General features: G+C 40.6%; 48 protein-coding genes and 1 tRNA gene (2 of these 49 only partly in view). 26 read left to right on the forward strand and 23 right to left on the reverse strand.

What is annotated here, in order from left to right; translation table 11 throughout:
- Window positions 1-1,363 carry the 3' portion of a DNA topoisomerase III gene (gene topB / locus BLR53_RS06080; RefSeq protein ID WP_037443261.1) on the forward strand. Its footprint begins 497 nt before the window's first position, so 1,363 of the gene's 1,860 nt are visible here — the last part of the coding sequence; its start codon lies off the left edge, out of view; its stop codon occupies window positions 1,361-1,363.
- 21 nt (window positions 1,364-1,384) lie between these two features.
- Here topB and BLR53_RS06085 read toward each other — a convergent pair whose 3' ends face one another.
- Window positions 1,385-2,224 carry an aminotransferase class IV gene (locus BLR53_RS06085; protein WP_074588541.1) on the reverse strand — a complete coding sequence of 280 codons (840 nt, stop codon included), beginning with the start codon at window positions 2,222-2,224 and terminating at the stop codon, window positions 1,385-1,387.
- Between the two features lie 17 nt (window positions 2,225-2,241).
- On the opposite strand from BLR53_RS06085, the gene BLR53_RS06090 reads away from it, so the two are divergent.
- The 7 genes from BLR53_RS06090 to BLR53_RS06120 all read left to right on the forward strand — a co-directional run bounded on the left by BLR53_RS06090 (window position 2,242) and on the right by BLR53_RS06120 (window position 8,582).
- On the forward strand, window positions 2,242-3,438 hold the full coding sequence (locus BLR53_RS06090) for an MBL fold metallo-hydrolase (RefSeq protein ID WP_244889458.1): 1,197 nt from the start codon (window positions 2,242-2,244) through the stop codon (window positions 3,436-3,438).
- Between the two features lie 36 nt (window positions 3,439-3,474).
- Window positions 3,475-3,807 (forward strand): hypothetical protein, encoded by a 333-nt coding sequence (locus BLR53_RS06095; RefSeq protein ID WP_037443263.1) that lies wholly within the window; start codon window positions 3,475-3,477, stop codon window positions 3,805-3,807.
- Window positions 3,798-4,634, forward strand: a complete 837-nt coding sequence (locus BLR53_RS06100) for a hypothetical protein (RefSeq protein WP_037443265.1) — start codon at window positions 3,798-3,800, stop codon at window positions 4,632-4,634. Before BLR53_RS06095 ends, BLR53_RS06100 begins: the two co-directional genes overlap by 10 nt.
- Window positions 4,624-5,556: a tRNA (adenosine(37)-N6)-dimethylallyltransferase MiaA gene (miaA, locus tag BLR53_RS06105; protein ID WP_074588031.1), complete on the forward strand. Its 933-nt coding sequence runs from the start codon at window positions 4,624-4,626 to the stop codon at window positions 5,554-5,556. The genes BLR53_RS06100 and miaA overlap by 11 nt, the downstream gene beginning before the upstream one ends.
- Before the next feature lie 214 nt (window positions 5,557-5,770).
- Complete coding sequence (locus tag BLR53_RS06110) at window positions 5,771-6,301, forward strand: hypothetical protein (RefSeq protein ID WP_037443269.1); 531 nt, start codon at window positions 5,771-5,773, stop codon at window positions 6,299-6,301.
- Between the two features lie 332 nt (window positions 6,302-6,633).
- Complete coding sequence (locus tag BLR53_RS06115; protein ID WP_051759787.1) at window positions 6,634-7,176, forward strand: DUF3347 domain-containing protein; 543 nt, start codon at window positions 6,634-6,636, stop codon at window positions 7,174-7,176.
- 119 nt (window positions 7,177-7,295) lie between these two features.
- Window positions 7,296-8,582, forward strand: a complete 1,287-nt coding sequence (locus tag BLR53_RS06120) for a citrate synthase (protein ID WP_037439877.1) — start codon at window positions 7,296-7,298, stop codon at window positions 8,580-8,582.
- 59 nt (window positions 8,583-8,641) lie between these two features.
- Here BLR53_RS06120 and BLR53_RS06125 read toward each other — a convergent pair whose 3' ends face one another.
- From BLR53_RS06125 to BLR53_RS06150, 6 genes are all read right to left on the reverse strand, one after another.
- Window positions 8,642-9,241, reverse strand: coding sequence for a 2OG-Fe(II) oxygenase (locus BLR53_RS06125; RefSeq protein WP_037439879.1), 600 nt, complete (start codon window positions 9,239-9,241; stop codon window positions 8,642-8,644).
- A 69-nt stretch (window positions 9,242-9,310) separates the two neighbouring features.
- Window positions 9,311-10,432 carry a DUF3667 domain-containing protein gene (locus tag BLR53_RS06130; protein WP_074588033.1) on the reverse strand — a complete coding sequence of 374 codons (1,122 nt, stop codon included), beginning with the start codon at window positions 10,430-10,432 and terminating at the stop codon, window positions 9,311-9,313.
- A gap of 7 nt (window positions 10,433-10,439) precedes the next feature.
- Window positions 10,440-11,705 (reverse strand): NupC/NupG family nucleoside CNT transporter, encoded by a 1,266-nt coding sequence (locus BLR53_RS06135; protein WP_037439883.1) that lies wholly within the window; start codon window positions 11,703-11,705, stop codon window positions 10,440-10,442.
- A gap of 61 nt (window positions 11,706-11,766) precedes the next feature.
- Window positions 11,767-12,384 (reverse strand): bifunctional nuclease family protein, encoded by a 618-nt coding sequence (locus tag BLR53_RS06140; RefSeq protein ID WP_037439885.1) that lies wholly within the window; start codon window positions 12,382-12,384, stop codon window positions 11,767-11,769.
- Between the two features lie 46 nt (window positions 12,385-12,430).
- Window positions 12,431-13,402, reverse strand: coding sequence for an electron transfer flavoprotein subunit alpha/FixB family protein (locus BLR53_RS06145; protein WP_037439887.1), 972 nt, complete (start codon window positions 13,400-13,402; stop codon window positions 12,431-12,433).
- Window positions 13,403-13,493: 91 nt separating this feature from the next.
- Window positions 13,494-14,231 (reverse strand): electron transfer flavoprotein subunit beta/FixA family protein, encoded by a 738-nt coding sequence (locus BLR53_RS06150; protein WP_037439889.1) that lies wholly within the window; start codon window positions 14,229-14,231, stop codon window positions 13,494-13,496.
- 122 nt (window positions 14,232-14,353) lie between these two features.
- Here BLR53_RS06150 and BLR53_RS06155 point away from each other — a divergent pair, with 122 nt between their 5' ends.
- Both BLR53_RS06155 and chrA read left to right on the forward strand, forming a co-directional pair.
- Window positions 14,354-14,689 carry a tetratricopeptide repeat protein gene (locus BLR53_RS06155; RefSeq protein WP_037439891.1) on the forward strand — a complete coding sequence of 112 codons (336 nt, stop codon included), beginning with the start codon at window positions 14,354-14,356 and terminating at the stop codon, window positions 14,687-14,689.
- A 5-nt stretch (window positions 14,690-14,694) separates the two neighbouring features.
- Window positions 14,695-15,897 (forward strand): chromate efflux transporter, encoded by a 1,203-nt coding sequence (gene chrA, locus BLR53_RS06160; RefSeq protein ID WP_074588035.1) that lies wholly within the window; start codon window positions 14,695-14,697, stop codon window positions 15,895-15,897.
- Between the two features lie 64 nt (window positions 15,898-15,961).
- Here chrA and dnaB read toward each other — a convergent pair whose 3' ends face one another.
- On the reverse strand, window positions 15,962-17,536 hold the full coding sequence (dnaB, locus tag BLR53_RS06165; RefSeq protein WP_037439895.1) for a replicative DNA helicase: 1,575 nt from the start codon (window positions 17,534-17,536) through the stop codon (window positions 15,962-15,964).
- A 235-nt stretch (window positions 17,537-17,771) separates the two neighbouring features.
- Between dnaB and rlmB the strand changes: the two genes are divergently transcribed.
- On the forward strand, window positions 17,772-18,542 hold the full coding sequence (gene rlmB, locus BLR53_RS06170) for a 23S rRNA (guanosine(2251)-2'-O)-methyltransferase RlmB (RefSeq protein ID WP_037439933.1): 771 nt from the start codon (window positions 17,772-17,774) through the stop codon (window positions 18,540-18,542).
- Here the strand turns inward: rlmB and BLR53_RS06175 are convergent.
- The gene (locus BLR53_RS06175; RefSeq protein WP_037439935.1) at window positions 18,539-19,630 is read right to left on the reverse strand and encodes a mannose-1-phosphate guanylyltransferase; all 1,092 of its coding nucleotides are present in this window, start codon (window positions 19,628-19,630) and stop codon (window positions 18,539-18,541) included. The two genes, rlmB and BLR53_RS06175, sit on opposite strands and share 4 nt — an antisense overlap.
- An 18-nt stretch (window positions 19,631-19,648) precedes the next feature.
- Complete coding sequence (locus BLR53_RS06180; protein ID WP_074588037.1) at window positions 19,649-20,614, reverse strand: KpsF/GutQ family sugar-phosphate isomerase; 966 nt, start codon at window positions 20,612-20,614, stop codon at window positions 19,649-19,651.
- A gap of 88 nt (window positions 20,615-20,702) precedes the next feature.
- Here BLR53_RS06180 and recQ point away from each other — a divergent pair, with 88 nt between their 5' ends.
- On the forward strand, window positions 20,703-22,892 hold the full coding sequence (gene recQ / locus BLR53_RS06185; RefSeq protein ID WP_074588040.1) for a DNA helicase RecQ: 2,190 nt from the start codon (window positions 20,703-20,705) through the stop codon (window positions 22,890-22,892).
- 5 nt (window positions 22,893-22,897) lie between these two features.
- A complete protein-coding gene (gene kdsA, locus BLR53_RS06190; protein ID WP_074588042.1) occupies window positions 22,898-23,716 on the forward strand; it encodes a 3-deoxy-8-phosphooctulonate synthase in 819 nt (272 codons plus the stop codon).
- 69 nt (window positions 23,717-23,785) lie between these two features.
- Here kdsA and BLR53_RS06195 read toward each other — a convergent pair whose 3' ends face one another.
- Window positions 23,786-24,409 carry a 7-carboxy-7-deazaguanine synthase QueE gene (locus BLR53_RS06195; protein ID WP_037439901.1) on the reverse strand — a complete coding sequence of 208 codons (624 nt, stop codon included), beginning with the start codon at window positions 24,407-24,409 and terminating at the stop codon, window positions 23,786-23,788.
- Window positions 24,410-24,503: 94 nt separating this feature from the next.
- Here BLR53_RS06195 and BLR53_RS06200 point away from each other — a divergent pair, with 94 nt between their 5' ends.
- The gene (locus BLR53_RS06200; protein ID WP_037439903.1) at window positions 24,504-24,848 is read left to right on the forward strand and encodes a Rieske (2Fe-2S) protein; all 345 of its coding nucleotides are present in this window, start codon (window positions 24,504-24,506) and stop codon (window positions 24,846-24,848) included.
- 35 nt (window positions 24,849-24,883) lie between these two features.
- On the opposite strand, the gene BLR53_RS06205 is transcribed toward BLR53_RS06200, so the two are convergent.
- The gene (locus tag BLR53_RS06205; RefSeq protein ID WP_037439905.1) at window positions 24,884-25,285 is read right to left on the reverse strand and encodes a (deoxy)nucleoside triphosphate pyrophosphohydrolase; all 402 of its coding nucleotides are present in this window, start codon (window positions 25,283-25,285) and stop codon (window positions 24,884-24,886) included.
- Between the two features lie 223 nt (window positions 25,286-25,508).
- Between BLR53_RS06205 and BLR53_RS06210 the strand changes: the two genes are divergently transcribed.
- The 4 genes from BLR53_RS06210 to BLR53_RS06225 all read left to right on the forward strand — a co-directional run bounded on the left by BLR53_RS06210 (window position 25,509) and on the right by BLR53_RS06225 (window position 32,425).
- The gene (locus BLR53_RS06210; protein ID WP_051759789.1) at window positions 25,509-26,141 is read left to right on the forward strand and encodes a hypothetical protein; all 633 of its coding nucleotides are present in this window, start codon (window positions 25,509-25,511) and stop codon (window positions 26,139-26,141) included.
- A gap of 137 nt (window positions 26,142-26,278) precedes the next feature.
- Window positions 26,279-29,437, forward strand: a complete 3,159-nt coding sequence (locus tag BLR53_RS06215) for a TonB-dependent receptor (RefSeq protein ID WP_074588044.1) — start codon at window positions 26,279-26,281, stop codon at window positions 29,435-29,437.
- Window positions 29,438-29,474: 37 nt separating this feature from the next.
- A complete protein-coding gene (locus BLR53_RS06220) occupies window positions 29,475-30,818 on the forward strand; it encodes an alkaline phosphatase family protein (RefSeq protein ID WP_074588046.1) in 1,344 nt (447 codons plus the stop codon).
- Window positions 30,819-31,276: 458 nt separating this feature from the next.
- Window positions 31,277-32,425, forward strand: coding sequence for an aldo/keto reductase (locus BLR53_RS06225; protein ID WP_083332019.1), 1,149 nt, complete (start codon window positions 31,277-31,279; stop codon window positions 32,423-32,425).
- 75 nt (window positions 32,426-32,500) lie between these two features.
- Here BLR53_RS06225 and BLR53_RS06230 read toward each other — a convergent pair whose 3' ends face one another.
- From BLR53_RS06230 to BLR53_RS06255, 6 genes are all read right to left on the reverse strand, one after another.
- Complete coding sequence (locus BLR53_RS06230) at window positions 32,501-33,382, reverse strand: bifunctional 5,10-methylenetetrahydrofolate dehydrogenase/5,10-methenyltetrahydrofolate cyclohydrolase (protein ID WP_074588049.1); 882 nt, start codon at window positions 33,380-33,382, stop codon at window positions 32,501-32,503.
- A 28-nt stretch (window positions 33,383-33,410) separates the two neighbouring features.
- A complete protein-coding gene (lepA, locus tag BLR53_RS06235) occupies window positions 33,411-35,198 on the reverse strand; it encodes a translation elongation factor 4 (protein ID WP_037439913.1) in 1,788 nt (595 codons plus the stop codon).
- 30 nt (window positions 35,199-35,228) lie between these two features.
- Entirely contained in the window at window positions 35,229-35,981 is a 753-nt protein-coding gene (locus BLR53_RS06240; protein WP_074588051.1) for a copper homeostasis protein CutC, read from the reverse strand.
- A gap of 10 nt (window positions 35,982-35,991) precedes the next feature.
- Complete coding sequence (locus BLR53_RS06245) at window positions 35,992-37,026, reverse strand: glycosylasparaginase (RefSeq protein ID WP_074588054.1); 1,035 nt, start codon at window positions 37,024-37,026, stop codon at window positions 35,992-35,994.
- A gap of 110 nt (window positions 37,027-37,136) precedes the next feature.
- Complete coding sequence (locus tag BLR53_RS06250) at window positions 37,137-37,943, reverse strand: nitrilase family protein (protein ID WP_074588056.1); 807 nt, start codon at window positions 37,941-37,943, stop codon at window positions 37,137-37,139.
- 37 nt (window positions 37,944-37,980) lie between these two features.
- Window positions 37,981-39,126, reverse strand: coding sequence for a methionine aminotransferase (locus BLR53_RS06255; protein WP_074588058.1), 1,146 nt, complete (start codon window positions 39,124-39,126; stop codon window positions 37,981-37,983).
- 71 nt (window positions 39,127-39,197) lie between these two features.
- Here BLR53_RS06255 and BLR53_RS06260 point away from each other — a divergent pair, with 71 nt between their 5' ends.
- The 4 genes from BLR53_RS06260 to BLR53_RS06275 all read left to right on the forward strand — a co-directional run bounded on the left by BLR53_RS06260 (window position 39,198) and on the right by BLR53_RS06275 (window position 41,469).
- Complete coding sequence (locus BLR53_RS06260; protein WP_074588060.1) at window positions 39,198-39,968, forward strand: queuosine precursor transporter; 771 nt, start codon at window positions 39,198-39,200, stop codon at window positions 39,966-39,968.
- Between the two features lie 70 nt (window positions 39,969-40,038).
- The gene (locus BLR53_RS06265) at window positions 40,039-40,281 is read left to right on the forward strand and encodes a hypothetical protein (protein ID WP_037439922.1); all 243 of its coding nucleotides are present in this window, start codon (window positions 40,039-40,041) and stop codon (window positions 40,279-40,281) included.
- A gap of 72 nt (window positions 40,282-40,353) precedes the next feature.
- On the forward strand, window positions 40,354-40,662 hold the full coding sequence (locus tag BLR53_RS06270) for an RNA recognition motif domain-containing protein (protein ID WP_037439924.1): 309 nt from the start codon (window positions 40,354-40,356) through the stop codon (window positions 40,660-40,662).
- A gap of 111 nt (window positions 40,663-40,773) precedes the next feature.
- Window positions 40,774-41,469 carry a lysoplasmalogenase family protein gene (locus tag BLR53_RS06275; RefSeq protein WP_074588063.1) on the forward strand — a complete coding sequence of 232 codons (696 nt, stop codon included), beginning with the start codon at window positions 40,774-40,776 and terminating at the stop codon, window positions 41,467-41,469.
- 3 nt (window positions 41,470-41,472) lie between these two features.
- Here BLR53_RS06275 and pbpC read toward each other — a convergent pair whose 3' ends face one another.
- From pbpC to topA, 4 genes are all read right to left on the reverse strand, one after another.
- The gene (gene pbpC / locus BLR53_RS06280; protein ID WP_074588068.1) at window positions 41,473-43,866 is read right to left on the reverse strand and encodes a penicillin-binding protein 1C; all 2,394 of its coding nucleotides are present in this window, start codon (window positions 43,864-43,866) and stop codon (window positions 41,473-41,475) included.
- 1 nt (window position 43,867) lies between these two features.
- Window positions 43,868-49,438, reverse strand: coding sequence for an alpha-2-macroglobulin family protein (locus BLR53_RS06285; protein WP_074588072.1), 5,571 nt, complete (start codon window positions 49,436-49,438; stop codon window positions 43,868-43,870).
- Between the two features lie 57 nt (window positions 49,439-49,495).
- On the reverse strand, window positions 49,496-49,900 hold the full coding sequence (locus tag BLR53_RS06290; RefSeq protein WP_074588076.1) for a hypothetical protein: 405 nt from the start codon (window positions 49,898-49,900) through the stop codon (window positions 49,496-49,498).
- Window positions 49,901-49,979: 79 nt separating this feature from the next.
- Window positions 49,980-52,583: a type I DNA topoisomerase gene (gene topA / locus BLR53_RS06295; protein WP_074588080.1), complete on the reverse strand. Its 2,604-nt coding sequence runs from the start codon at window positions 52,581-52,583 to the stop codon at window positions 49,980-49,982.
- A gap of 228 nt (window positions 52,584-52,811) precedes the next feature.
- Here topA and BLR53_RS06300 point away from each other — a divergent pair, with 228 nt between their 5' ends.
- The gene (locus BLR53_RS06300) at window positions 52,812-53,321 is read left to right on the forward strand and encodes a glutathione peroxidase (RefSeq protein ID WP_037441138.1); all 510 of its coding nucleotides are present in this window, start codon (window positions 52,812-52,814) and stop codon (window positions 53,319-53,321) included.
- 84 nt (window positions 53,322-53,405) lie between these two features.
- Here the strand turns inward: BLR53_RS06300 and mnmA are convergent, their stop codons facing one another.
- Window positions 53,406-54,497, reverse strand: a complete 1,092-nt coding sequence (gene mnmA, locus BLR53_RS06305; RefSeq protein WP_037444468.1) for a tRNA 2-thiouridine(34) synthase MnmA — start codon at window positions 54,495-54,497, stop codon at window positions 53,406-53,408.
- Window positions 54,498-54,746: 249 nt separating this feature from the next.
- Here mnmA and BLR53_RS06310 point away from each other — a divergent pair, with 249 nt between their 5' ends.
- From BLR53_RS06310 to BLR53_RS06320, 3 genes are all read left to right on the forward strand, one after another.
- Complete coding sequence (locus BLR53_RS06310) at window positions 54,747-57,029, forward strand: GH92 family glycosyl hydrolase (protein WP_074588085.1); 2,283 nt, start codon at window positions 54,747-54,749, stop codon at window positions 57,027-57,029.
- Window positions 57,030-57,217: 188 nt separating this feature from the next.
- A tRNA-Lys gene (locus BLR53_RS06315) sits at window positions 57,218-57,290 on the forward strand.
- 164 nt (window positions 57,291-57,454) lie between these two features.
- A protein-coding gene (locus BLR53_RS06320) for an AraC family transcriptional regulator (RefSeq protein WP_074588090.1) crosses the window boundary here: on the forward strand, window positions 57,455-57,671 show its 5' end (the start). It continues 566 nt past the right edge of the window; 217 of the gene's 783 nt are visible here — the first part of the coding sequence; it begins with the start codon at window positions 57,455-57,457; its stop codon lies beyond the right edge, outside the window.

Here is a 57,671-nt window from a genome sequence, read left to right on the forward strand (position 1 = left end):
CTGCCGCTCCGAATCGGACTGGCTGGTGGGAATGAATGCTACACAGGCATTGAGTATCTCTGCAGGTGCGAGGTCGGTACTATCATTAGGACGTGTACAGACTCCTACACTAGCCATGATCTGTTCGCGCTATTTGGAAACGAAAAATTTTGTACCTCAGCTTTATTATCAACTGGGTATCCAGGTAGATAAGGACGGACAGTTATTTAAGGCAATTTCCATACAGAATTATAACGTTAAGGAAGAGGCACAGGTTCTCTTTGATAAAATTGAAGACATTCCGTCGGGTTTCACTAATGGAGCGCGCATCGTCGATGTAGAAGCCAAACCACGGAAAGAACCGCCTCCGTTGCTGCACGATTTGAGCAGTTTACAGCAAGAGGCTAACAAACGCAAGGGGTATACGGCAGACCAGACATTAAATATTCTGCAGAATCTTTACGAGAATAAACTGGTATCGTATCCGCGTACAGGTAGCAGGTATATCGGAGATGATGTTTTTGCCGGTGTACCCCAGTTAATTACTTCCCTGTGTACCCATCCTGATCTGGGTAAACAGGCAGAATTTCTATTGACTGTTCCATTGAATAAAAGGAGCGTAAATGCAAAGAAGGTTACCGATCACCATGCCATATTACCTACAGGTATTACTCCGCAACACCTGAGCTCGGATAAACAGGCTATTTACGATATGGTGATTGCGCGTATGCTGGAAGCTTTTCACCAGGAATGTATAAAGGAAGTTACTAAGATCACCATAGAATCGGGTTCCGTCTTTGTTGCTAACGGGACTGTAATCCGCTCTGCAGGCTGGCGTTCTGTCTTGAACGATAAAGAAGATGATAAAAAGGATGAGGACAATCCTTCATTACCAAAAGTTAAAAAAGGCGAAGCATTGCCCTTGCCGGTTAAAGCATTGCTGGAGAAACAAACCAAACCTAAACCTTTTTACAACGAAGCTTCTTTATTAAAAGCATTGGAGACTTCAGGGAAAGAGATAGAAGATGAAGAATTGCGGTACGCAATGAAAGACAGTGGTCTGGGGACGCCAGCAACCCGTGCTTCAATTATTGAAACTCTGATTACCCGGGAATATATTCAGCGGGAAAAAAGAAACCTGATTCCAACACATAAGGGTCTCGCCGTATATGATGTAGTAAAAGATCAGATGATTGCTCAGGCTGAGCTTACCGGCTCATGGGAAAAAAGGCTGGAAGAAATCCGCTCCGGGGCATCGGTTTCAGACTTTAAAGCGGAGATATCTGAGTATACGCGTACAATCACTCAGGAATTACTTGCTGCGGGAACTGGTCTTGCTGCTAAACTTGTTCCTCCTGCGCCGGTGGCGGAAGCGGCAAAATAAAACTTACAGGCATAGCCGGATTTAAAGACCGGCCTGCTTTTTTACGATGGCAGTGATCTGGTCGAACAAATTTGTTGTGACTTCTCCCGGACGCCCTGTTCCAACAGCCTTTCCATCTATTTCTAATACAGGAAGGATATGCTTGGTCGTACTGGTAATAAATGCCTCGGATGCATTTGCCAGTTCTTCCAGGTTGAAGTCTCTTTCTACCACACGGAAGCCTTGCGCCGCAAGAGAAAGTATATTTTTACGGATTACTCCTGGTAATATCTGCGTTGCGGGGGTGATTATTTCCTGATCATGATTAACAATAAAGAAGTTTGCTCTCGGGCATTCTCTTACCCATCCTTGATTATGATACAACACATCATGTGCACCTGCCTGCCGGATTGTAGGCTGCAGCCAGATTGCCATTGCATAATCTAATGTTTTAATTCCTGAAAGCTGCCTCTGATAATCAAATGTCATCAATTTAATTCCTTGATCCTGTAGTACCAGCGGTGCTTGCAGCTCAGTTTGGCTAATCACCAGATTTGGCGGCGTGTTGAGCAGATAACCGTCACTTGAATAGCCTCCGGTTAAAGTAAGTCTGATTCCTGAATCGGGGATTTGGTTGTTTGCTGTCAACTCTTCCAGAATTTTTAGGATAGCTTTTCTATCCAGATCAATGTCCAGATGCATTTGGGCGGCTGAACTGAAGAATCTGTTGAGATGATCTTCAAGGAAAATGGCTTTTCCATTAACGGTCTTAAAAAAATCGAAGATCCCGTAACCGCGTTGGATAGACAGATCTGAAATCTGAAGACTGGCTGCTGTAAGGGGTACAAACCTGTCGTTTATGAAAACCTGCTTGTTTGACATAATATCTTTTTTATGCAATGATAAGAAAAATAAGCAGGCTGAAATCTCCTATTGACTATATTCGTTCTTTTATTGTAATCCCGTTTGAGATTGTACGCGCTATAAAGAATTTATTCATGATTATTGATTTTGTTGTTTTTCTGCTAATTTGCTTTTTGCTTTTTCTGATCTGGAGATTACCTGTTTTCGGAAGCCTGCCCAGGGGTAAAAGGCTGGAGCTGATTAAAAGTAAGTTTTATTATAAGGATGGCAGCCTGAAAAATCTTTCGGACACACCAGTGAAGCCAGAAAATGTGAGCTATTTCCAGCTGCTTTCTGCTCTTTTAAAGAAAAACCCGCTACGCAGACCGCCTGCACCACTTCCGGTGTTAAAGCCGGATTTTACCAGTTCATCACAGACCAGGATTACCTGGTTCGGACATTCCAGTTATTTGCTGCAGATATCAGGCTTAAATGTGCTGGTAGACCCGGTATTTAGTCCGAGAACATCTCCTTTTAGTTTTATTGGCTCATTGAATTATGCAGGGACCGAACAGCTAAGGCTGGAAGACTTGCCGGACATTGATATTTTATTGATCACGCATGATCATTATGACCATCTCGATTATCAATCCGTCCTGAAATTAAGTGGGAAAACAAAATATTTTCTTACCTCGCTTGGTGTCGGGGCTCACCTGCAGCATTGGGGTATTCCGGAATCGAAAATTACAGAGATGGCCTGGTATGAAACAACAACTTTATCAGGGCTTCAATTCACAGCTTGCCCTGCAAGACACTTTACCGGCAGGTTATTTAAGCGAAATCAAACGCTATGGTGTTCATTTGTTGTCCAATCTTCAGATAAACGGATATTTCTCGGTGGAGATTCGGGATATGATACCCATTTTAAGGAAATTGGAGAAAGGTTTGGATCTTTTGATCTCGCCATACTGGAATGCGGTCAGTATAACGTTTATTGGCCGTTTATTCACATGTTCCCGGAGCAAACCGTACAAGCTGCTATCGATCTGAATGCTAAAGCGCTTCTGCCGGTACACTGGTCGAAGTTCTCGCTGGCCTTGCACGATTGGAATGATCCGGTTATCCGGGCGGTTAAGGCCGCAGCGGATGCCCAGCTACCGATTGCAACTCCACATCTGGGTGAAACTATAACTATCGGTGACCCCTATCCGGTAAAACAGTGGTGGCTAAATTTATCGGTGGCTAAACAATAATTTTTTGCTGGTGTTATAAACAAAAACTCAAGCAGTATGAAAAAGACAGATGAAATTGAAATCTTCCAGACTGTAAGGGCTGACCTTCAGCCTTACGCAACTTTAGGATTTACTAACAGGCTTAACTCAGAAAGTGGTTATGATCTTTGGGCGGAACAAAAAAATGTGGTTAATGGACACGAAGTTCATGAATTGTTTTTTGCCGGTTTAGAGATTTCAGGTGATACGGTTATCCTGAGCTTATTTCCTGATGACTTTCCGCAACATGAGAAGATCAGTTTAGGGACACTTGATGAAGTTAAACTCAATCAGCTGGACGACAAGATTGCTCTGGCATTTAAAATATTTAAAGAAAACGAGTGGATATAGATCCTGCCTTCTGGCATAATGACTTTATAAAAAAGCTTGAGGAGAAAAGAGTAATAATCGGGCAGGTTTCTCCTGCTGACTCAATATTTAAGCTGAAATCCATAAATTGCAAGGAGACCGGAAATGTTATTTTTCTGAATCTTCTAAGCCTTGGGGTAAACTACAGTCCTGAGGCTTTAGTTAAATTGAAGAATGATTACGCTATACAAGGAGCAACTTTGATTCAGCTTTGGGAGGACGTATGGAACTTACGTTCAGTTCAGGTGATAAACCGGCTAATGTCTTTACTCGGTTTGAATTTGCAAAGGGTCCATGGACGGCAAACAACAGTTATATCCATCAGTCAGGTGGAGGCCGACCATTTTATGGAGCAATATCATTTGCAAGGGGGTGTTAAATCCAGATACCGGCTCGCCCTTATGGCCAAGGGAGACATCGTAGCAGTTGCAACTTTCTCTGCCAGGCGCCGGATGTCGCTTATTGCCGAAACATATTATTCAATTGAACTGATTCGTTTTGCTAGTGTTTCCGGCCTGGTTGTACAGGGAGGCCTGAGTAAACTGATAAAGCATTTGATTAATTTACTCAAACCAGATGATGTAATGACTTATGCTGACCTGGACTGGTCTGCGGGTGCTGCATATGAAAAACTGGGATTTACATTGGTCGACACACAACCAGCATCGAAAATCTGGGTCTGTCGTTCTACGGGTAAAAGATACTTTCAGCACCGCCTGCCATCTGACTTTGATTCCAACCCTACAGGTTATACGCCTGTTTTCAACACAGGTAATTTAAAATATATTTTATACTTAAATGGAAGATAATCCACTTCTTGTCGTCCTGGGACCTACCGCTTCGGGAAAGACCAGATTAGGGGTCAGTCTGGCGCGTTCGCTATCAACTGAATTAATCAGCGCAGATAGCCGCCAGGTTTTTAAAGATATGGATATTGGTACCGGCAAAGACCTCCATGAGTACGGGCAAGGTGAAAATGGCGTTCCTTATCATTTGATTGATATTCTTGAGGCGGGAGATAGTTATAATGTAAATGCTTTTAAGGAAGACTTCTATACTATTTATGGTGAGTTAAGAAAGCATCATAAGGTTCCATTATTATGTGGTGGAACGGGCATGTATATTCACACCATTTTACAGGATCAGCCTTATACAGCTATTCCTGTAAATACAGATCTGCGGGCTTCGCTTCCACAGCAAGATTCTGGTAAACTGCGGGATATACTGCTAACCTACCCGCCAGCTTTTACTGCGCATGCGGATCTTTCTTCTGCCAAACGAATGGTTCGAGCCATAGAGGTTGCTGATTATCTCCGGAGGAATGACCTTAAATTAATTAAAAGGCCCGTTTTGGATCCATTGGTTATCGGTCTTGTACCAGATGTTGAGCTCCGCCGGTCCAGAATCAAAGAACGGCTGCAGGAACGTTTGCATTCTGGATTGATAGAAGAGGTAGATAGGTTGTTGAAAAAAGGTATTAGTCCGGAGAAGTTGACGTTTTACGGATTGGAATATAAGTTTGTAACTGCTTACCTGCAGAATGAGATGAACCGGTCGGATTTAGAGGAGAAGCTCTATTTTGCGATCAGACAATTTGCAAAAAGGCAAATGACTTTTTTCCGTAAGATGGAAAAAGATGGTGTTATAATCAACTGGATAGATGCCGGTCAAAGTCCGGAGCAGATCCAAAGACAGGCCCTGGCTATGGTCGCGAAAAAATGGAATTTATAATATACAGAATAAACGTGCGTTACGTGAAATATTAAATTTAATAAACAGGTATGTTCGTTCTTTATTATTAAAACAATATCTATTTACTGTTGTGGCATGCATTTTGTAATTATTGGGTATCTATCGTATGGATAGCGCATGTTTTAAAACGGTTGTTTTACCAATGGAAGTTTCCTCAGTAAAACAATAATACACCAGTTAAAAGAATACTCAAATGAAAAAATCTACTAAATTATTTGCGACTGCAGCGGCTGCAGTAACAATTCTACTTTCTACTCAGGCAAATGCTCAAAAACTAGGTATAGGAGCAAATGTTGGTGTGCCGACAAGCAAACATTATAATTTTGCTGCCGGCGCTGATGTTCGGTTACAATTTAATGCAACTAAACAATTATCAATTCCTGTAGCTACAGGTTATACTCATTTCTTTGCTAAAGACGCACCGTATATTCTGGGTGGAGATGTACCTGATTATGCTTATATTCCTTTGAAAACAGGCTTAAAGTATTTCCTTGATCCATCTGGATCAGGTGTTTATGCAATGGGTGAGGTTGGAGCAGCATTTGGTGTTTCAAAAGACTCTAAAACTACATTTTTATATGCACCAACAATTGGTTATTCATGGAGCAGTGGCCTGGATCTTGGACTTAAATATGAAAATGCAGGAAAAGGCGATGCTTTACGTTATTTAGGTAACAACAGCGGGCAGATAGCTTTACGTCTTGCATACGGGTTCAAACTGTAATGTCCTGAAAAGGTCAATCGAAGTATATAAATTAAAAAACACGGTCAATTTCAGACCGTGTTTTTTAATTTATATATCTTTCTACTTATTTACACCGGAAAAACTATTCATCGGGTTTTGCCCGCATCTCAAATAATTGCAATATTTTAATTATAACAGCCATTTATCCTGTCGTTTTTTAAGTATTTGAAATTAAAATAGTATTTTGAGCAAAACACGAAATTGATAAATTAAACTTCAACTGTTCATCTTGAAAGTGATTTATTCATTTAAATTCTTTCAGGTAGGTAACAGTTTTGCAGGGCTTAAAAACGACAAATAAATATATAAGAATGATGAAAAGATATATTGGAGTTGCTGTGTTATCAGTATTTATGGCATGTAATTCCTCAGAGCATTCAAAAAATGCACAAGAGGATACTACTGTTGTTGCTGCCGATACCTTAGCAGTAAATAACGAAATCCAATTTAGTGAGCCCAGAATCGAAAATATTCTTAAAAACTATCTGATCTTGAAAAATACTCTGGTCAGTGGTAAAGAAACAGAAGCTCAGGGTGCCGCTAAAGAATTGTCCACAGCTTTAAATAGTTTCGAGGGCTGTGAGAATACTGCACTGATTGCAGATAAGATAGGTAACACTACCGACATCAAAATTCAGCGTAAAGAATTCACTGCTTTAAGCTCTGATATCATTGCATTGTTCGAACACGCAGACCTTAAATCCGGGTTCTTATATGTGCAGCATTGCCCAATGGCGAACAACGGCAATGGTGGAGACTGGATCTCTTCAGAGAAGAAAATCAGAAACCCTTATTATGGCGATAGTATGCTGGAATGCGGATCAGTTCTTAAAGAAATTAAACCCAAGAATTAAAAGCTCGATTCTTACTTTTTAATGACGTGCTGTTAATAATTATATAACAGTTTTGTCACCATTATTTAAGAGCTATTTTTATTTTAAATATTATTTTTGTTATTTATAAACTATAAGATATGTCAGATATTGCAGAAATTAAGATTGACGGAAAAGTGTACGAGTTTCCGGTTATTACGGGAACAGAAGGTGAGAAATCTATAGACATCTCTAAACTGAGGGAACTAACAGGACACATTACTCTTGACTTCGGCTACAAAAACACCGGTTCTACTAAAAGTGCAATTACCTTTTTAGATGGAGAAAAAGGAATATTAAAATACAGAGGATACGATATTGAAGAACTTGCGGAAAAATCTACTTTCCTTGAAGTTGCTTACTTACTAATTTACGGTGATCTGCCTACTATTTCGCAACTTGAGGGTTTTCAGGCTAATATCACCAAACACACCCTCATTCATGAGGACATGAAAAAGTTTTTGGATGGATATCCTTCCAAATCTCACCCGATGGCGCAGTTAGCATCTTTGGTATGCTCTCTTTCTACTTTTTATCCCGAATCTCTTCAAGCTAATTCTTCACCGGAAACAATGGATCAGACGATGATCAAATTACTGGCGAAATTTCCAACTATAGTCTCATTCATTTATAAAAAGTCTTTAGGTCATCCACTGATTTATCCTAAAAACAAATATGACTATGTTAGCAACTACCTGAATATGACTTTCGGTCAGCGTACTGAAGAAGTTGAGATTGATCCGGTTGTAGTTAAAGCAATGAACACTTTATTAATTCTTCATGCAGATCACGAGCAAAATTGCTCTGCATCTACGGTAAGAATGGTTGGTTCTTCTGACTGTAATTTATATGCGTCAGTATCGGCTGGTATTGCTGCTTTATGGGGGCCACTTCATGGTGGTGCAAACCAGGCAGTAATAGAAATGCTGGAGCGAATCAAAGAGGATGGGGGAGATACCGAAAAATGGATTAATAAAGCAAAAGATAAAAATGATCCTTTCCGTATGATGGGCTTCGGTCACAGAGTTTATAAAAACTTTGATCCACGTGCGAAAATTATCAAAAAAGCATGTGATGATATCCTGGAAAAATTAGGTATTAATGATCCTGTTCTGGAAATTGCAAAAAAACTGGAAGAGGCTGCATTAAGTGATCCATATTTTGTAGAGCGTAAATTGTACCCTAATGTTGATTTTTATTCGGGAATAATTTATAGAGCCCTGGGCTTCCCTACGGATATGTTTACTGTTCTTTTTGCATTGGGCCGTCTTCCGGGTTGGATTGCACAATGGAAAGAAATGCATGAAAACAGAGAGCCGATCGGTCGTCCGCGTCAGATTTATGTTGGGCATACCAACCGTGAATTTACTGCTCCTGAAAATAGATAATTAATTCAGTTAGCAGAATAGTTTACATAAAAACCTCCATATTTAAAATGGAGGTTTTTTTATGCAGTTACTTTAAGCCAGCCAGTAATACTCATCCTGGACTTGTGACTTATTAATACCTCATGTGGTAATTCATTACTCTTAAAAAACACACCTTTTCTGTTATCAGGAGAGATCAGTTGCTGGTCTTTTTCAGGATGGTGAATACAGAGTTCTCCGCCGTCTTCCGGTATCCAATTCTCATTCAGATATATAATCATGCTGAATTTTCGACTTTGGTTGTTGCTGAACTGATCAAGATGGGTTCTGTAGAAACTACCTTTTTCATATAGTGTATAATGAAATTCATAACCGGTTATACCGGTATAACACGTGCTGTTCAGGTAGAGGATGAATTTATCCATCAAAATAAAAAACTGCTGTTCGCTTATGTTCTCATGGCTTCTGTCAAGCCAGTGAATCTGGTCACTTCTAACTAATTTGTCTTTGGTTGAAATTTGTGCATTTCCTGTGCCTGCATCTTTAAGCAGATCGTCAGTTTTAAGTTGAAGGATATTATCTCTTAGTCCTTTAGCGAGTAATGTTGGGAAGAATTCTGTGGAAATCCCTACCTGATCAGTGATGAAACCGTCAATTAGCGTTTGAAATTCGTTTTGCAAACCTGCATTTTTACACTGTCTTCGGCAATCCGCCGTTCAGCGATCAAGGTAGTTATTTAATTCTGTCTACTATATTAAAAGATAGGTTATGGCAGATTCGATCATCATCTGCGTGAGACCAAATGCGATGAAATACATAATAACCAAAGTCATAGTTTTTCTGATAGTTACGGCTTTTGACCTGTTGTAAAATAGTTTCAAGCCACTATAGAGATACCACATGGTAAATGCAAATAACAGAAAACTGATGAACATACTCATAAAGGTGTCCAACCCGAAGATATATCTTTGAAGGACGCTCGTCACAATAGAAACAAGAAAGAATGCGGTCATACCATGAATGGTGAAAACGAGGTGATCAATATAGTAGACCTTGTTTTTTCTAAAGTTCCACATGATGAAAAGCGCGAGTAAGGGCATCAGCAGAAAAAACTGCTTAGGCTGATATTTTTTAACTTCCTCTTTAAGGCTCCAGTGTCCGTCAGACTTTTTTTCCAGAATTTTGACTTCTCTTTCTTTAGTCAGGTGTGTGAACCAGTTGTCACGGTCGGCAGCAGGTAGCTTGGACTGCCGGAGGTTATAAGCAGCAACAGTGCTGTCTTGCGTAACTATATGTGCCTTTTGGAATTTTTCTATTAACTTTTTTCTGGCATTGGTCGGGTTTCTTTCCTGCTCCAATGTTATTTTCGTCAAAAATTTATGCTGCTCTGAAAACGTTAGTTTCCTGAAATCTGATAAGGATAATGCATCTGATAAACGCCGCATTGCATACCCGGATATCTTATTTGAATTATCCTGAGCAATGTCAAGCTCATTTTTAAGACTGTCCAGAGTTGCTGCGGTTTCAGTTTTTGATGTTTCGTAATCTTTATCATTATCACTAAGCGTATGCGGAACAATGATAAAATAAACGATTGATACAAAAATATAAAGGCTTACAGGGTGGATGTATCTCGCCCGTTTACCTGCGAGATAATCTAATGTAACCTGCCCGGGCTGAGTAAGTAAAGGAACCAAAGTCTGAAAGAATTTGGAATCAAAATGAAAGTAGTGTCCGACACTGTGGCCTATGAAGCCCCAGAAAGGTTCTTTCAATTCTAGATTTGGCTGGCCACACTGGCTGCAGTAATGCGACTCAACGTCATGCCCGCAATTTAGGCAGTTCTTCTCTTTACGGTATTTTCCGGACATATATGTTTTACATAAGTATTCCTGCAATGCAAGCGGAAAGATAGGAGGCCAGGGTACCGCACATTAATGCTTTTAACCCCAATTTCGCTAAATCTCCACGGCGCTCAGGTGCCAATTCTCCAATTCCACCGATCTGCATACCCACACTGCTGAAATTTGCGAAACCGCAAATGGCAATGCTGATAATCAAAACTCCTTTTTCTGTTACTATAGGTACTGCATTTGTAGTCAGATTTTTGAAAGCCAGAAATTCATTTACAGTTAATTTTTGCCCTAAAAGGGTAGCCGCATTATTTACATCTACACTGGGAATTCCCATAGACCAGGCAAATGGATAAAACAATTTACCAAAAATCCAGTCTAATGAAAGATTTAAGTTCGGACTAAATAAATGACCTATATTAACCAGCGTGTAATCTACTAATGCAATTAGCGCAATAAAGCCAATTAACATGGCTATTACATTCATAGCGATTTTAAAACCTTCACTTGCACCATTTGAAATCGCATCGATCAGGTTGGTATATTCACTTTTAACTTCGAGTTTTACATTACCCATAGTCTGGGATGCCTCAGTTTCCGGATAAACAATTTTGGAGATAATCAGGGCTCCGGGGGCGGCCATTAAACTTGCCATAATTAATTTTGGGGCCAGATTCATGCCAGCCTGCGCACCCATATTCGCATAAACGATTAGAATACCGCCGGCAATACATGCAAGGCTACCACTCATAGATGCTAGTAATTCGCTTTTCGTCATGCCTTTGAGGTATGGCTTAATCATCACTTGTGCCTCAACCTGGCCAACAAAAGCACTGGCAACATTACTTAATGCTTCTGCACCGCTAACGCGCATGACAAAGTTCATCCCTTTAGCGATGACCGCTACTATGCGTTGCATAATTCCGAAATGATAGAAAACCGCCACCAGTACGCAAACCAGAATAATAGTTGCGGTGACGTTAAATGCAAATACAAAACTCTCTGGTACGGCGTAAGCATGTGGCTGACCGTCAAAGCCAATCACTGCAACTCCACCATATACAAAGTCGACACCTTTTTTAGCAAATTGTTCGATTTTCTGCATTCCTTTACCAAGGAATTCGAAGAAGTGCTGCACTGGGGACACACGCAAAATTAGAACGGCAATCAGTACCTGCAAAGTTAAACCACTGGCTACAAGTCTGAAGTTTATCTTTTTCTTGTTATTGGAAAAAAGATACGCTAGGCCCAAGATAAATAAGATGCCTAGTATTCCGTGAAAACGCTCCATAAAAAATAATCAAATAAGAAAGTTGGGGGTGATATTGGTAAGTATAAAATTTATTGTAATACTATTGAGATGAATTTCTTTTGTTTATTTCATCCCTGATTCGTGCAGCTTTTTCATACGCCTCATCAGCAATAGCTTCCTGAAGTTTCTGATTTAATTCCTCTAAACTGAGATTACTGTAATTACTTGCAGGGGTTTTAGGATCTATGGATTCAATAGCTTGTTCTTTCCCAAGGCTATCCATGTTTTCAAGAAATACGAAGTCATTACCTTCAATTACTATTCCAGCAGATGAAAGGATAAATTCGTAAGTGTAGATTGTGGAGTTAAATCTGACTGCGAGCGCAATAGCATCAGATGTTCTGGCGTCAATCTCCTCGGTACGTTGTCCGTCCGTACAGATTAATTTTGCATAGAAAACACCGTCAACCAGATTATAGATCAGAATTTCTTTGATCTCTATATGATATGTATTTGCAAATGTTTTAAACAAATCATGAGTGAGTGGACGGCTCGGCGTCATTTTCTCAATTTCTATGGCGATTGCCTGTGCTTCAAAAGCACCGATAATGATCGGTAAACGTCTTCTGCCATTTACTTCTCCTAGTACAAGTGCATATGCTCCTGACTGGGTTTGGCTGTAAGATAAGCCAACAATGTCTAGTTTTACTTTTTTCATAATGATGAATATTTGGCGAAGTCAAAAACTCCGCCAAATATTTATACTAGGCTTGATGTTTTTTTAAAGCCTCAATAAGTTGAGGAACGACTTCGAAGGCATCTCCAACGATTCCATAATCAGCTACCTTGAAGAACGGAGCCTCCGGGTCTTTGTTAATTACAACAATAACTTTAGAAGAGCTTACTCCAGCCAGGTGCTGAATAGCACCGGAGATACCGATAGCAATATATAAATTAGGACTAATAGCAATACCAGTTTGTCCTACATGTTCTGAATGTGGTCTCCAGTCGGCGTCAGACACAGGTTTTGAGCAGGCAGTGGCAGCACCGAGTAAACCGGCAAGCTCTTCTACCATTCCCCAGTTTTCAGGGCCTTTTAAGCCTCTTCCGCCAGAAACAACGATTTCCGCATCAGGTAATGTTACTTTATCAGTCGCTCTCACGATTTCTTTGATAACAGCAACCAGATCTTTAGACTGCAGGGCAGGACTGAAGCTTTCAACTTCAACACTGACAGGTGCATCCTTAATGCCAAAAGCATTAGGGTTTAGTGCAATGACCTTAACTGCCGATGTAAGTTCAGTAACAGCAAATGCTTTTCCGGAGAAAGCTGTCTTTTTTACCTGGAAAATACCGCCATCAATCTTTGGTAATTCTACCGCACCGTCAACTAGGCCCGCCTTAAGTTTGACGGCAATACGTGGCGCAAGTCCTTTTCCAGAAAATGAGTTAGAAAGAACGATGATGTCTGCACTTTCTTTTTGTGCCGCTTCGGCTATCACTGCTGCGTATGCCTGATTTACGAAATTCTTTAACTCTCCGGCCTCAACGTTTAATACTTTTGAAGCGCCATACTGTCCCAGTTCTTCTAACTGACCCTGTTCAACCTGGCCAATAGAAACTGCAGTAAGGTTTGTTCCTGTCTGATCTGCAATGGCTTTAGCATAAGATACTGCTTCAAAAACAGATTTCTTAAACTTACCTTCGACTTGTTCTACATATACTAAAACTGACATAATTCTTTTCTTAAAATTTTCTAATCAGGATGGACCTATCAAAAGTTAAATAATGTCCGGATACCCGTTTTAAATAATAGTTTCTCTATTCTTAGATAACCTTTGCTTCTGTATGCAGCAGACTGATAAGGCTGGCTGCATCCTCTGCTGGAATCAATTTAACTGCGCCACGTGCAGGCGGAGTTTCAAACTGAACAATTTTAGCAACTTCATCTATAGGAGCTGCCTCAATAACAACCAATGGTTTACTTCTCGCGGACATGATACCGCGCATGTTAGGTATTTTTGGTTCGGCTACACCTTCGGCGCAGCTCGCAACAAATTTACCGGAAACATTCACAACTTCCTTACCGCCTTCAATTTCTCTTTCTAGGACTGCAGACGACCCGTCAAAATCCAGTTTTTTTATAATAGAGATAGATGGGATATCCAGGAATTCGCCTACCATAGCAGCAACTTGCGCACCATTATAGTCGATAGATTCACGGCCGGTCAGGATCATATCAAAATCAGTGGTTTTAGCATATTCAGCAATTTGGAATGCTGTAAAGTACGCATCTCTAGGTACTGCATTAATTCTTACGGCATCATCAGCACCTATGGCTAATGCCTTTCTAATGGTCGGGTCAGTTGAGCTGTCGCCAACATTCACCACTGTAACAGTGCCTTTTCCGCCTTCGCATAGTTCTATAGCTTTCGATAAAGCCAATTCATCATAAGGGTTCACAATATACTGAACACCGGCTGTATTGAATTGTGTATTATCGTTAGTAAAAGTTATTTTTGTGGTTGTGTCGGGCACATGACTGATACAAACTAATATTTTCATATGATAAGTTGTTTAAATTAATGAAGCTGAGATCAGCTATTATTGGTTCAAATTGGCTTGAAATGATAACAGTTTCATGAAATTTCTTTTTGCAAATCTAATTAAAAAAGCAGGGATTTAAAATGCAAAGTACCCGATTAACCAAGTTATTAGCGTTTTTAACAAACGAACCTCAAGATCCATTTATATTATATGCACTCGCTACAGAATATAACAGTTTAAAAGATACTGACAATGCTTTTCACTACTATCTGAAACTTGTTGCGGAACATCCTGATTACGTAGGAACATACTATCATCTGGGTAAATTATATCAGCAGGTAGGTCAGCAGGAGCGGGCGGTCGAAATTTATCAGGCGGGGATGAAAGCGGCAAGAGATAAAGGCGACCGGCACGCGTTTTCTGAGCTGCAGGGAGCGTATAATTCTGCGGCGGGTTTGGATTACGAAGATGATTAACCCCAATGAAAGCAAGTCGAAAACTACTTTTTATTAAAGATGTACTGCTCTTTACTATTTCAGCTTTTGGAGGAGCACAGGCGCATATCTCTTTATTGCTTAAATATTTTGTAAAGCAAACACCTTTTGTAACTGAGGAAGAATTACTGGAACTAAATGCGCTGGCTCAAATACTGCCGGGTCCGGCATCTACACAGACGCTGGTAGGTATTGCTTATAAGGTTGGTGGGTTAAAACTGGCCTTACTGACCTTCTTAATCTGGATTATTCCCTCTGCTGCCGTGATGACGCTGGCGGGGATATATTTCGCCCAGTTTGACCAGAAGGAAAAGTTTATAATTATACTCAAATACATTCAGCCGATAGCATTGGGCATTGTCGCTTTTGGAGCTTATCATCTTTCCAGAAAGGTGCTTGTCAATCAGATCTCTGTGTTTTTAGCTATCGCCGCTGCTATAGTGACCCTTGTCTTGCGAAATGCATATGTCTTCCCCTTAGCTATATTAGTGGGTGGAATGATCTCTTCTGCGCTGGAGACCCATGGGGAAGAAAGCGCGATCAGAACTAAACTGCTTTCTAATATCAATCCAAAGAAGCTGGGTTACTTTCTTGGATTATTATTATTCCTGGCGTTATTGGGTGCTATAATAAACAGAACTTCGCCTTTTAGCCTACCGGTTAGGTTATTTGAGAATTTCTACAGGAACGGGATTCTTATATTCGGAGGGGGGCAGGTGCTGGTGCCGTTGATGTTTACAGAATTTGTGCAGATGAAGCACTACTTGACGTCTTCTGGATTTCTTTCGGGATTTGCATTGCAGCAGGTGCTACCCGGACCTACATTTAGTTTTACAAGTTACCTAGGTACGCTGAGTATGAAGAATTTCGGATATGGAATTTACGGTCAGATTGCGGGTGGTTTTATAGGGGTATTTGGTATTAATCTGCCGGGTTTGATTCTGGTGCTTTTTATTGTTCCTTTCTGGGAAGATCTCAAAAAAATAACGAGAATCAAGCGTTCATTATCTGGCATAAATGCAGTTAGCGTTGGTTTTATTATTGCTGCATTTTTTCTGTTATTTCAGCCTATTGGGTTTGATATATTGTCAATCACTCTGGTGATCATAACTTTTCTGATTCTGAATTTCACCAGAATCAGTCCGCCCTTTATCATACTTGCCGGTGTCCTACTTGGTTATCTGATTTAACCGTTTAAAATTAAAAAGCCTGCTTGTTTTGTTACAAGCAGGCTTTTCTTAATAGATTTAAACCTTAAAAAGGTGCATCTTCGTCATTAAAATCATCCATTCTTGAAGGTTTGATGATCACATTTCCCGAAGGTCTGTCAAAGTCTGCAGAAGGCATCATTCCAGCAGCAGGATCCATTGAGAATGAATTAGGAGGCATGAAATCTTCCTCTAGATCGGTGAATTTCACGTATTTACCAATGAATCTAAGCGGTACAATTCCCGTTTCACCATTCCTGTGTTTTGCTATAATTACTTCTCCGACGCCTGCCTGTGATCTTCCACTTTCATCTTCTGTAATACCGTAATATTCCGGACGGTATAGGAATAACACCATATCTGCATCCTGCTCAATGGAACCGGATTCCCTCAAATCGGATAGTAATGGCCTTTTACCATTTACACCTGGTCTGGACTCGACTGCACGACTTAACTGAGATAGCGCTAAAACAGGAATGTTCAACTCTTTTGCTACGGATTTCAACGCTCTCGAAATACTGCCAATTTCCTGCTCTCTATTTCCACCACCACTCTGTCCTTCGCCTTTACCATGCATTAACTGTAAATAGTCAATGATGATCATTTGTATGTCGTATTGAGATTTGAGTCTTCTGCATTTAGCTCTGAATTCGAAAATGTTCAGTGCAGGTGTATCATCAATCAGCAGCGGAGCCTCGGTTAAGGTGCCAATTTTGCTGTGTAATTGCTGCCATTCCCATTCAGCGAGATTACCTTTCCGTATTTTTTCCTGTTCAATTTCAGTTTCACCTGAGATCAGACGATTAACCAACTGAACTGATGACATCTCTAAAGAGAAAACAACAACTGGTCTTTTGAAATCGACAGATGCATTTCTTGCACACGTTAATACAAAAGCGGTCTTACCCATGGCGGGACGTGCTGCGATGATAACTAAATCTGAAGGCTGCCACCCACCAGTAATTCTGTCTAAAGCTGTAAACCCGGAAGGTACGCCAGTTAAACCGTCAGATTTTGTCCGTAGTTCTTCTAACGTAGCAAGAGATTGTTTAATAATCTCGTCCATTTTCTGAGTGTCCCGTCGAAGATTATTCTGCGCAATATCGAATAGGCCTTTTTCTGCAGTATCCAGCAGATCGAAGATATCTGTTGTATCTTCATAGGCATTTTGTATAATTTCAGTAGAAATACGGATCAGCTCACGCTGAATATATTTCTGAGAAATGATTCTGGCATGGTATTCAATATTTGCAGCAGAAGCAACGCGATTGGTGAGATTGGTTATATAATAAGCGCCGCCTACCATTTCCAGCGTGCCAAGTGTTCGCAGTTCAGAAGTCACTGTCAGAATATCGACAGGTTTAGATTTCTGGAACAGTAAAGCAATTGCTTCAAATATTTTTTTATGAGATTCCTGATAAAAAACTTCAGGCTTAAGAATATCAATTACGGTAGATAAGGCATCTTTCTCTAGCATCAGAGCCCCGAGAACCGCCTCTTCCAAATCAATCGCCTGTGGAGGTATTTTTCCCAGAGTATTCATGGGTGCGCCAAGCCTGTTTTTACGGGTAGAGCTATAGCTCTGCCTATCCTGGCCCTGTGTTCCGTTATCCGTATTCATAGATACAAAAATAGATAAAAATTGCAGGCCTTACGGAATTGTTTTTAAACATTATTTATCAGTTTATAATTTTTTTATCTGGAATTTGATACAGATTTTGGAATCGAAAATTTGATATTTCAAACTGTTTTAATCCGCGTTGAGTTTCTGATTTTAGGATGCTGAAACCGATAATTGATTAACCATGAGGGCAAATCTGATTATTTCAGCTATTTTTGTGCGTAAAATAAGCTCAATGGAAAACTTTAAAAGGTCGTCAAGACCTAAAGAAAATAACGAATTTGTATTTGGTATCCGCGCAGTTATAGAGGCGATTAAAGCCGGTAAGGATATCGAAAGTATATATATGCAGCGGGGATTGACAGGGGAGATTATCCCAGAGCTTAAAGGCTTGTTAAAGAACACTGATATCCCGGTTCATAATGTTCCGGTTGAGAAACTGAACCGAATGACCCTTAAAAATCACCAGGGTGTAATAGCTGTGATTTCAGCTATTACCTTTCAAAAGATTGAGGATATTATTCCGTTAATTTATGAAAAGGGTGAAGTACCGCTAATTCTTATTCTTGATGGAATTACCGATGTCCGGAATATGGGTGCAATTGCCAGAACTGCGGCATGTACGGGTGTGCACGCTATAGTGGTACCAGCTAAAAATTCTGCTCAAATCAATGCCGATGCTATTAAGACATCAGCGGGAGCTTTATTTACAATCCCTGTTTGCCGTCATCAGAACTTACATAAAGTTGCGCTATATCTTCAAGAGTGCGGATTACAAATCGTCGCCTGTACGGAAAAAACTAACGATCTGATTTATGCTCCGGACTATACTGCGCCAACTGCAATTGTAATGGGTGCGGAAGATGAAGGAATATCTAATGAAATTATGCGCATGGCGAATCATTTAGCGAAGATCCCAATGTTCGGTGAGATTGGTTCGCTAAATGTATCTGTTTCGACTGGAGTTATACTTTATGAAGCTATCAGACAGCGTGTTAATGCTTAGATAAATTTCTGTCCAAATACAGACTTAACGTCTGCGACAATCTGTTTAACACTTTGCTCCTCTGTTCTAGGGCAGATTAATAATGTGTTATTCGCCTCCACAACAATATAATCATGTAAACCCTGCAGGATAACCAGTTTATCCTCAGGGACATTGACCATGCAATTGGAAGAGTTAAACATCATTACCTGTTCTGATGGGATAACGGCATTACCGACATAATCTTTCTCAGCCATATCGTAAATTGACGCCCATGTTCCAAGGTCGGACCAGCCAAAGTCTGCAGGTAATACATAAACATTGTCTGCCTTTTCCATGATTCCAAAATCTATTGAAATATTGGTGCACTGTAAATAAGCGTTTCCGATAAAGTTCTTTTCATCTGGCGTATTATACGCCGATGCGCCAAGGTGGAAAATCTCGTACATTTCCGGCAGATGTTTACTGAATGCATTATTAATTGCTTTGGCAGACCAGATAAAAATACCGGCGTTCCAAAGAAAATCACCGCTTTGCACAAAAGATCTTGCTAGTTCTATATTCGGTTTTTCTGTGAATATTTTAACTTTATGAATTTCAGGATCCTTCTCCAGAGTCTGTTCGACGTACTGTATGTAGCCATATCCGGTGTCCGGGCGGCTTGGTTTTATACCCAGAGTGATCAGACATTCATTTTCCCTGGCTGCATCAAGTGATTGATTAATTGCAGCTATAAAAGCATCCAGATTTGAAATCGTATGATCAGAAGGAGCAACAACAATGGTTGCATTTGGATTAAGTTCTGCAATTTTCATAGAACCATAGGCCACACAAGGTGCGGTGTTACGCATAATCGGTTCTGCCAGAATCTGATTTGATTTTAATTCGGGTAGTTGTTCCTTAACTTTATCTATATAGATCTCATTAGTTACAACAAAAATATTTTCAGGCGGACAAATTTTAAGAAATCGTTCGTAAGTACTTTGGATAAGTGTTTTTCCTACTCCAAAAAAATCAATGAATTGCTTTGGATGTTCAATTCTACTTACAGGCCAGAAGCGGCTTCCGACTCCGCCAGCCATTATTAATGCGTAATTGTTTGAGTTCATATTGTGATTAGACATCGTTTAGAGTAATCCTTCATGCAGAAGGTCGTGCAAATGTAAGATACCAAAATAGCTATTGTTTTCGGTAACTAATAATTGAGTAATATTAGTTGAACGGATCAGTTCGAATGCTTGTACAGCCAGGGTGTTTTTATCTACTGTTTTTGGAGATGAATTCATGATATCTTTTGCAGTCAGATTCGTAAGATCAGTATACTTTTCTAACATTCTCCGAATGTCTCCATCTGTAATTATTCCGATGATCTGTTCATCTCGAACAACAACAGCTGCACCTAAACGGTTTTTACTAATTGTTATGATTACATCCTTTACTGCGGAATTAGGTGATACAGTGGGTTTTGCGTTTTTTGAAGCGAGATCACCAGCTTTTAAGAATAAACGTTTACCCAAAGATCCACCAGGATGATATTTTGCAAAATCATCTGCATTGAAGTCTCTGGCTATCAGTAGGCTAATAGCCAAAGCGTCACCCAAAGCAAGCTGAGCAGTCGTGCTTGTTGTAGGCGCAAGGTTATTAGGACAGGCCTCTTTTTCAATCGTCGTATTGAGAATGAAATCGGCTTGTAAAGCCAGTTCCGATTCTAATTGACCCACCATGCCAATCAGGAGATTGCCTGCGTGCTTCAGAAGGGGTATCAGCACCTTAATTTCGGGGGTATTTCCACTCTTGGAAATACAGATAACGATATCCTCCTGACGGATCATTCCAAGGTCTCCATGCACTGCATCAGACGCGTGCATAAAACTCGAAGGCGTACCCGTAGAATTGAAAGTAGCAACGATTTTTTGCGCAATGATTGCGCTTTTCCCAATTCCAGTTACGATTACTCGGCCTTCACAGGCTATAATTCTGGATACTATCGTGGTAAAATCTTCATTTATGTAGTCGATAAGTCCAAGGATTGCCTGGGCTTCCATCTGTAAAGTGTTGATCGCCGCACTGATAATTGATTTTTTACTTTTCAAAGAGAATTATTTAGTACAATAATGCATTAGTTGATGCAAAATTATGTTATTTTGAATCAAAAATAGCACTGAATATTTTATACACAAAATGGACGTGAAAAAGTCGTTGTTTGACAACCTGCAAACCTTTTTTGGTTTTGACAATTTTAAAGGCGATCAGGAATCAATTATTACCAATGTTCTTGAGCGCAAAAATACCTTTGTGATTATGCCGACAGGTGGTGGGAAATCCATCTGTTATCAACTACCGGCATTAATGAGTGAAGGTACTGCGATCGTGATATCACCGCTAATTGCGCTGATGAAGAACCAGGTGGATCAGCTGAGAGCATTCGGAGGGAGTGATAGTATTGCTCACTTTTTGAATTCTTCCCTGAATAAGTCGGAAATTGCTCAAGTTAAAAGTGATTTACTGAATGGTCAGACGAAATTACTATATGTAGCGCCGGAATCTTTATCTAAAGCAGATAATATCGAATTCCTGAAGCTCATCAAAATATCTTTTGTTGCGGTAGATGAAGCCCATTGTATTTCGGAATGGGGACATGATTTTCGTCCGGAATACCGGAGAATACGCCAGGTGATCAGCGGCCTGGGACCAGATATCCCGATTATTGCATTAACTGCAACAGCTACACCCAAGGTACAGCAAGACATTATCAAGAATCTGCAGATGTCAGATGCCACTCTTTTCAAATCTTCTTTTAACAGACCAAACCTCTTTTACGAAGTACGTCCTAAAAGGGATGTAATTAAAGAAATTATCCGCTACATTAAATATAACACTGGTAAATCAGGAATTATATATTGCTTGAGCCGTAAAAAGGTTGAAGAAGTGGCTGAGGCACTGAATCTGAATGGAATAAAGGCATTACCTTATCATGCCGGACTGGAACCAAAGGTGAGAGCAGACACACAGGATAAATTTCTAATGGAAGATGCAGAAGTCATTGTTGCTACAATTGCATTTGGAATGGGGATTGATAAGCCAGATGTTCGGTTTGTAATGCACCACGACATCCCAAAAAGTATGGAGGGATATTATCAGGAAACTGGTCGCGCAGGCAGAGATGGAGGCGAGGGGATTTGTATTGCATTTTACGCACAAAAAGATGTGGACAAGCTTGCTAAATTCATGAAGGATAAACCAGTGGCAGAAAGAGAAATCGGAACGCAAATCCTTAAAGAAGTAATCGATTATGCTGAATCCGGTGTTTGTCGCAGGAAGCAGATTCTCCATTATTTTGGAGAAAACTTCAATGAGACCGGTTGTAACTGCATGTGCGATAATTGCAAAAAACCAAAAAAACTCTTCGAGGCAGAAGAACAACTTAAAACTGTTCTTACGATGATCGGACAGATGGGGGAAAAGTTCGATGATGCTCATATTCTGAATGTTTTGATGGGGCAGGAGACTGCTCAAACGATAGCCTACGAACACAACAAACTGAAGGAATTTGGATGGGGGAAATCTGAAGGAGAAAATGTCTGGAAGTCTGTAATCAGACAGGCTGTTCTGAATAATTTTCTTTCGAAGGATATCGATAATTATGGTTTACTGAAGCTGACTAAATCAGGCAGAGAATTTATCGAATCTCCTTATAATATTAAATTTATCCTTAATGAACCTATTGAGAGTTCACCGGATGACGATGAGGATGATGTAAAACATGGAACAGGTACTTTAGACATACAACTTTTACAACTGCTGAAAGATCTTCGCAAGAAAATTGCAAAGCAGAAAAATGTACCTCCGTTTGTAGTATTTCAGGATCCTTCATTGGAAGAAATGTGTACGCACTATCCAATTGCCCCCGACGAATTGAAACAAATTTCCGGAGTGGGAAATGGAAAAGCAATGAAATTTGGTGCACCATTTCTGGAGTTAATTAAAAAATATGTGGCTGATAATGATATTGAACGTCCAATTGATTTAATTATCAAAACACAGGCGAATAAATCGCAGCTGAAGGTTTCTATTATACAAAATGTGGACAGGCAGATTGGGCTTGAAGATATTGCCAGATCTAAAGGGATCACTTACGATGAAATCCTGAAGGAAATTGAAGCAATTGTGAATTCAGGAACTAAACTAAACCTGAATTATTTTGTTGATGAGATATTGGATGATGACCGTCAGGATGAAGTCTTTGATTATTTCCGTGCTGCGGAAAATGACTCTATAGACGCGGCCCTGAAAGATTTAGGGGAAACTGATTATACCCGCGAAGAAATACAATTAATGAGAATTAAGTTCATGTCAGAACTAGGAAACTAAAACTAATGATCAATTTCGATATACCACAGTTAAAACATACAGCATCTGATAATTTCTTTTTAATGGCAGGTCCATGTGCGATCGAAAGTGAAGAAATGGCACTCAGAATTGCAGAGAAAATCGTTCATATAACAGATAAGCTGGAAATTCCATATATTTTTAAAGGCTCCTATCGTAAAGCTAATCGTTCCAAAGGCGATTCTTTTACAGGAATTGGAGATGAAAAAGCACTAAAGATTCTTGAAAAAGTAGGGAAGACTTTTGGTGTGCCCACTGTTACCGATATTCACGAAAGTCAAGAGGCCGCAATGGCTGCAGCTTATGTAGATGTGTTACAAATTCCCGCTTTTCTTTGCCGTCAGACTGATTTACTTATCGCTGCTGCCAAAACAGGCAAAGTTGTTAATGTGAAAAAAGGACAGTTCTTATCAGCAGGTTCAATGAAATTTGCGGTAGAGAAGATTGTTTCCGAAGGTAATAATAAGGTAATACTTACAGATAGAGGTAATACGTTCGGGTATCAGGATCTGATTGTCGATTATCGTGGTATTCCCGAGATGAAGTCTTTTGATGTTCCTGTAGTAATGGATGTTACTCATTCCTTACAGCAGCCTAATCAGAGTACCGGTGTAACGGGTGGAAAACCACAATTGATAGAAACTATTAGTAAGGCAGCTATTGCTGTAGGAGCAGATGGTTTATTTATTGAAACACATCCCGACCCGGCAAATGCTAAATCTGATGGTGCTAATATGTTGCAGATTGACTTATTGGAAGACTTACTGGTCAAATTGATCAGAATCCGGAAAGCAGTAAATTTTTAATAATGCACTGTATTTCAGCCCGGTCTGCCTCCAGACCGGGCTTTTTTTTGTACAACTTTGAAAGTTATATTATGGGATATTCAGGTACTTATGTGTCTGAAGCGAAATTTCCCATTTTGGATTTGCCATTACATATTCTACAATCAGTGGCGTTATTTCCTGTGCCTTTGACCATTCTGGTTGCAAATAAAGTTTGCAGCCAGGTGAAACAGTTTCAGCGTATTTCTCAGCCCATTCAAAGTCACTCTTATTAAATACAATAACTTTAAGTTCGTTTGCGAAAGGTGTAATATCTGGTCTTGGCGCTTTAAATTTCTTTGGAGAGAGGCATATCCAGTCCCAATGTCCTGAAAGTGGATAGGCTCCGGAGGTTTCAATAAACGTAAGAATGTTTTTCTCCTTGAGTTTGGCAGTTAGATAATCAAGATTATAGATCAAAGGTTCTCCGCCGGTAATGACTACTGCTTTTCCAGGGAAGGTTTCCGCTTTAGCGACAATATCATCTGAAGAGGTGAGCGGATGTAGTTCTGCGTCCCAGCTTTCTTTAACATCACACCAGTGACAGCCCACATCACAGCCTCCTAAACGAATAAAGTATGCAGCTTTACCTGTGTTATAACCTTCACCCTGAATTGTGTAGAATTCTTCCATTAATGGAAGTAATGTGCCGTCTGCGGGAATATTGTGTGCCATAAGAAAGATGCAAAGTTAATTAAAATATACACGGCAAACAGGAATTTTTCAAACGCTAAGCAGTTTGAATGTCAAAAAATGTACTTTAGCTGATATGAGAACCCTGCGTTGGCATAAACTTGAAATTGAAATTCCTCGTGATGAAGAATTTATAGTGCCCGTAGCAGTTGCGGGTAAAAAGCTATGTTTAATCCGTCATGAAGGAAAATTGTATTTAACCCAGAGAAGCTGCCCGCACGCCGGGGGGCAATTAAGCGGCGGTTGGTGTAAAAAAGGAATGCTTATCTGCCCCTTACACCGGTATGGTTATAACCTGGAGAACGGACGAGGTGCGGAGGGACAAGGAGACTATATTGATATTTATCCTTTGAGAATAGATAGTGATGGACTATATGCAGGGATAAAGGAAAATCTTTTTAAACGTTTTTTTGGCCGTTAAACACGACTTCCATTTCAATTAAGGTGACGCCGGCTTTAGAAAGGTTTTTCCACGATGAGCTGGTAAACGGCTGGCAAATCTGCTTCTGCCCAGTCTAATTCTGCGAGCAGGCCTGGATCCATCCAAGCAGATTGCTGATGGACATGAAGGGTATGCCGGTATGAGCTCACGCGGCATATAAAGCAGTTAAGTTCAATGAAGAAGTCTGGATATTGATGCTCTACCGTGCAAAAAAGAGAATCTATGCGGATATCCATTGATAATTCTTCTTTAATTTCTCTTATTAGTGCTTCTTCGCCGGTTTCACCGGACTCAACTTTACCACCAGGGAATTCAAATTTATCACTCAGATAATCAAATTCGTGTCTGCCACGTTGCACACATAGAATTTTACCCTGATATATAATAATGGCGGCTACGACTTGGAGATTTTTCAATTTTTGAAATGGTGTGATATTTTTCTAAAAATACAAAAGGCTGGTGAGAGTTCCAGAAAAAGAACCGTGGTATTCGGATGTAAGATTTGTTTATCCAGACTTTACATTCAATTTAAAAATTCTGTTGATCCCCTGTTTTTAGATGAACCGGTGGTACAATTTGATTTGTATTTAATCTGTAAATAATATTGCCCTTGTACTTTCGCCCTTAAATAAATAAGCCATGAAAGACATTAAATTGTTCATATTCCTGTTAGCGTTGACCTTCATCACATTTTTCACCTTCGCAGAAGAGAAGTTGCCTGCAAAAAAAGGTGAAGTGCAGATTCTGATAGTAGGATTAAATGATAATATCAGGTCTAATTATTATTACGATGCGAGTATAGCCGAGGAAACCGGAATAAATGTGGATAGCGTCGTTAGGAAATTTAACACAATTATCGCAAAGAACATTGCGGAAGCGTTGCCGAAAAGTGCTTGTAAATTTATTACAGAGAATAGTCAGTCTACCTCTGAAAAACTGGCAGATAAAATCGAATTTCACGGGGAAGGGGAGAACTGCAATTCAAGTCTTTCGAAAATCCCTGTGGATACCTATAAAGAAGCACTAAACAAAGAAAATGCAAAATATCTGTTGGTTATTAATCAGCATTATCTGAAAAGGCAGGAACAGCCAATGCGAACAGTTTTTCATATTGTCAGCTATACGTTATATGATCAGGATCAGAAAGAAGTGCTGACCGGCAACCAATTTTTCACTTCGATGAAGCTGGAATCTGCAGAAAAGATCAAACAGATTAGCCGTAAGAGTACCGCGAAGATAGCCTCTTCGATTGCCCGTACGCTCGACTTATAATTAAGCCACTATTTACCGGAATGCCTAAGGCTTAAATGCCATTTTCCCTGCTTTTTTAAGGGACAGGGGAAACTATGTCTTGACCAGATTAAACTCAATTCCTATAAACACAAACCAAACACAAATTAAAAACAAAGATGACTAAATTAATTACCAGACTTTTGACCTGTTGTATGCTCCTTTTCTGCACCGGCACAGGTCTGTTTGCGCAGGGTAACCAGGCTATTATTATTGGAAAAGTGCTCGATGAAAACTCCAAACCGCTTATCGGCGCCAGTGTAAAAGTTAAAAATGAATCTACTGGTTTCTCCACCGGAACGATGACTAATGAAAAAGGGGATTTCATAATTAAGCAATTACCTCTTGGATCACCTTATTCTATTGCTGTAAATTACATCGGTTATGGCGAACAAAAGAAAACCGGTTATGCGTTAAACCTCGGTGATCAGTTAGAAATAAATTTCAAGATGGAAGGCAATGCTACTGAAATGAAGGCTGTAGAAGTTGTCGCAAATTCGTTAAAGAATACGGTTAAAACTTTGGGTTCTTCTACTCCGATAACTGCGAAAGATATCGCGAAGCTCCCGGTGAACGGTAGGAATTTTACTTCATTAATTGATCTTTCTCCCTTGAGTAATGGAAGCAGTTTAGGCGGTCAGTTGGCCTCTTCGACAAATTACACAATTGATGGTATGACTTCAAGAGGCACGATTGCAGGTGGATCTACCGGTAGTGCATATTCTATTTCAATGGAAGCTATACGTGAATTTAAAGTCGTAACAAATGAGTATGATGTGACGAATGGCAGAGCGGGTGGGGGTACAATCAGTACGGTTACAAAATCAGGTACGAACCAGCTGTCAGGAAGTGCTTTCACCTTTATGCGTAATGATCAGTTATCCAGCCCGTATGATTTAAGGGGTAATAAAAGAACCCAGGATTTTTCTACCTATCAATATGGGTTTTCACTGGGTGGCCCAATTGTTAAAGATCGTGCTCACTTTTTTGTAGCATGGGATCACCAGGCGGATTCAAGACCTTTGAATATTGCTAATATTCAATCTTCTGCAGACGAAGCTGCTTATAAAGTTACGCAGGCGACACTTGATAAATTTTCGGAGATCGGAAGATCAAAATATGGGTTAAGTAACAATCCTCAGTTTGGTTCATTCGGTAAGAAAAAAGGTACTGACGCTCTATTTGCGAGGGTAGATTGGCAGTTGGATTCAAGAAACCTCTTGACTATCAGAGATAACTTTGTTCATGAAATGGATAATCAGTCTGAAGGAGATAACTCAGGTATAAATCTTTACGAAGTTTATATTAACCGTAAAAAGACAGATAACAGTTTAATGGCATCACTACGCTCAGTATTGAGCCCTAAGTTGACTAATGAATTGAAATTACAGCACTTTTTTGAGAACGTAGAAGTATTACCGAATTCAGAATTACCTTCCGCAAGCATACCGCGTGCAATTGTTGAGAATGTGGAATCTGTCGCAGGTGAAAATACCTATTTCAATTCAATTCAACTCGGCGGACAGCGGTTTGCGCCGGAGTGGTTCAAGAGTAACGTGGTACAGTTAGTCAACAACTTATATTATAACACAGAAAAAATCAATTTCACTTTCGGTGTCGACCTGATGTATAATACAATGCATTCCCGATATGGCAGTGAAATGAACGGACGTTTCTATTTTACCGGAATGGATAACTTTAACAACCTTACCCCTTACCGTTATGCCAGAGAGATCAATATTGTAGATGACCCTAGTACTCGCGTTAATTCACTCAGTTCGGGCTTATACGCACAGATGGAAACTAAACTTGCCCCGGGTCTGGATATGATGGCGGGTCTTCGTCTTGACAATACACAATATCTAAACAAAGCAAACTTTAATCAGTTAGTAAACGACAAATTAGGTATACGTACAGACAATAGTATCAATACATTACAATTCCAGCCAAGAGTTCAGTTTACATGGGATATCAATGAGCAGAAAAAAGATATCATCCGTTTTGGTGGTGGTCTTTTCGGGTCGAATCTTAATCCTTATTCGATGATCAACAATATGTTGTTTGATGGTTCAAGAGTGGCATCTGTAGATATTCAGGGTGCATTGGTACCTACGCCTAATTTTCCTGGTTACAGGCAAGACCCCTCTACAGCTCCGGGAACAGAATTATTTGATATCAAAGGTGTAGAAAAACTAATTACAATAAACACTAACAGTCCGGATGCTAAAGTTCCGAAAATCTATAAAACGAACTTCTCTTATAACCATTTTTTTAGTGACCGTTTAAGGGTTGGTATCAGCGGTTATGCTTCTTGGGCGCGTAATAACTATATGTACATAGATCGTAACATGGTTGATAAACCTTATTTTACGATCGAGGCGGAAGCAAACAGGGGCGTCTATGTACCAGCATCCAGTATTAATACAAATAATGGAGCGACGAACTGGATCAATGGCCGTAAAACTAATGAAGTTGGCCGTGTACTTGAGCTAGTGAGTGACGGTAAGAAGAATCAGTATGCAGTTGTAGTTGACGGTACCTACCGTTATTTCAAAGATGGCCAGGTATCGTTCTCTTACACCTGGAATGACTCAAAGGATAATACATCGTATAACGGTAACGTAGCTAATACAGCAACCTTAGATCAAATGGTATTAGACGATCCGCGTGATTTGAGTAAAATGAGCTACGCAAATAACCAGTTCCGTCATAAGGCTGTATTCTACGGTACAGCGCCAAGCGTATGGGGAGTAACTTTCGGTTTACGTTTCTCCGGGATTTCAGGAACAAGATACTCAATGGCTGTGAGCGGTAACGTGAATGGAGATTTTGTTTCCTCTAATGACCTTGCTTATATTTATAATCCAGCTGATTCCAGAATACCGGAGTATTTGCGTGCAGGGATACAGTCAATTCTGGATAACCCCGATGCAAAGCAGAGTGTAAAAGATTATATCAATAACAATCTGGGTAAGGTTGCGGAACGTAACGGTGGCGTAAACGGTTTTTATGGCGTATTCGACATTCGTCTGGCGAAGCGTTTTAAAATTGAGAAAAGTCATGGACTTGAAGTTTCTGTAGATATCTTCAATTTCGCTAATTTACTGAAGAAAGACTGGGGCGTTGGAAGTGATTTGGGGAAACAGAACTTGTACTCTATTAAAAGCTTTGACGCTGCTAAAAAGGAATACGTATATAATGTGAATAAAGGAACAGGGGTGTCTAACTTAAATGGAAATCCTTATCAGATCCAATTAGGTTTAAGGTATGCATTCTAATTCTAAAAGCCTGCTCCACATTTAATTTCTGTATGTTATGAAAAAGATATTCGTTTTTGCACTGGCTTTACTAAGTTATCACACAATAAAAGCGCAAGATTCACATGTTATTCTAATTAGTGTCGACGGTCTGCGTCCGGAGTTCTATAAAGATGCTTCTTGGTCGATGGTGAATTTGAGGCAGGCTATGGAAAATGGCGCGTATGCAGATGGTGTTACAGGGGTTTTTCCCTCTGTAACCTATCCTTCGCATACAACAATGATCAGCGGCGTAAAGCCGATCAAACATGGCGTGTATTATAATACACCGGCAGAACCACTAGGAGTGACCGGGAAATGGAACTGGTCTTACGAGAATATTAAAGTACCTACAATATTCAGTTTGGCAAAAGCAAAAGGACTAAAAACTGCATCTATTTTCTGGCCGGTATCGGTTGGGGGGCCTGCAACTTATAATATTCCCGAATACTGGTATTTACCGGAAACAAAAGGCGGTGTCAGAAACATGATCAAAGCATTGCGCGAAAATGCAAGTCCTCAGGGATTTTATGAAGAGCTTGAGCAAAATGCAGTTGGTAGACTCGACGAAGTTGATTTTGACGGAGACTATTTGAGTATTGATGAGAACCTAGCGAGAATGAGCAGTTATGTGATCAGGAAGTATAAACCATCATTCCTGGCAGTACACCTTGTTGCAGTTGACCACTTTGAACATGAACAGGGCCGAGATGGTGATAAAGTCAGGGCAGCCGTTGCGGGTGCAGATAGCCGGATTAAAACTATTCTTGAAGCAATCGACAAAGCCGGGATTAAGGACAATACAACTGTGATTGTTACTGGTGATCATGGCTTCGTGGATATCCATACTTCAATTTCGCCAAATACATTGCTAACTACCGCAGGACTATATGACCCGGCGCACAAAGAGAACTGGAAAGCCTATTTTCATGCTTCGGGCGGCTCTTCATTTCTTCATCTGAAGAACAAAAATGACCAGAAAACGCTGGATCAGGTTAAGCAATTGTTGAGTAAACTTCCGGCAGCACAACGTCATATGTTCGAAATAAAGGATAGAGCTGCCTTGGATGAAGTTGGTGCCGATCCAAACGCTGTACTTGCGCTCGCACCAAATCAAGGTTTCACTTTCGGTAATGATGCCGTTGGCAACCTGCTTCGCCCTGCTTCCGGCGGTACTCACGGATTCTTTCCTGATTTTAAAGAGATTCAGACTGGTTTTGTAGTTTTCGGAAAAGGAATAAAGAAAGGTGTAGTGGTTCCTGAAACGGGGCTTACGGATATTGCGCCCCTAATTTCGAATTTACTCCAACTTGATTTACGTGATACAGAAGGGAGCCTTTTTCCAGGCCTGCTGATTAAATAGAAGTTTAGCGGTCTGAATAGATCGGTGTATTTTAGCTGTAGAGGCCCCGCGTCCAGAAGAAGCGGGGCCTTTTTATGCGTTTTAATTGACCAGTGGATACAGCGTTTTATTATTATTTAATGCGCTTTAGTGGGCGATCGTGTTGATCATTGAAACCTTCTCCATGTCATTATTTTTTATCTCTTCAAATATAGCATACCTGGGATTGTAGGCTTACTGTTACTATCCGATCAGTAATAATGGTATACATTCCAGTAATTCATATAATTATCAATTGCAAGGTAGACCTGACCTTTGTATTAGTGCGGGATTAATGATAGTGTTATGAAATATAGAAAATTAAGTAATAGCAGACTGGAAGTTTCCGCATTGGGTATGGCACCGGTTAAATGAAAATATTGGTGCTGTAGCGCTTTGCTTAATTTAAATCGTAATCAATATTAAAACAATCGACAGACATGGAAGTAAGAGACAGCAACAGACAAAACATTTCCCAATCGTCAGACCGGCGGAACTTCCTGAAAAATGGAATAACTCTTGGAGCAATATTAATTGCAGGACCTACATTAGCAAGTGGGGCCCCGATTACTACGACTTCATTTAACTCTCCCTCCCCCGGAAAAAGAATATTGGGATCAGGAAAAAATAGTTTGGAAGTCTCTTCGCTGGGCCTGGGGTGTATGGGAATGAGTTACCACCGTAGTTTTATTCCCGATAAAAAGGTGATGATAGCTTTAATTCGTCGCGCAAAGGATCTTGGAGTTAGCTTTTTTGACACTGCAGAAGCGTATGGTCCTTTAGTTAACGAGGAGCTGGTTGGCGAAGCACTGCGGCCTTTCAGGGAGGAGATTGTTCTGGCTACCAAATTCGGATTTAAAGAAGGTAAGACAACATTAGGACTGGACAGCCGCCCGCAGAATATCAGAAAAGTCGTCGAGCAATCACTTAAAAGACTGAATACAGATTACATTGATCTGCTTTATCAGCACCGAGTTGATCCAAATATTCCTATTGAAGACGTCGCCGGAACTGTAAAAGACTTGATAAGCGAAGGCAAAGTAATGCATTTCGGGATGAGCGAAGCTAACAGCGAAACTATTCGAAAGGCACATGCTGTCCAACCAATAACAGCGCTACAAAGTGAATATTCTCTGGTAACCCGCCAACCTGAATATGATGTCATAAAAGTCTGTGAAGAACTTGGTATCGGCTTTGTTCCATATAGTCCGCTAAGCCGTGGCCTGATAACCGGATATATCAACGAGCGTACGACATATATAGCAAGTAATGATAATAGAGCATCACTGCCCAGATATCAACCTGAAGCTATTATAGCTAACTGGCCTTTAATAGATATTTTAAAAGAATTTGGTGATCAACGCGGGCTGACAGTAGCGCAGGTGGCACTAGCATGGTTATTGGCACAAAAACCATTTATTGTACCGATTCCCGGGACTACTAAGCTGGCGCATTTACAGGAAAATATGTGGGCTGCCGACTTCAAGTTCGACGCACAGGAATTGCAGGAAATTACTAATAAGTTGTCTAAAGTGAAAATTGTAGGTGACCGGTATATCGGTACTCAGGCGCAACAAACACACAAATAGCGTGTTTAGATTCCAATGTAAATAAGTATATAAAAGCCCCGTATACGGGGCTTTTATATATATTGAAAAAACTTTTTATTGATAGATTTCTTTTCTCGCCGAAGCCAAGGTGTTCTTTAATAGCCCGACTATAGTCATTAAGCCTACGCCACCCGGTACTGGTGTAATCCAGGAAGCTTTTGGAGCTACATTTTCAAAATCAACATCGCCAAATAATTTAAAACCTGACTTAGTCGTTTCAGAAGTTTCTCTGTTAATACCAACATCGATAATGATCGCACCAGGTTTAACCATATCGGCAGTAACAAAATTCTTCCTGCCAATTGCTGCGATAATGATATCACCCTGCAAAGCAATCTCTTTGAGATTGGTAGTTTTACTATGCGTCAGCGTAACCGTACAATTGCCTGGATTTGCGTTTCTGGCCATCAATATACTCATCGGGCTTCCAACTATATTGCTACGTCCTACAACTACGCAATGTTTTCCTGCAGTATCAATTCCGTAAGCCTGTAACAATAATAGAATGCCGTAAGGAGTTGCGGGAATAAAGCATGGAAGATTACGCATCATGCGCCCAAGGTTAACCGGGTGAAAGCCATCGACATCTTTTCTATAATCGATAGCCGCGGTTACTTTTTCTGGGTCGATATGTGCTGGAAGTGGTAGTTGAACTATCAGACCGTCTATAGACTCATCCTGATTGATTTCTTCTACTTTCGCCAGCAATTCGGCTTCAGTAACTGTATTATCGAAACGAACGAGAGAAGACTTAAAACCCACTTTGGCACAATTCTTCATCTTACTGGCTACATATGTTTCACTGCCACCATCGTTACCAACTAGAATTGCCATCAAATGCGGCTGTCTGCCGGTACTTTCAAGAAATTCAGCAGCTTCTACTGCTATTTCCTCTTTAATCTTTTCCGATGCGGATTTTCCGTCCAGTAACTGCATATCTAAGCTTTAATATATTTTTGAAAAATTAATCTAATTTAAGTACTGCCATAAATGCAGTTTGCGGGATTTCCACATTACCAACCTGACGCATACGTTTTTTACCTTTTTTCTGTTTTTCAAGTAATTTACGTTTACGGGAAATATCACCACCATAACATTTAGCCGTTACATCTTTACGTAAAGCTTTAACTGTCTCACGGGCAATGATTTTTGCACCAATGGAAGCTTGAATGATTATCTCAAACTGTTGGCGGGGAATCAGTTCTCTTAATTTCTCGCAAATTCTTTTACCGAAATCATAAGAATTACTACGGTGAATTAAGGAAGAAAGTGCATCTACAGGTTCAGCATTTAAAAGAATGTCCAGTCTGACTAAATCAGATTTACGGTAACCAATCTGGTGGTAGTCAAAAGATGCGTAACCTTTAGAGATAGTTTTTAACCTGTCATAGAAATCGAATACGATTTCTCCCATTGGAATTTCAAAAACCAGCTCCACGCGATCTGAAGTAAGATAACTCTGGTTCACGATAATACCTCTTTTCTGAATACAAAGCGACATCACAGGACCGACGAATTCAGATTTTGTTATGATGTTTGCTTTGATATAAGGCTCTTCTACATACTCAAGTTTACTTGGATCAGGCAGGTCAGAAGGGTTATTAACCACGATCAACTCATTTTTGGTGGTCATAGCCTGGTAAGATACGTTGGGTACAGTAGTAATTACTGTCATATCAAACTCGCGCTCAAGACGTTCCTGGATAATTTCCATGTGCAGCATTCCAAGGAATCCACAACGGAAACCAAAACCCAGAGCAGCTGAAGATTCCGGTTCAAATACGATCGAAGCATCGTTTAGCTGCAGTTTGTGCATCGCTTCCCTGAGTTCTTCGAATTCATCCGTATCTACTGGATAAATACCGGCAAATACCATTGGTTTAACCTCTTCAAAACCTTTGATAGGTTCTGAGCTTGGACGGTCTTTATGGGTAATCGTATCTCCGACTTTTACTTCACGAGCTTCTTTAATACCCGAAATTATATATCCCACGTCACCGGTTTTGATGACATCTTTTGGAGTTTGTTTTAACTTAAGTGTACCTACTTCTTCAGCAATATATTCTTTTGCAGTTGCCACAAATTTAACTTTATCGCCTTTACGGATTTCACCGTTTAATACTTTAAAATAAGCGACAATACCGCGGAACGAATTAAACTGCGAATCAAAGATTAGCGCCTGTAATTCTCCTTCAGGATTTCCTTTTGGTGCTGGAACCCTGGCTACAATTGCTTTCAAAATATCATGAACACCCTGACCTGTCTTACCGGATGCAGGTATGATATCTTCGCGTTTACAGCCAATCAATTCGATAATCTGGTCTTTAACCTCCTCCGGCATTGCGCCTGGCAAATCCATTTTGTTCAGGATTGGAATAATTTCCAGATCGTGTTCTAATGCAAGATAAAGATTTGAAATAGTTTGCGCCTGAATACCTTGAGAAGCATCTACGATCAATAATGCACCTTCGCAGGCAGCAATTGAACGGGAAACTTCATAAGAAAAATCGACGTGTCCCGGGGTGTCAATTAGGTTGAGGATATAAGGTTGTCCATCTTCCACATAGTCCATCTGGATAGCATGGCTTTTGATTGTTATGCCTCTTTCTCTCTCTAAATCCATGTCATCCAGTAACTGGGCCTGTGATTCCCGTTGGGTGATTGTATTAGTATATTCTAATAAACGGTCGGCCAAAGTGCTCTTACCGTGGTCAATATGTGCAATTATGCAGAAATTACGTATGTGCTTCATCAGTGCCGCAAATATAGAATATTAGCTTGATTATTTCGTATGGTTTGCCAGTTCGAGTAATTTTTCGACTAGCTGGGGGTCGGTCATAGACCCGCTGTATTCATCTGCAGGACCTCCCATTTGGAGTGCAGTATTTCTGAACTGCATCTGACTGACAGTATTTCCGCGAGCGGAGGCATGGAACTCTCTTGCACCTGTTTTTTCTATTATACCCCTGATGTTGTCTGAGTTGATACCAGCTCCAGGCATTATGGAAATGCGGCCTGCAGCTTGTGCATTCAATGTTTTAAGTCGATCCGAACCATCATCTGCCGAAGCCTTGCCTCCGGAAGTCAATACACGTATAAAACCTAGCTCTATTAAATCTTCCAGGGCCTGCTCCATGTTCCTTGTCATATCAAAAGCTCTGTGAAATGCCATTTTCATAGGACCCGCCAGTTCAATCAATTCTGTGCAACGTTTTTTATCGACATCTCCTTTTGCTGTTAATATTCCAGTTACAATCCCCGCACAGTTTAATGCTCTGCAGCTGATTATATCAGACTTCATAATTTCAAATTCCAGTTCCGAATAAAGAAAGTCACCACCTCTGGGACGGATAATAGGGTATACGTCTATGTCAAGATATTTTGCAGCGGCTGCAATTTCACCATAGGAGGGCGTTGTACCCCCTTCTGTGAGGCTTGCACAGAGTTCCACACGGATTGCGCCACCTTGTTGGGCCATCAGCGCAGAGTGTACGCCGTTTGCACAAACTTCCATTTGTACGTTCCTGTTTTCCATAAATGTCAGTTTAGTAATAACTTTTTCCTGGGATTAATATATCCTGTTTTTGCTGGTTGCATACCGCGAAGCTAAATCCCTTTTGGATAGCGTAGGCTCCATATTCCCCTTTCTTATTGAGAGCCAGAAACCCAACCTGTATTTCTTTAGCCGTCTGCGGTTTCTTTTTAATGATACGCATAACGGCTTCTTTGCAGGCTTCTTCCGGCGGATAACCCTGACGCATTAGCTCTACCACCAGAAAGCTGCCTACATTCCGTATCACTTCTTCTCCGACACCAGTTGAAGTTGCCCCACCGATTTCGTTATCTACAAAAAGACCGGCTCCGATAATAGGACTGTCACCGATACGACCATGTAATTTATAAGCCATCCCACTTGTAGTGCAAGCCCCCGATAAATTGCCTTTTGCATCCAGCGCAAGCATACCGATTGTATCGTGATTATATTGATTGCCTGGTAATCGTTGCGGTGCGGCCTTGTCGTAAGACTTATTTTCAATATTCATGACGGGGCTGTATTTTGCAGTAACGAGCCACTCTTTCCATGCTTTTTCTGCTTCCGGGGTTAATAGGTTGATTTTTTTAAAACCATTTTCCAATGCAAATTGCAAAGCTCCATCTCCCGCCAGCATTACGTGAGGTGTGTTTTCCATTACTTTTCTGGCTACAGAAATCGGGTGCATGATATGTTCCAGCGCTGCGACTGAACCGCAGTTTCCGAATTCATCCATAATACAGGCATCCAATGTGACTCTCCCGTCACGGTCAGGTAGGCCGCCATAACCTACAGTTTGGTTTTTTACGTCTGCTTCGGGTACCCACACACCTTGCTCCACTGCATCCAGCGCCCGTCCGCCAATTGAAAGTATTTTCCATGCAGCTTGGTTGGCCGCAATACCGAAATCCCAGGTGGAAATAACGACAGGAAGGTTAGCTACAAGAGTGGATTTGGTTGGTAAAAGAGCTGCCGCGGCACTGTTTTTTACGCTTAGCATGGCGGAGGTGAAAGCAGTATATTGTAAAAATTTTCTTCGGTTAAGCATAGGGTTTGTTTAGAAGAAGCAAAATGCAAATTTTTTATGATGCTGTATGCAGGAACAAAAAAAATCCGGATGTTAGCCGGATTCAATACATTATTATGAAGTTACGATTCTTAACTTAAGCTGAAGTTGTCACCGTCTTTTAGAAACGGGAAACTTCTGCGTACTTTTATGAGTTCTTCGTAACTGATACCGAAAGTATAAAGATCTTCATCCTCAGGTTTGTAGTAAATAGTATTCCCATAGGCTTCGATACACATAGAGTGCCCGCTGTGATAGACTTCGTTGCCGTCGTGGCCAACTCTATTCACTGCTACCACGTAACTTTGATTCTCAATGGCTCTTGCAGGTATCAGTGTTTTCCAATGCGAAATACGTTTATCAGGCCAACTGGCAATGATGAGTAAAATATCATAAGCCTCTTCTTCTTTATTCCGGAGAAATACAGGGAACCTGAGGTCATAACAGATTGCCAATCTTATCTTCCAGCCCTTAAGTTCGACAGTAACTCGTTTTGTACCCGCAGTATAGGTTTTGTCTTCTTCTCCCATACCGAACAGGTGTTGTTTGTCATAATGCTCATGTGTGCCGTCAGGAAGCATCCAGATCATCCGGTTATAAAAGTTATTGTTTTCATGGATAATCAGGCTTCCGGTAATAACACAGTCGTATTTTTTAGCAGCTTCAGCCATCCAGCGCATTGTTTTACCGCCCGTTTCTTCAGCCAGGGCAGATGCGTTCATGCTAAAACCTGTATTAAACATTTCTGGCAGAACTATCAGATCTGTCTTTTCTTTGACCCCCATAGAGAGGCGCAGGCCAATATTCTGCAGGTTTTTATCGATATTTTCCCAGAATAGATAAGCCTGAAATATGGTGATCTTTAAATTATTGATACTGAGATATTTTGGACTTTCCATAGGATGATCAAATAGGTGCTATTATATTGGAGCCAGTTTATAATTTCATTAGTCTTTCAACGGATTTTTCGAGCGTATCTTGTTTCTTTGCAAAACAAAAGCGCAGTACACGGTGATCAGTATTTCTGGTGTAAAAGGCCGATACGGGTATTGAAGCTACCCCGAAATCTGTGATCAGGCGTTTAGCCATCACCGTGTCGTCTTCTTCGCTGAAATGTTCATAACTTACACATTGGAAATAAGAACCTTTACAAGGTAGTAATTTAAACTTAGTTTCTGCGAGCAAGGAGCGGAACAAATCACGTTTCTGCTGAAAGAAGCTACTTAGATTCAGATATGTTTCTGGATTTTTTAAATAGTTGGCAATGCCAATCTGCATTGGGGTATTCACGCTAAAAACATTAAACTGATGGACTTTTCTAAATTCTTTCATGAGATATTCAGGAGCGAGGCAGTAGCCTGTTTTCCAGCCAGTAGCATGAAGTAACTTTCCGAAAGAGGCGATAATAAAGGCCCGTTCGCGTAATTCAGGATATATCGCCAGCGATCTGTGCTGCTCGCCGTCATAGATTAGGTGCTCATAGACCTCATCGCTTAGAATTAGAACATCTGTGTTTTTAGTCAGTTTAATTAACGCCTGGATATCCGTTTCAGTCAGAATCTTACCGGTCGGATTATGTGGACTGTTCAGAATAATCATTTTGGTGCTGGCAGTAAATAGTTTTTTAACCATTTCCCAATCGATATCATATTCCGGGGGTGCCATTTCATAAGATTTGACTAGCCCACCCAGCATCCTGACGGTTGGCGCATAGCTATCATAGGCTGGTTCGAAAATTATAACCTCATCACCAGCGTTAATGCAGGCAGATAAAGTACTGAAAATTGCTTCTGTTCCACCCGCTGTAATTGTCACTTCCTTATCGGCATGGTAATCCGAACCATATAATGTGTTGACTTTTTCTGCGACCCATTCCCTTAGTGCGGGCGCCCCGGTCATTGGTGCATATTGATTATGTCCGTTTTGCATAGCCTGTGCAACAAAATTGATCAATTTTGGATCACATTCATAATCAGGAAATCCTTGCGAGAGGTTAATTGCCTGATGTTCTGTTGCTAACTGGGACATTACAGTGAATATACTATCAGATGTTCCCGGAAGTTTAGAGTATGTTGCTATCATGTTCCGGCGAAATTATAAAATATTTCAGTTTGGGAGAGAATAAGATTAATTTAATGATCTCAAAACATATAATGACTTTTAAATCGAAAGAGAGCAGATTGCTGCTGATTCTAGGATGTTTTTTTGTTGCCAACACGGTACTGGCAGAATTCATTGGCGTGAAGATCTTCAGTGTAGAGGGATCATTGGGAATCAGTCGATTCAATATTAATTTACTTGGTGTACCCAATTTATCATTTAATATGTCAGCAGGCGTGTTGACATGGCCGCTTATTTTCATCATGACAGATATTATTAATGAGTACTTCGGGCTCAAACAGGTCCGCTTTTTATCTGTTTTAACCGCGCTGCTTATTGCGTATGCTTTTTTGATAATCTGGGGTGCTATGCATCTTCAGTCTTCAGATTTTTGGGTTAATCAGAAAATAAATGGTCAAAATCTCAACATGAATAATGCTTTCTCCGGTATTTTCGGTCAGGGAATGTGGATTATTGCAGGTTCAATTACCGCATTTCTAGTGGGACAGTTTGCCGACGTACTGATCTTTCATCAGATTAAAAAAATTACCGGCGAGAAATATTTGTGGCTCAGGGCTACCGGGTCCACACTTGCATCGCAGCTGATAGATAGTTTTGTGGTAATCTTCATCGCATTTTATTTAAACCCTCAATATCACTGGAGCTGGCAGATGGTTGCAGCAATCGGATTAGTTAATTATGCTTATAAATTTCTAATTGCTATTTTGATGACTCCGCTACTTTACTTCGTCCATGGTATCATCGACCGTTATCTTGGACCGGAATTGTCTTCAAAAATGATCAAACTGGCTGGGAGACGATAATTTTTGAAACATTGACGCCTGGAACTTGTTGTGCTGATAAGCAGGTATTTAGACTTAAAATCAATGTATAATGAAAACCCTCACCTTTTATTTTGACCACCCTGTGGCTGTCAAAGTCTTCCTTAGTTGTACCTCGAATAAAGAACACAGGTACGCGATACAGTTCATTCGTAGTGATGAAACCGGTTTATTAACTATTCCCGTTCACGATGTTCCAGATGGCACTTGGCTGTTAAACATGGAATGGAGTTTTGATGAGCGGGAGTATTGTATGGAAAAAACTATAAAAATGCCTGAAGGTACCGTTTTATGATGCATTTACTTACATTATGATTGCAAATAAACGGTATGGTTTTTGTACATTTGAGGAAATTTTTAGACATTAATGAAGATATTTATTACAGGCCTTCCTTTAGAAGTTGGGGAAGATGAATTAACAGCCGTATTTGGTGATTTCGGTCAAGTAAAATCACTTAGAATTATTAAAGATCGTGAAACAGGCCAAAGCCGTGGATTCGGTTTCGTTGAGATGCCGGTTGAGGAAGAAGCTAAAGAAGCGATTAAAAGAATGAACGGTGGTGATTACAATGGTAACCGTATCAAAGTTGCTGAAGCGCAGGAAAAACCAAATACAGGTGGAAACGCTGGTGGTGGTTTTAAACGTAACAACAACAACAGAGAAAGAAGCTACTAATTAGCTTTTTTTTTATTGCATTGAATTAAAATTTAATATAGAGAACCAGGTGATCTCAATCATCCTGGTTCTTATTCAACGCAATTGTATTGATAGCAGGTTTCTATTTCAATGGACAAAAAAACCGTTTACAGTCTGGGGTATGCACTGATTTTTTCGCTTGCACTCCTTGCTGGAATTTCAGGCTGGAATAACCTGCTGGTATTGCTGCACCCTTTGGTGTATCTATATCTCATGTTATATCTGCAGCAATGTGCCAGTCTTAAAGGGCGTTTTCATAAACGTTTGCTCAAAGGACTTATCCTAAGTTTTCTCGCAGACATACTTTTCAGGTATGCCGGAACAAATACATCCCTTTATCTTGGGGCACTCTTTAGTTTCCTTATCGCTCATCTTTATTTTATCAGCGCGTTTTACCTCGATTTTAAATCAGCTCAAGAGCTTGATAAAAAAGGAGCAAAATGGGCTATTGGTTCCAGTGCCATAGTTTTCTCGCTCTTCTACCTGCAGATCCGCTCTCATCTTGGAGCTTACAGACTTCCTGTCATCGTCTATATTTTTATTGTATCATTATTACTAATGATGGCATTATTCCGCAACCGGCGTGTTAATACACAGAGTTTCAGAATGGTTCTCGCCGGCGTAATTTTTTGTGTCCTTGCCGATGCAGGTTTACTTTATGGTCACTTCACTACAGGCATTTCAAATGCGTCTACCTGGATTTTTGCACTCTATATGATCGCATTATATCTCATTATCAGTGGCGGAGTGAGTAGAGAACTCATTTATAAACAAACGGAAGTATAATTATTACTTACGTTTTTCCTGCGGTAGTACTGTGAAATTCTGAACAAGTCTTTCTCCATTTTCATCCACAAGTGTAAGCGTATGTTTCCCGGGTGACGGAGATGTGCTTAGCTGATGGTTAAATTGCGTTTCTCCCACAAACTCCTGATCAATATGCCAGAAGATCTTTGCTTCAGGGTTGCGATGGGTCGCAGTGAAGATTACCTTACCTCTTTCCCCGTTAAATTCCAGTGGTATATATACAACTGCACCAGATTTAGGGTAGATCATATCCATGACACTATTTTGTCCTGCATCCAGACATCCTGGCATCCAGGCTGGCAGGGAGCGATAGTCACTATGTTTGATTCTATAGTAATATTCCATCGCCGGAGGGAGAATGAACCACGATTTATGTTGCATTTCAGATGGGGTAACACATAAATCCGTAACTCTGTAATTACCGGAAGGATCCAGATGAATCATTTTGTGATAAGGGCAGGGAGATGTTTTTTCGCCCGACGGTGATGTCTCCTCTATCTTTATGTCGGGGCAATAAGGGCCAGCTTTAAAACCACTTTGTCTGCATACCCTGATCTGACTTAATTGATGCGCAGGTTTAACAAACCATTTTCCCGCTGGCAGAAGTTTGAATATATCAAATAGAACGGGGGCAGCCACTTCTACACCTGTTAAACCAGGACGCCCTTCTCCATCTGCGTTACCTACCCAGACACAGATTACATAATCAGGGTTAAGTCCGACAGCCCAGCCATCCCGGAAACCGAAGCTCGTTCCAGTCTTCCATGCGACTCTGCGCGAGGATGAGAATTGTTCCCATAAGCCTTCTTCACCCGGACGCATCACTTCTTCCATGGCATTAAAAGTATTCCAGATGGCTCCATTATTCAATAAATTGCTTTGCAGGAGTTCGCTTTCGCGTGGTTTTATTAATGCTTGTTGTTGATTATATACAGGCTCCTGGTAATCGTAGGGATTATATTTGCCACTATAATCGTTATAATGGTTAAGCGATCTTGCCATCCCAAGATAAATGGTTGAAAGATCCCAGGCGGTCACTTCACTGCCTCCAAGAATTAAGGAAAGGCCGTAATGATCAGCGGGTTGAGATAATGTACTGAGACCGAGTTTTTTCAGCTGATCATAGAATCTGGGATATTTGTAAGTTTGGAGCATTCTAACCGCGGGAATATTCAAAGAGCGACTCAGTGCCTGATTGGCGGGAATGGCGCCATCATAACCTAAATCGTAGTTCTGTGGGTTATAGTTCCCGATTTGAGTGGGAATATCCGGTATCAATGTTTGTGGCAACAGGTAACCCTCGGTAAGCATGCTCGCATATAATATTGGTTTCAATGTGCTTCCCGGACTCCTGGGGGCACGGATCATATCCACATGACTTTCCATTTCGGCATTATCCGGCTGGTAGATATTACCTGCATAAGCTATTACTGTTCCCTTTTTGACATCAAGAACAAGTGCAGCGATATTATTAATATCGTTGGCACGGTATCGGTTCTGATATCTTTTTAGCATCCCATTAAGCCTGATCTGCAAATCTTCCTGAAGTGTCGAATGAAGTCTGGTCGAATAATTTCCTGCACGTGAGTTGGCTGTTCTAAACCTGTTCAGAAGATGCGGCGCCTCCTGAGGCAGAGGTCTGGGTTGGGCGGGGATAGGCTCGAGCTTGGCTAAATCTGCACTGGCCCGATCTAATTTACCAGCACTTACAAGTGCGTCAAGAAGGTTGTTCCTTTTGGTGATCAGTCTTGCCGAATTTTTACCCGGGTGAACAAGGCTGGGACTATTGGGCAATACCGCAAGTGTTGCCATTTCACCCCATGAAAGTGTTTGTGGGCTTCTGCCATAATATCTCCATGCAGCGGCTTCCAGCCCGACAACATTGCTTCCAAAAGGAGCATTTGAAGCGTATAGCTGTAGGATTTCCAGTTTACTATAACTGATTTCAAGCCGTACGGCAAGGATAATTTCGTAAATTTTTTGCCAAACAGTCCGTTCTTTTCTGCGGCTTAAACGAATGGTCTGCATACTGAGCGTACTTCCTCCGCTAACTATACTTTTTGCATTGAAATTCTGTTTCATCGCCCGGCTTAGTGCCAGCAAATCTACTCCCGGATGTTGAAAGAAACGCTTATCCTCAAAAACCAGAATACAATCAGTGAATTTTTCAGGAACAGTGTCCGCTTGTGGGAAACGCCATTGCCCGTCACTGGCAATGGCGGCGCTTAAAAGGGTACCATTTGAAGCCTCCAATACGTAGGAGGTCGGTGTACGGAATAGTCTTGCAGGCAGCAACAATAAAAATGTAGCTGTCAGTAATAAGACGAATAAGTCTGCAAGTAAAAAAGGAGTTAAATAGCGGTTCTTCCCTGACATTTTATGGCGTCACTTCTACCCACATTCCATTTTCTACAGCACTGATCTGGTTGTTGTACATCGCTTCGGCAGAAACGGCAGATAAATAATATCGGCCTAAATACGCGGCATTTAGCAGCACTTTATACGTCACCGTTTCATTCTCTCTAAGGTTAAAATACGTTAATACACGGTCATCTCTAATATCCTGGTAAGTATATGGAGAGGAGGCCAGTATACCTTCATTGTCATTCAGGCGGGTATTGATAATTTCCCATCCGGAAGGGAAAATCTGTGTAAGCGCCATTTGTTCATAAAGCCCCATTTTACCAGGATTTTTGACGACTACCTCAGCGTAGAAATCTAGTCCCTGAGCTAACTTTGCCGGGTTAAGAGGTTTACCGTTCAGCAATTTATAACTCACTTTCATATCCAGAATATTAGGGTCCTGAGTTTTCGCAGTGTATTGTCCCGGTGCCGGTTGTCCATCCAAAATCAAACGGGCAAAAAGTAAGGACTTGCCATTATTCGTGACCGATGCATTGGCCCCTTTAAAGCTTAATGGAATACTACTTAAGAAACCGCTGGAATTATAGCTGCCTTTTTTTCCATCGATGAGATAATTATATTGGATATTTCCACCTTTGTTAGCACCGCAGAATTTCGCTATAGCCAGTAAGCTATATGCAGTAGTTTGCGTACTATACCACTCATCCTGGCCTAATTTGGCCGCAATTCCTTGTAATAACTGTGTAGCCCGGCCTTTCTGACCCATCAGGGTAAGTGTTTCCAAAATCATTGCCTCATCTCGAATAGCCGAGCCATACGTTCCGCCCAGCTGCTGATAAGGCTGAATATCAATATTCAAACCTTTAATTAATGCATTTGCAGCAGAAGCTTGCCCGGCGAGCTGATAAGCTGCAGCCAATCTCCATTTAGCGGTTACAGATAAATATTCAAACGCTCTTAAACGGTTCATCGCAGCCATTTCTGGTTTTCTTGCCAGTGCAAGAACGTAGAGACGGTAGGACTGCGAAAGGTCACCACCATAGAAATTATTACTATTAGGAACCCATGCAGTAGCTTTGTTTTTTAGATAGCGCAGTACCTCGTCTAACATTCCTACAGGTAAAGTATAGCCTGCTTGTTGAGCCTCAACGAGGAAGTGAGCAGCATAATTAGTTCCCCATTCGTCAGCTGACGGCATTCCAGGCCAATAGGCCAGTCCGCCATCTGTTGTTTGATGACTGCGCAATTTGTTTATACCAGCGCGGATATTCTGATCTGTTTTGGTTTTTTCCTGTGTAGAAAGTGGGCTCAGCTTATCCAGATAGAGTTGAGGGAAAACTGCTGACGTCGTTTGTTCTACACATCCATGAGGATATTGGATCAAAAATGCCATGCGCTTTTTTAAATTAATCGCAGGAATACCGGAAATTTCCAGACTTCCGGAATTTGTTCCGCTGATGCCAATTGGCGTATAAGGAGAAGTCCATGTTGCACCCGGCTCTATTGTAGTCGAAATTACCTGAGTTATATACGGGTTTGGATTTCTGATATCCATTTCCAGATCGTAAGAAGCTTTCTCAGTGCCGCTTTGAACGGTGATTTTTACTTTCGCAATTCCAGTTTGCTGGGGAACCGTAACTTCATAATAAGCCATCTGCTCACCAGGTTTTGCGAAACTAAGTGTTTTATCTTTAGCGCCGATTACGTTCAGGCGTTGTGTCTCCAGTTTTACATTAACCTGTTTTAGGTTGTTTTCTGTAGCAAAAACAGTTACTGGCAATGTAAATCTTTCACCCGGTCCGATTATCCTTGGAAGGGTTGCCAATACCATCAGTGGCTTTTTGACCTGTACCGATTTTTCGGCATTACCATAAGCACCGTCCTGTCCGGCAATTACCATGGCCCTCACTGCGCCGATGTATTGCGGTAACTTGAACTGGTGGGTTTGTGTTTCACCTTTGCCAAGCTTAAATGGTCCCATATATTTGACCACTGCATTAAAGCGATTTGCTTTTGCAGGATTAAGATTACGGTTAAGGTTGCCATCGCCACCAATGCTGAGGATTCTTTCCAGATTTCCACCCCATGCGCCAAGTACCTGATCAAAAAGATCCCATGTTTTAACTCCCAGACCTTCCCTGGCATAAAAAACTGCGTGGGGGTCAGGTGTTTTAAAACGCGTAAGGTCGAGCAGTCCTTCATCTACAAGTGCGATAGTATAGGTCATAGCTTTACCGCTTTTCTCTGATATTTTAATGCTGCTCTGTGTTTCCGGCCTGATTTTATCGGGCATGGTTATCACAGGATTTAATGTCGTTTGCTTGTCTTCAATAAATAATGGAATTGCACCGTACATTCTGATCGGTAAATCGTTAATGGTCTGTGCATGTGGCTGTAGCAAAGTAATATTAGCGAAAACATTGGGGGCCATTTCTTTGTCAGCCTTAAATTTAAATTGCGTCTGTCCGGCTTTTGTATCGGTCCAGAATGTCTTAAGTACTTTACTGCCGTTTTCGATTGAGATTAAGGCACGGCCATTCTTACCTGTAGGGATGGTAAGCACAATATCTTCACCTACGTTATATTTAGTTTTATTGGCGGTAAAAGATAACATAGATGCTTCGGTAGGATTGTTCCCTTGTTCGCGCTGTGCCCAACCTGGCCAGTCGATATAAACAGATTGTCCGGTCACATGCCCGCCGTTCAGATCTCTGACAAGTATCAGGTACCGGCCCCATTCAGGTTCATTCACTCGAAGTTTCCATTTTCCTTTACCGTTTTCAAGATTTATAGTCTCCTTACTAACTAGTTTGTTATATTCATTTTGCGTGAAATTGGCGAAAGAGTTTTGGTCATCTTGTTCCCACCACCAGCGCCACTGCACCTTATATAGTTCCAACTGTACCACTTTGTTTCCAGCTGTCATTTTACCATTACGGTCGACATTGACCAGGTCGAAAATATGGTCTTTGCCCGTAACAAGCATTCCGCTCAACTTTTCTCCCTGAGGTGCCTTAATACCATAATAATTTTGGAAAACATGATAAGGAATCGAAAAATTGTCGATGCTGAAGTTCCCGCCGGCTTCAAACACTTTGGTCGTAAAGTTGGCCTTTAACATACCAGGAGCTACATTATTCTCATTAAGATTGGTGTTGACCGAAACTTTTCCCTCGCCATTTAGCCTGCCCTCGAAAATAGTTTTTATTTCGGACGGGTAGCTCGCTGTGGGGTTATCAAACTGATAGCCTTCAAACCCTTTGAAAGTAGTTTTCATCGGATTTAGGTTCACGTCAACCTTGGCTTTCAAATCTTTACCGGGAGAACCGAATAGCCAGCTGGCCGTTAAAGTCGCAGGTGTCTGGTTACCAGTTCCGAGATAAGTCCTGTTGCCGATATTAAAGTCAATTTTGAGCCGGTTAGGCATTACTGTTTCAACTTTTAAGGTTTTTTGAAAAGTAGCGCCACCTGCCTTTACTTTTACATTCCAGTTTCCGGTTGGAGAGCCATTCTCAGTACTTGTTTTGAAATTATAAAAACCATTGATAGGAGAGGCACTTACCGACTTTTTATAAAGTTGCCCCTGTGGATTGTAAAGTTCAAATGTCACCGGGTAGGATGGGGGCAGTTTTTTCAATTTATCTTCCAGGATAAAAGAAAGGAACAAGGAATCTCCCGGGCGCCAAACCCCACGCTCTCCATAAATCAATCCTTTCAATCCATTTTGCACCTGTTCTCCGCCGACATCAAACCGGCTTAAAGGGAGTGAATTTCCGTCATCAAGTTTCAGATAAGCCCGTTCAGATCCATTTTTTGCAATTAATAGAAATGGCTTTCTTTTTAATTCGAAAGTAGCCATACCTTCTCCATCTGTTTTTGTGCTCAGGATCACTTGACGCTGGTAATCCAGTAATTCAAGAGTTGTGCCACTCAATCCTTTAGTTGTCAACAAATCTGTTGCTACCACGAGCATAGAATTATCATTACCTCTTTTAGCTACCAAACCTATATTGGAAACCAAGAGATTTCTGGAGGCCCATTTATCGTTGGTATAGTAAGACGGTGTGCATGGATTATCTTTGTCATTCCAATTATAACCACCAGAATAATATCTGTCATAATTCGCCCAGAAATCATCATCTTCATCTATTTTCTGGCCATAATAACCGTAGTCCTGATCTTCATCAGAAGCGTTTTCAGAATTGCCTGCATCGTTACAATTGAGCAGGTTATAAGATTGCCGGAAACTAAGGGTAATACGGTACATGGCCCCTGGTTCGGTTTTAATGATGTCATCCAGATCCAATACAAACCGGTTCTTTTTGTGAAGGTTCAGTGTTTTATCTTCGTCCAGTCTGATTTTTTTCTGCAATAGCGGTTTTCCTACACGCCTGAGTTCCCCCGCGTCTTTATAGTTGTTGGTCTGGAAAAACTGAGGGAGGTTATTTTCATATACCTTCACAATAGTTAGATCTACTGTTTTAAGGTTTGTCGCCTCGAAAGGCAAAACAAGTTTACCGGAATTCGGCAAGATTGTTCCACTACCTGCAATAACCACAGATGGCATTTTATTTTCAAACAACAGATTGGCAGATACAGCAGACTGCAATGTTTTTTCATTACTATTAACGACTCCTTTGTTGGCTGTCAGCGTATAGTTACCCATGAGTGCTGCTGGAGAATAAACTTTAACCTGACTGCCATCAATCGTGTATTTGAGTTCGCCTGTATTGCTCAAGCTAATTAAACCATTTAAATCCTGTCCAATACCTACCGGTTCAGAGAACTGTACCAAAGCATAATCTTCCTGCTGCTGTACCGCACGAACATCCATCACTTTAAAAACGCCAAGGGCTGGGACAGGTAGTTCTATTTTACCTTTTTGATCGGCATTTATGGGCTTCCCAGACCATTTTATTTCAAATTTCTGCTCATTCCCGGTTTTTCTAATGCTGTCAATCTGGAAAGTCGATGTATTTGCAGCTGCGTTATGCTGCCATTTTATTTTTAATTTTTGTGGGAATTCCAGTTCGAGTGCCTGCTCAATCAGCTTTGGATCTTCCTGATCAGCAGTACTGATTTCGCCCTTTAGCTTCATGTAATTTAATGATGTATTATTCTGGGAAACCAGGCCTTCCTGGCTGATTGCCATCCCTGGCTGAATTACCCGGAAGCCGAAATCGAATTCTTCCAAACCTTTCTCGGTAGGTGTAATTTTGTCGAGTTTAAAACTAACCTTGTAATTTTCTCCTGACTCAAGTTCCTCATCCGGTCTGAACTCGATAGTTTGCGCATCTATCCAGAATGTTTTACCTTTTAGGGAAGGGGAGAAGCTGAAAAGTTTTCTTTCATCAGGTTTGCCAATTTCCCCAATTGTATTGACCTGTCCCGCCAGCTGAATTCTGATCGTACTTTTTTTAGATACAACACCAGAGGTGTATGCTTCAATATATTTAGCATAAGCCTGTTTATTTTCATTGGTTTTGTCTTTTCTGAAAATAAAAAAAGCAGCGACTCCGATAACGAGCGCTGCCACTATGCTTAAGATTATGATTTTATTCTTTTGCGGAATTGGCGTCTTCATAAGGTAAAATTAGAGGTATTGTCCTAAAATTACGCAAAAATGCAGAACCATTGAAAATTATTTAATCATTACCCCTGGCTTATTAACCAACGGAATTCTGATCAGATTTTCTTCGACAATACTTTCTGGCAGGAAGATGAATTTTTTGTCATAGATAGTACCATCAATGTAGTAGCTTAACCAGTACTCATTTGTTAGTCCAAATACTTCTGGATCAATTGCTTCTACCCCTTTGAAAGAATTTGCCGGCATGTCACCCAAAAAGTGTCTGAGTACAGAAGTCTTTACTTGTCTGCCATCTTTTTCACCGTAACCCTTCGAACTGATTAATACATTATCTATCTGAACATTTTTCATATTGACAAGATATACAGACCAGTTTTTTATTTCCGGAGTCTCACTCATCAAGACCACTGCCATGGCCATATCTTCAACTTTATTTTCCGGTAGATCCTTTTTCATTGTTTTAATTGATTAAATAAACGAAATAAAAATGCGGATCAGCCCTTTTATCAGGATGATCCGCATAGATTAGAACTAATTATTTTTTAGCAGCTGCTTTTTTAGCGGGTACTTTTTTCACCGTAGTTTTGGCTGTAGCAGTTTTTTTGACCGCTGTTTTCTTAACCGCTGCTTTCTTTTTTGTCTTAGGTTCAAAAGCATTTGGAACTTGTTCCACAATCAGTTTTTTCACTTCCTCTAATGTAAGAAGGGAAAGATCTTCTGGAGTGTATTTTTCGTTGGTGACTGGATTTCTTCCTAGTTTCAGCATGTCTTTACCAAAACGAATAAACGGACCCCATCTGCCATTTTCCAATGCAATTTTTTCTTCCGGCCATTGCTGAATATAACGATTTGCCTCTTTTTCTACTTTTTTAGCAATCAATTCGGCTATGTCACTGTCAGAAAGAAAGTCGAAATTATAAGCCTTTGGAACATTAATAAACAATTCATTCCATTTAATGAAAGGCCCGAATCTTCCGGTACCTTTGGTAACTGGAAGTCCCTGGAAATGTGCTACTGGTGCGTCAGCCGTGATTTTTTCATCGATGATTTCTTTCGCTCTTGCGTAATCAATCGTTAACGGATCTTCATTTTTAGGGACTGAAATAAACGCTTCGCCCCATTTAACGTAAGGTCCGAACCTACCTACGCCGACACTTACTTCCTTCTCCTGGTAGTCTTCCAACTGAAATGGCAGTCGGAATTGTTCCAATGCATCTTCCAGAGTAACCGTCCCGACAGACTGGGATTTCATCAGGCTGGCATATTTAGGTTTTTCTTCATCGTCATTCTGGCCAATTTGAACCAGGGGGCCGAATTTACCTACTTTAGCATATACATTTTTTCCACTAACCGGATCTATACCCAGCAGACGCTCACCATTTGCACGGTCTGCAGTTTCGGTAGTTACTTCAACTTCCTTATGAAACGGCTTGTAGAATGCGTGGAGCATCGTAGTCCAGTTCTGCAGCCCCTGCGCAATCTCATCGAATTCTTTCTCCACTTTAGCAGTGAAATTGAAATCTACAATTCCCGTGAAGTGCTCTACAAGAAAGTCATTTACCACTTCTCCGATATCAGTTGGGAATAATTTAGCTTTTTCAGCACCTGTAATTTCGGTTTTAATCGATTTGCTTACTTTTCCCTCTTCCAATAAGATAGATCCGAATGAACGGCTTCTTCCATCACGATCTTCTTTGACAACGTATCCACGGTTTTGAATGGTAGAGATCGTAGGCGCATAAGTTGATGGTCTTCCGATGCCTAGCTCTTCTAGTTTTTTAACCAGGCTTGCCTCGGTATATCTTGCTGGCGGGCGGGAAAATCTTTCGATCGCCTGCATTACGGTCAGCTGTAAATCCTGACCTTTAGCTAAAGGAGGGAGGATGTTTTCGTTTTCCTGTTCATCATTTTCGTCATCATCGCTGGATTCCAGGTATACTTTAAGAAATCCGTCAAATTTCATGACTTCGCCTTCCGCAACCAGGTATTCCGGACGTGTGCTGATAGCGATATGAGCAGTTGTTTTTTCAAATTGAGCTTCGCTCATCTGGGAGGCAATAGCTCTTTTCCAGATCAGTTCATATAAGCGTTGTTCTGAACCGTCGCCAGTTACAGTATGCTGATCAAAATAAGTAGGGCGGATGGCTTCGTGAGCTTCCTGTGCACCTGCAGACTTTGTTTTGTAGGTTCTTGGCTGATGATATTTACTTCCGTAAGCCGAATTTATTTCATTGGCAGCAGCAGTCAAAGCTGTTTCCGATAAATTCACAGAGTCTGTTCTCATGTAAGTGATCTTACCACTTTCGTATAATCTTTGTGCAACCTGCATAGTCCTTGAAACCGAGAATCCAAGTTTTCTGGAAGCTTCCTGTTGCAAAGTAGAAGTAGTAAAAGGTGCTGCGGGGTTTCTTTTTGCCGGTTTTGTTTCCAGGCTGCTTATTTTGTAAGTAGCCTTTATATTATCTTGTAAGAATTTTTCTGCGTCATTTTCCTTTTCAAAGCGCTGTGGTAATTCCGCTTTAACAGTTTCCCTTGCAGTACCAGTGCTAAACTTCGCACTAATTTTAAAAGCTGCAGCCGCATTGAATTTATTGACTTCTCTTTCCCGGTCGACAATTAATCTGACAGCCACTGATTGTACCCTGCCTGCAGAGAGTGACGGTTTTACTTTTTTCCATAATACCGGTGACAATTCAAATCCTACCAGTCTATCCAGTACTCTTCTTGCTTGTTGTGCATTGACCAGATTATAATCAATTGTTCTCGGAGATTCAATAGCCTTAAGAATGGCTGGTTTGGTGATCTCATGAAAAACAATCCTTTTAGTCTTATTTTCTTTCAGACCGAGCGTTTCAAATAAGTGCCAGGAAATTGCTTCCCCTTCGCGGTCCTCATCGGAAGCAAGCCATACCATTTCGGCTTCTTTCGCTAGTTTTTTAAGTTCTGCTACCACCTGCTTTTTATCTGCAGGGACTTCGTAGGTCTGGGCAAAATTATTTTCAGTGTCAATACCCATATCTCCCTTTACCAGATCACGGATGTGTCCATAACTGGATTTAACGAGGAAATCTTTACCTAAATATCCCTCTATGGTTTTTGCTTTTGCAGGTGATTCAACTATTAATAAATTTTTGGCCATTCAGAACGTTTTTCTGCAAATAAAACTATAAATAAGGCGAAAATCAAAATTATACCTATAATAAATGTGAAAAGCGAGCATTCTTGAACACTTATTCTAGCTTAAAATGATGAAACTGAGCCTGTCTTTCAGGTCGGTGGCTGAATTTTCGGAAAGGAAGTTTACTTTAAGGTTATAATTCAGTACGATATTTGTGCATATATTCGAATATAAAATAAATGAATAGTCATGAATACACTACTGATCTTATTAAGCCTGTTGTTTACCCCGCCTGAGAGTATTTACAACTTCTCTTTTAAAACCATTGATGGAAAGGAAGTTAAGCTTTCAAAATTTAAGGGTAAGAAAATTCTTATTGTGAATACAGCTTCAAAATGCGGCTACACACCACAATACGAAGACCTGGAAAAGTTGCATAAGCAATATGGTAAGGACGTTGTCCTGATCGGTTTCCCTGCTGGAAATTTCGGCGGACAGGAACTCTCCACAAATGCGGAGATCCAGGATTTCTGTAAAAAGAATTTTGGAGTGACCTTCCTGCTAAGTGAAAAAGTAAGCGTAAAAGGGGAGGACATTAATCCATTGTTCAAATATCTGACCAGTGCAAAAAATCCTGATTTTACCGGTGATATTAACTGGAACTTCGAGAAATTCCTGATTAATGAAAAAGGAGAATTGGTACATCGTTTCCGTTCTAAAGTTACTCCGCTAAGCCCTGAGCTGACTAAGAACTTGTAAAATTCAGTTAGAGATCAAAAAAAAAGAGAAATCCAGCTATAGCTGGATTTCTCTTTTTTTTTGATCTCTTGTGTTATTTAAAGCTTAACAAAGGAAACCGCCGCCAAGCAGATCGTTACCTTCATAAAATACTGCAGACTGGCCAGGTGCTATAGCAGATACATTATGGTCGAAAACTACCCGCATACGGTCTTTTTCCTCGACAATAGTACTTAACATACCAGCATCTTTATATCTGATTTTAGTGATAACATTATCCATAGGCTCTTGGATATTTGCATACTTAATCAGATTTACATTTCTGACCATAGCTTCTCTTCTCTCCAATTCATCAGCCCGTCCCAATACCACAGTATTACTCTCAGGCAGGATCTGCGTTACAAACATAGGCTCGCCAAAAGCAATACCTAATCCTTTACGCTGTCCGATCGTGTAAAATGGATAACCTTTATGCTGTCCGACAACCATACCGTTACTGGTAATAAAATTACCACCTGCTACACGTTCTTCCAGGTCGCCAACTTTATGTTTCAGAAATGCCCTGTAATCATTATCGGGAACAAAGCAGATCTCATAGCTTTCGCTTTTCTTTGCCAGTTCTTCTTGTCCCATATCAAGAGCCATCTGTCTGATTTCCGATTTGGCAAAAGAACCTAAAGGGAACTGAGTCCGTGCCAGGTTTTCCTGAGAAACCCCCCAAAGCACATAGCTCTGATCTTTATTTTCATCTTTCCCTTTAGAAATGACATACCTGCTGTTGTCGTGTTGTCTGATATTTGCATAATGCCCGGTTGCAATAAATTCGCAATCCAGTTTATTAGCTCTCTTTAACAACGCTTCCCATTTGATATGCGTATTGCATAATACACATGGATTTGGCGTACGGCCAGCAAGATATTCATCAACAAAATTGTCGATAACAAAATCACCAAACTCATCTCTGATATCTAATATATAATGCGGGAAACCATAGTTAACCGCTAAAGTCCGTGCATCATTGATACTATCCAGACTGCAACATCCTGTTTCTTTGCTATTACTGCCGGAGCTTGCATAGTCCCAGGTCTTCATGGTCAGGCCAATTACTTCATAACCCTGTTCATGTAGCATTACTGCAGCTACCGAACTATCAACACCGCCACTCATGGCTACCAGAATTCTACCCCTTTTACTCATTGTAATTTAATATGATACAAAAATAACTGATTTTAATTAAACATTCTTTTTTGACCGGTCAGATACTTGTAAAAAGGAGCTGTTTTGGTCTAGTTAAACGATATAGCAGTAAGTTTAATACTGTTTTTAAAATTATATGATATATTAGCCAGCAGAAACATTCATTAATAATCTGGAGGGATTATAAAAGCTGGGTGTAGCTTCATTACCTTTAAATCACGAACGAAACCAAATCACTAATAAAACAAAATGAGAAAACAATTAATCGTTGGTTTGCTGTGTATCCCTTTTATAGCGGCTGCACAGCAAGACTTGGCAAAGTATGTAAAGCCTATCATAGGTACGCAGAAAATGGGCCATACTTATCCCGGTGCTACCGTCCCTTTTGGCGCGGTGCAGCTGAGTCCTGAAACTGATACAATCTCGTACGAGCTTAACGGGAAGTATAACGGACCAGTATATAATTACACCGCAGGTTATAAATACGAGGACAAGACCATCGTTGGATTTAGCCACACACATTTTAGTGGTACAGGACATTCTGATCTGGGAGATTTCCTAATTATGCCTACACAAGGCAAACTACAGCTTAATCCGGGAACCGCAGATAATCCTAAAAACGGTTACCGTTCTGCATTTTCCCATGACCAGGAGATTTCAGAAGCAGGATATTATAAAGTAAAACTGGAAGACGACCAGATTTTGGCAGAGCTTACCGCCTCAGCAAGAGTTGGCATGCATCAATATACTTTCCCAAAATCAGACGATTCCCATATTATTTTAGATCTGATGGCCGGAATTTATAATTATGATGATAAAAATGTCTGGACGTATGTGCGCGTGGTAAATGATACACTGGTTACCGGGTACCGTCAAACCAGCGGATGGGCAAGAACAAGGACTGTATATTTCGCAATGACATTCTCCAAGCCTTTTAAAAGCTACGGACAAAAGAACTATGATAAAAAACAGGCATACAGAGGGTTTTGGGGTAAATTTGACCAGACTAAAAACTTCCCTGAGCTTGCCGGGAAAAACCTGCGAATGTATTTTGACTTCGAAACTGCTGAACAGGAGAAAGTGAAGATCAAATTCGCATTATCGCCGGTTAGCCAGGAAAATGCGTTAGAAAACATGCGCGCAGAAGTGCCGGGATGGGACTTTAATAAAGTAAGAGAACAGGCCAGGGAAAGTTGGAATAAGGAGCTGAATAAGATCCAGGTTAATACTTCAGAAGAGGATAAAGTGAACTTCTACACTGCGATGTACCATGCATTCATTAACCCAACGTTGTATACAGATGTGAACGGTGAATACAAGGGGCTGGACCAGAATGTGCACAAAGCCGAAGGTTTTCAAAATTACACGACCTTCTCATTATGGGATACTTATAGAGCGTTACATCCATTCTTCAACATCATACAACCATCCAGAAACAACGATATGGTTAAATCCATGATGGCTCACTTTGATCAGAGTACGATCAAAATGCTTCCTGTCTGGTCACATTATGCGAATGATAACTGGTGTATGAGCGGATACCATAGTGTTTCAGTGGTCGCAGATGCCATTATCAAAGGGGTTTATACCGGTGATCCGGAAGCCGCTCTGGCAGCCTGTATTACAACTTCGAACCGCAGAGATTATGAGGGTATCGGAGAATATATTGACAAAGGCTTTATCCCTGCTGAGAAAAGTGGTACTTCGATTTCCAATACCTTGGAATATGCCTATGATGATTGGTGTATCGCACAATTAGCGAAAAAATTGAATAAACAGGATGTATATGAGACGTATATGAAACGTTCAGCAAACTGGAATAATAACTTTGATCCCTCTACTGGATTCATGCGTGCTAAAGATGCTTCAGGTAAATTTCTGCCGAAGTTTGACGTCATGAGCACACACGGGCAGGGTTTTATTGAAGGTAACTCCTGGAACTATAGTTTCTTTGTTCCGCATAATCCAGTAGCGTTGATAGAGAAAATGGGAGGGAAGCAAAAATTCGCAGCCAGACTGGATACTTTATTTACTATGCACCTGCCTGATGAGTTCTTTGCCGACACCGAGGACATTACACGTGAGGGTATCATTGGTGGTTATGTTCATGGTAACGAACCTGCCCATCACGTAGCTTATCTGTACAACTGGGCAGGTAAGCCGTGGAAAACACAGGAGCGTGTTAGAAAGATCCTTAAAATGCAGTATAAGGCTGCTCCTGACGGTTTAGGCGGTAACGATGATTGTGGCCAGATGAGTGCATGGTACATGTTCTCTTCTTTAGGTTTTTATCCGGTATCACCAGGGTCAGATACTTATTCGCTGGGTAGTCCTGCTGTAAAATCTGCCGTACTTAAACTAGAGAACGGAAAAACATTCACTGTTGATGCAATTAACCAAAGTGATAAGAATGTCTATGTTCAAAAGGTATTATTGAATGGTAAGCTGGTTACAAACCAGGAGATTCGTCATACAGATATTGTAAATGGAGGAAAATTAACATTTTATATGAGCAGCAAACCCGCGAAATAAGGGTTTATAGCAGCAAATCAACAAATGGCCGCTCAGTTAGAGTGGCATTTTTGTTACCCGGCAGGATCGGTTTATAAACTAATCTGACTGTAAAACAGTGTTTTGTGCATTTAAGTCAGTTTTTTTTATTCCATAATTTGCAAAACAGATTATAATTTCTACTTTTGCATTCCCTCAAAACGGGTAATGATTCCGTAGCTCAGCTGGTAGAGCATTACACTTTTAATGTAGTGGTCCTGGGTTCGAATCCCAGCGGGATCACGAAAAGCCTCACAGAAATGTGAGGCTTTTTTGTTTTAATCCTACTAAGTGTACGATCTGTTTTACAGCCAGCATGGCTCTTAACAACGAAATTCAATTATTTTCTAAAGCTGTAGTTAGAGAGAAGTTTCGGATCAACACGAAAATTTATATTTTTATTGGCTATGCAGATCCAAAGTTATGAAGTCATTCCCAGACTCCGGCTCTACGTCAAGATGATATGCACGATGAACTGCGATGAAGAAACGGATACAAATCAGATACGGGTGCTGCCTGATGCTTGTGTGGAGTTATTTGTGAACTATACGAGTACACCGGTAGCGGTTATTGAAAATGAACTTTACAAACGCAGTATCATTAGCTTTCGTATGAATCGTCCGG

It is taken from the genome of Pedobacter antarcticus (genome assembly GCF_900103515.1).
In the GTDB taxonomy this organism is placed as follows: Bacteria; Bacteroidota; Bacteroidia; order Sphingobacteriales; family Sphingobacteriaceae; genus Pedobacter; species Pedobacter antarcticus.

What these genes read in the sequence shown, in the direction of transcription:
- BLR53_RS06130 (WP_074588033.1), bottom strand. Translation starts at nt 10,432, where the DNA reads ATGTCCGGAAAATACCGTAAAGAGAAGAACTGCCTAAATTGCGGGCAT.
- BLR53_RS06090 (WP_244889458.1), top strand. Translation starts at nt 2,242, where the DNA reads ATGATAAGAAAAATAAGCAGGCTGAAATCTCCTATTGACTATATTCGT.
- BLR53_RS06150 (WP_037439889.1), bottom strand. Translation starts at nt 14,231, where the DNA reads ATGAAAATATTAGTTTGTATCAGTCATGTGCCCGACACAACCACAAAA.
- BLR53_RS06195 (WP_037439901.1), bottom strand. Translation starts at nt 24,409, where the DNA reads ATGGCACACAATATTCCCGCAGACGGCACATTACTTCCATTAATGGAA.
- BLR53_RS06085 (WP_074588541.1), bottom strand. Translation starts at nt 2,224, where the DNA reads ATGTCAAACAAGCAGGTTTTCATAAACGACAGGTTTGTACCCCTTACA.
- mnmA (WP_037444468.1), bottom strand. Translation starts at nt 54,497, where the DNA reads ATGAGTAAAAGGGGTAGAATTCTGGTAGCCATGAGTGGCGGTGTTGAT.
- BLR53_RS06135 (WP_037439883.1), bottom strand. Translation starts at nt 11,705, where the DNA reads ATGGAGCGTTTTCACGGAATACTAGGCATCTTATTTATCTTGGGCCTA.
- kdsA (WP_074588042.1), top strand. Translation starts at nt 22,898, where the DNA reads ATGATCAATTTCGATATACCACAGTTAAAACATACAGCATCTGATAAT.
- BLR53_RS06110 (WP_037443269.1), top strand. Translation starts at nt 5,771, where the DNA reads ATGAAAAAATCTACTAAATTATTTGCGACTGCAGCGGCTGCAGTAACA.
- BLR53_RS06275 (WP_074588063.1), top strand. Translation starts at nt 40,774, where the DNA reads ATGGACAAAAAAACCGTTTACAGTCTGGGGTATGCACTGATTTTTTCG.
- BLR53_RS06220 (WP_074588046.1), top strand. Translation starts at nt 29,475, where the DNA reads ATGAAAAAGATATTCGTTTTTGCACTGGCTTTACTAAGTTATCACACA.
- BLR53_RS06155 (WP_037439891.1), top strand. Translation starts at nt 14,354, where the DNA reads ATGCAAAGTACCCGATTAACCAAGTTATTAGCGTTTTTAACAAACGAA.
- BLR53_RS06255 (WP_074588058.1), bottom strand. Translation starts at nt 39,126, where the DNA reads ATGATAGCAACATACTCTAAACTTCCGGGAACATCTGATAGTATATTC.
- BLR53_RS06095 (WP_037443263.1), top strand. Translation starts at nt 3,475, where the DNA reads ATGAAAAAGACAGATGAAATTGAAATCTTCCAGACTGTAAGGGCTGAC.
- BLR53_RS06210 (WP_051759789.1), top strand. Translation starts at nt 25,509, where the DNA reads ATGAAAGACATTAAATTGTTCATATTCCTGTTAGCGTTGACCTTCATC.
- dnaB (WP_037439895.1), bottom strand. Translation starts at nt 17,536, where the DNA reads ATGAATACGGATAACGGAACACAGGGCCAGGATAGGCAGAGCTATAGC.
- lepA (WP_037439913.1), bottom strand. Translation starts at nt 35,198, where the DNA reads ATGAAGCACATACGTAATTTCTGCATAATTGCACATATTGACCACGGT.
- BLR53_RS06310 (WP_074588085.1), top strand. Translation starts at nt 54,747, where the DNA reads ATGAGAAAACAATTAATCGTTGGTTTGCTGTGTATCCCTTTTATAGCG.
- BLR53_RS06270 (WP_037439924.1), top strand. Translation starts at nt 40,354, where the DNA reads ATGAAGATATTTATTACAGGCCTTCCTTTAGAAGTTGGGGAAGATGAA.
- BLR53_RS06240 (WP_074588051.1), bottom strand. Translation starts at nt 35,981, where the DNA reads ATGGAAAACAGGAACGTACAAATGGAAGTTTGTGCAAACGGCGTACAC.
- BLR53_RS06145 (WP_037439887.1), bottom strand. Translation starts at nt 13,402, where the DNA reads ATGTCAGTTTTAGTATATGTAGAACAAGTCGAAGGTAAGTTTAAGAAA.
- BLR53_RS06140 (WP_037439885.1), bottom strand. Translation starts at nt 12,384, where the DNA reads ATGAAAAAAGTAAAACTAGACATTGTTGGCTTATCTTACAGCCAAACC.
- BLR53_RS06120 (WP_037439877.1), top strand. Translation starts at nt 7,296, where the DNA reads ATGTCAGATATTGCAGAAATTAAGATTGACGGAAAAGTGTACGAGTTT.
- BLR53_RS06300 (WP_037441138.1), top strand. Translation starts at nt 52,812, where the DNA reads ATGAATACACTACTGATCTTATTAAGCCTGTTGTTTACCCCGCCTGAG.
- BLR53_RS06230 (WP_074588049.1), bottom strand. Translation starts at nt 33,382, where the DNA reads ATGCAGTTACTGGACGGAAAATCCGCATCGGAAAAGATTAAAGAGGAA.
- BLR53_RS06200 (WP_037439903.1), top strand. Translation starts at nt 24,504, where the DNA reads ATGAGAACCCTGCGTTGGCATAAACTTGAAATTGAAATTCCTCGTGAT.
- BLR53_RS06285 (WP_074588072.1), bottom strand. Translation starts at nt 49,438, where the DNA reads ATGAAGACGCCAATTCCGCAAAAGAATAAAATCATAATCTTAAGCATA.
- BLR53_RS06290 (WP_074588076.1), bottom strand. Translation starts at nt 49,900, where the DNA reads ATGAAAAAGGATCTACCGGAAAATAAAGTTGAAGATATGGCCATGGCA.
- rlmB (WP_037439933.1), top strand. Translation starts at nt 17,772, where the DNA reads ATGGAAAACTTTAAAAGGTCGTCAAGACCTAAAGAAAATAACGAATTT.
- recQ (WP_074588040.1), top strand. Translation starts at nt 20,703, where the DNA reads ATGGACGTGAAAAAGTCGTTGTTTGACAACCTGCAAACCTTTTTTGGT.
- BLR53_RS06215 (WP_074588044.1), top strand. Translation starts at nt 26,279, where the DNA reads ATGACTAAATTAATTACCAGACTTTTGACCTGTTGTATGCTCCTTTTC.
- chrA (WP_074588035.1), top strand. Translation starts at nt 14,695, where the DNA reads ATGAAAGCAAGTCGAAAACTACTTTTTATTAAAGATGTACTGCTCTTT.
- BLR53_RS06265 (WP_037439922.1), top strand. Translation starts at nt 40,039, where the DNA reads ATGAAAACCCTCACCTTTTATTTTGACCACCCTGTGGCTGTCAAAGTC.
- BLR53_RS06175 (WP_037439935.1), bottom strand. Translation starts at nt 19,630, where the DNA reads ATGAACTCAAACAATTACGCATTAATAATGGCTGGCGGAGTCGGAAGC.
- BLR53_RS06225 (WP_083332019.1), top strand. Translation starts at nt 31,277, where the DNA reads ATGGAAGTAAGAGACAGCAACAGACAAAACATTTCCCAATCGTCAGAC.
- pbpC (WP_074588068.1), bottom strand. Translation starts at nt 43,866, where the DNA reads ATGTCAGGGAAGAACCGCTATTTAACTCCTTTTTTACTTGCAGACTTA.
- topA (WP_074588080.1), bottom strand. Translation starts at nt 52,583, where the DNA reads ATGGCCAAAAATTTATTAATAGTTGAATCACCTGCAAAAGCAAAAACC.
- BLR53_RS06245 (WP_074588054.1), bottom strand. Translation starts at nt 37,026, where the DNA reads ATGCTTAACCGAAGAAAATTTTTACAATATACTGCTTTCACCTCCGCC.
- BLR53_RS06115 (WP_051759787.1), top strand. Translation starts at nt 6,634, where the DNA reads ATGATGAAAAGATATATTGGAGTTGCTGTGTTATCAGTATTTATGGCA.
- BLR53_RS06250 (WP_074588056.1), bottom strand. Translation starts at nt 37,943, where the DNA reads ATGGAAAGTCCAAAATATCTCAGTATCAATAATTTAAAGATCACCATA.
- BLR53_RS06260 (WP_074588060.1), top strand. Translation starts at nt 39,198, where the DNA reads ATGACTTTTAAATCGAAAGAGAGCAGATTGCTGCTGATTCTAGGATGT.
- miaA (WP_074588031.1), top strand. Translation starts at nt 4,624, where the DNA reads ATGGAAGATAATCCACTTCTTGTCGTCCTGGGACCTACCGCTTCGGGA.